This window comes from Stenotrophomonas sp. PA-6-5C, assembly GCF_021605635.1.
GTDB lineage: Bacteria > Pseudomonadota > Gammaproteobacteria > Xanthomonadales > Xanthomonadaceae > Stenotrophomonas > Stenotrophomonas lactitubi.
Genome location: NZ_WKEE01000004.1, coordinates 1 through 57,080, shown reverse-complemented (window position 1 = coordinate 57,080; position 57,080 = coordinate 1). Strand labels below are relative to the sequence as shown.

General features: G+C 66.2%; 49 protein-coding genes, 1 pseudogene and 1 riboswitch (1 of these 51 running past the window's edge). Of the genes and pseudogenes, 30 read left to right on the top strand and 20 right to left on the bottom strand.

The annotated features are described in order from the left end of the window. From murG to lpxC, 7 genes and pseudogenes are all read left to right on the top strand, one after another. Positions 1–1,053: the 3' portion of an undecaprenyldiphospho-muramoylpentapeptide beta-N-acetylglucosaminyltransferase gene (murG, locus tag GIW57_RS02590; protein WP_100462920.1), read on the top strand. It extends 36 nt beyond the left edge of the window; only the last 1,053 of its 1,089 coding nucleotides appear in the window; its start codon lies beyond the left edge, outside the window; the stop codon is at positions 1,051–1,053. A gap of 40 nt (positions 1,054–1,093) precedes the next feature. Beyond that, positions 1,094–2,530 (top strand): UDP-N-acetylmuramate--L-alanine ligase, encoded by a 1,437-nt coding sequence (gene murC / locus GIW57_RS02585; protein ID WP_100462921.1) that lies wholly within the window; start codon positions 1,094–1,096, stop codon positions 2,528–2,530. After that, the gene (locus GIW57_RS02580) at positions 2,527–3,489 is read left to right on the top strand and encodes a D-alanine--D-alanine ligase (RefSeq protein WP_089238779.1); all 963 of its coding nucleotides are present in this window, start codon (positions 2,527–2,529) and stop codon (positions 3,487–3,489) included. The genes murC and GIW57_RS02580 overlap by 4 nt, the downstream gene beginning before the upstream one ends. Beyond that, positions 3,486–4,163 (top strand): annotated as a pseudogene (locus tag GIW57_RS02575) (cell division protein FtsQ/DivIB); the annotation flags it as partial. The gene GIW57_RS02580 and the pseudogene GIW57_RS02575, both read left to right, overlap by 4 nt. A gap of 68 nt (positions 4,164–4,231) precedes the next feature. Next, positions 4,232–5,467 carry a cell division protein FtsA gene (gene ftsA, locus GIW57_RS02570; RefSeq protein WP_025876580.1) on the top strand — a complete coding sequence of 412 codons (1,236 nt, stop codon included), beginning with the start codon at positions 4,232–4,234 and terminating at the stop codon, positions 5,465–5,467. A 161-nt stretch (positions 5,468–5,628) separates the two neighbouring features. Then, positions 5,629–6,864, top strand: coding sequence for a cell division protein FtsZ (ftsZ, locus tag GIW57_RS02565; RefSeq protein ID WP_025876577.1), 1,236 nt, complete (start codon positions 5,629–5,631; stop codon positions 6,862–6,864). A 193-nt stretch (positions 6,865–7,057) separates the two neighbouring features. Continuing rightward, the gene (lpxC, locus tag GIW57_RS02560) at positions 7,058–7,969 is read left to right on the top strand and encodes a UDP-3-O-acyl-N-acetylglucosamine deacetylase (protein WP_025876575.1); all 912 of its coding nucleotides are present in this window, start codon (positions 7,058–7,060) and stop codon (positions 7,967–7,969) included. 280 nt (positions 7,970–8,249) lie between these two features. Here lpxC and GIW57_RS02555 read toward each other — a convergent pair whose 3' ends face one another. Next, positions 8,250–8,699: a DUF721 domain-containing protein gene (locus tag GIW57_RS02555; RefSeq protein ID WP_162292002.1), complete on the bottom strand. Its 450-nt coding sequence runs from the start codon at positions 8,697–8,699 to the stop codon at positions 8,250–8,252. A gap of 12 nt (positions 8,700–8,711) precedes the next feature. Here GIW57_RS02555 and GIW57_RS02550 point away from each other — a divergent pair, with 12 nt between their 5' ends. The 3 genes from GIW57_RS02550 to GIW57_RS02540 all read left to right on the top strand — a co-directional run bounded on the left by GIW57_RS02550 (position 8,712) and on the right by GIW57_RS02540 (position 13,697). Then, positions 8,712–9,665, top strand: coding sequence for a M23 family metallopeptidase (locus GIW57_RS02550; protein ID WP_236509083.1), 954 nt, complete (start codon positions 8,712–8,714; stop codon positions 9,663–9,665). 264 nt (positions 9,666–9,929) lie between these two features. Further along, a complete protein-coding gene (gene secA, locus GIW57_RS02545) occupies positions 9,930–12,647 on the top strand; it encodes a preprotein translocase subunit SecA (RefSeq protein ID WP_099820293.1) in 2,718 nt (905 codons plus the stop codon). Positions 12,648–12,743: 96 nt separating this feature from the next. Further along, positions 12,744–13,697, top strand: a complete 954-nt coding sequence (locus GIW57_RS02540) for a Nudix family hydrolase (protein ID WP_100462928.1) — start codon at positions 12,744–12,746, stop codon at positions 13,695–13,697. Between the two features lie 133 nt (positions 13,698–13,830). Here the strand turns inward: GIW57_RS02540 and GIW57_RS02535 are convergent, their stop codons facing one another. The 5 genes from GIW57_RS02535 to GIW57_RS02515 are packed head-to-tail and all read right to left on the bottom strand — an operon-like array spanning position 13,831 to position 18,439. Further along, positions 13,831–14,409, bottom strand: coding sequence for a DUF4124 domain-containing protein (locus GIW57_RS02535; RefSeq protein ID WP_236509082.1), 579 nt, complete (start codon positions 14,407–14,409; stop codon positions 13,831–13,833). 41 nt (positions 14,410–14,450) lie between these two features. Further along, the gene (metF, locus tag GIW57_RS02530; RefSeq protein ID WP_108267862.1) at positions 14,451–15,278 is read right to left on the bottom strand and encodes a methylenetetrahydrofolate reductase [NAD(P)H]; all 828 of its coding nucleotides are present in this window, start codon (positions 15,276–15,278) and stop codon (positions 14,451–14,453) included. A gap of 43 nt (positions 15,279–15,321) precedes the next feature. Further along, on the bottom strand, positions 15,322–16,626 hold the full coding sequence (locus GIW57_RS02525; protein WP_236509081.1) for a HAMP domain-containing sensor histidine kinase: 1,305 nt from the start codon (positions 16,624–16,626) through the stop codon (positions 15,322–15,324). Next, complete coding sequence (locus tag GIW57_RS02520; RefSeq protein WP_236509080.1) at positions 16,623–17,312, bottom strand: response regulator transcription factor; 690 nt, start codon at positions 17,310–17,312, stop codon at positions 16,623–16,625. Before GIW57_RS02520 ends, GIW57_RS02525 begins: the two co-directional genes overlap by 4 nt. A gap of 2 nt (positions 17,313–17,314) precedes the next feature. After that, the gene (locus GIW57_RS02515; RefSeq protein WP_236509079.1) at positions 17,315–18,439 is read right to left on the bottom strand and encodes a type 1 glutamine amidotransferase domain-containing protein; all 1,125 of its coding nucleotides are present in this window, start codon (positions 18,437–18,439) and stop codon (positions 17,315–17,317) included. 106 nt (positions 18,440–18,545) lie between these two features. On the opposite strand from GIW57_RS02515, the gene GIW57_RS02510 reads away from it, so the two are divergent. Both GIW57_RS02510 and GIW57_RS02505 read left to right on the top strand, forming a co-directional pair. After that, a complete protein-coding gene (locus GIW57_RS02510; protein WP_236509078.1) occupies positions 18,546–19,103 on the top strand; it encodes a DUF3228 family protein in 558 nt (185 codons plus the stop codon). Positions 19,104–19,179: 76 nt separating this feature from the next. After that, on the top strand, positions 19,180–19,815 hold the full coding sequence (locus tag GIW57_RS02505) for an energy transducer TonB (protein ID WP_236509077.1): 636 nt from the start codon (positions 19,180–19,182) through the stop codon (positions 19,813–19,815). 67 nt (positions 19,816–19,882) lie between these two features. Here the strand turns inward: GIW57_RS02505 and GIW57_RS02500 are convergent, their stop codons facing one another. From GIW57_RS02500 to ahcY, 4 genes are all read right to left on the bottom strand, one after another. Then, positions 19,883–20,377, bottom strand: a complete 495-nt coding sequence (locus GIW57_RS02500; RefSeq protein ID WP_236509076.1) for a hypothetical protein — start codon at positions 20,375–20,377, stop codon at positions 19,883–19,885. Next, positions 20,377–20,850 (bottom strand): Cys-tRNA(Pro) deacylase, encoded by a 474-nt coding sequence (ybaK, locus tag GIW57_RS02495; RefSeq protein ID WP_236509075.1) that lies wholly within the window; start codon positions 20,848–20,850, stop codon positions 20,377–20,379. Before ybaK ends, GIW57_RS02500 begins: the two co-directional genes overlap by 1 nt. A gap of 79 nt (positions 20,851–20,929) precedes the next feature. After that, entirely contained in the window at positions 20,930–22,108 is a 1,179-nt protein-coding gene (locus GIW57_RS02490) for a hypothetical protein (RefSeq protein ID WP_236509074.1), read from the bottom strand. 123 nt (positions 22,109–22,231) lie between these two features. After that, on the bottom strand, positions 22,232–23,677 hold the full coding sequence (gene ahcY / locus GIW57_RS02485; protein WP_099820281.1) for an adenosylhomocysteinase: 1,446 nt from the start codon (positions 23,675–23,677) through the stop codon (positions 22,232–22,234). Positions 23,678–23,713: 36 nt separating this feature from the next. Beyond that, positions 23,714–23,796, bottom strand: a riboswitch (S-adenosyl-L-homocysteine riboswitch). Positions 23,797–23,919: 123 nt separating this feature from the next. Here ahcY and GIW57_RS02480 point away from each other — a divergent pair. Together GIW57_RS02480 and ppc are read left to right on the top strand one after the other, a co-directional pair. Next, on the top strand, positions 23,920–26,436 hold the full coding sequence (locus tag GIW57_RS02480) for a prolyl oligopeptidase family serine peptidase (protein ID WP_236509073.1): 2,517 nt from the start codon (positions 23,920–23,922) through the stop codon (positions 26,434–26,436). A gap of 234 nt (positions 26,437–26,670) precedes the next feature. Beyond that, a complete protein-coding gene (ppc, locus tag GIW57_RS02475) occupies positions 26,671–29,382 on the top strand; it encodes a phosphoenolpyruvate carboxylase (RefSeq protein ID WP_236509072.1) in 2,712 nt (903 codons plus the stop codon). 67 nt (positions 29,383–29,449) lie between these two features. On the opposite strand, the gene GIW57_RS02470 is transcribed toward ppc, so the two are convergent. Both GIW57_RS02470 and metK read right to left on the bottom strand, forming a co-directional pair. Then, entirely contained in the window at positions 29,450–29,956 is a 507-nt protein-coding gene (locus GIW57_RS02470; protein WP_089238821.1) for an acyl-CoA thioesterase, read from the bottom strand. A 141-nt stretch (positions 29,957–30,097) separates the two neighbouring features. After that, positions 30,098–31,309, bottom strand: a complete 1,212-nt coding sequence (gene metK, locus GIW57_RS02465) for a methionine adenosyltransferase (protein ID WP_089238823.1) — start codon at positions 31,307–31,309, stop codon at positions 30,098–30,100. A gap of 314 nt (positions 31,310–31,623) precedes the next feature. Here metK and GIW57_RS02460 point away from each other — a divergent pair, with 314 nt between their 5' ends. The 3 genes from GIW57_RS02460 (at position 31,624) to GIW57_RS02450 (ending at position 35,320) form a co-directional block, all read left to right on the top strand. Next, positions 31,624–33,333 carry a lysophospholipid acyltransferase family protein gene (locus GIW57_RS02460; RefSeq protein WP_236509071.1) on the top strand — a complete coding sequence of 570 codons (1,710 nt, stop codon included), beginning with the start codon at positions 31,624–31,626 and terminating at the stop codon, positions 33,331–33,333. Continuing rightward, entirely contained in the window at positions 33,330–34,130 is an 801-nt protein-coding gene (locus GIW57_RS02455; RefSeq protein ID WP_100462970.1) for a UDP-2,3-diacylglucosamine diphosphatase, read from the top strand. The genes GIW57_RS02460 and GIW57_RS02455 overlap by 4 nt, the downstream gene beginning before the upstream one ends. 155 nt (positions 34,131–34,285) lie before the next feature. After that, positions 34,286–35,320 carry a metal-dependent hydrolase gene (locus GIW57_RS02450; RefSeq protein ID WP_236509070.1) on the top strand — a complete coding sequence of 345 codons (1,035 nt, stop codon included), beginning with the start codon at positions 34,286–34,288 and terminating at the stop codon, positions 35,318–35,320. Positions 35,321–35,410: 90 nt separating this feature from the next. Here the strand turns inward: GIW57_RS02450 and GIW57_RS02445 are convergent, their stop codons facing one another. From GIW57_RS02445 to GIW57_RS02425, 5 genes are all read right to left on the bottom strand, one after another. Next, positions 35,411–36,238 (bottom strand): class I SAM-dependent methyltransferase, encoded by an 828-nt coding sequence (locus GIW57_RS02445; protein WP_236509069.1) that lies wholly within the window; start codon positions 36,236–36,238, stop codon positions 35,411–35,413. Positions 36,239–36,248: 10 nt separating this feature from the next. Next, positions 36,249–37,244: a tRNA dihydrouridine synthase DusB gene (gene dusB / locus GIW57_RS02440; RefSeq protein ID WP_099820273.1), complete on the bottom strand. Its 996-nt coding sequence runs from the start codon at positions 37,242–37,244 to the stop codon at positions 36,249–36,251. A 164-nt stretch (positions 37,245–37,408) separates the two neighbouring features. Continuing rightward, a complete protein-coding gene (locus tag GIW57_RS02435; protein WP_236509068.1) occupies positions 37,409–37,744 on the bottom strand; it encodes a hypothetical protein in 336 nt (111 codons plus the stop codon). A 140-nt stretch (positions 37,745–37,884) separates the two neighbouring features. Then, positions 37,885–38,850 carry a ribokinase gene (locus GIW57_RS02430; protein ID WP_100462979.1) on the bottom strand — a complete coding sequence of 322 codons (966 nt, stop codon included), beginning with the start codon at positions 38,848–38,850 and terminating at the stop codon, positions 37,885–37,887. A 25-nt stretch (positions 38,851–38,875) separates the two neighbouring features. Continuing rightward, positions 38,876–40,174, bottom strand: coding sequence for a nucleoside transporter C-terminal domain-containing protein (locus GIW57_RS02425; RefSeq protein WP_025877855.1), 1,299 nt, complete (start codon positions 40,172–40,174; stop codon positions 38,876–38,878). Positions 40,175–40,367: 193 nt separating this feature from the next. Between GIW57_RS02425 and GIW57_RS02420 the strand changes: the two genes are divergently transcribed. From GIW57_RS02420 to GIW57_RS02390, 7 genes are all read left to right on the top strand, one after another. Beyond that, positions 40,368–41,339 (top strand): aldo/keto reductase, encoded by a 972-nt coding sequence (locus GIW57_RS02420; RefSeq protein WP_100462985.1) that lies wholly within the window; start codon positions 40,368–40,370, stop codon positions 41,337–41,339. 198 nt (positions 41,340–41,537) lie between these two features. Then, positions 41,538–41,732, top strand: a complete 195-nt coding sequence (locus GIW57_RS02415; RefSeq protein WP_005412278.1) for a hemin uptake protein HemP — start codon at positions 41,538–41,540, stop codon at positions 41,730–41,732. A 152-nt stretch (positions 41,733–41,884) separates the two neighbouring features. Next, positions 41,885–44,071, top strand: coding sequence for a TonB-dependent hemoglobin/transferrin/lactoferrin family receptor (locus tag GIW57_RS02410; protein ID WP_236509067.1), 2,187 nt, complete (start codon positions 41,885–41,887; stop codon positions 44,069–44,071). Between the two features lie 4 nt (positions 44,072–44,075). Continuing rightward, positions 44,076–44,678 (top strand): Hemin transport protein, encoded by a 603-nt coding sequence (locus GIW57_RS02405; protein ID WP_100462989.1) that lies wholly within the window; start codon positions 44,076–44,078, stop codon positions 44,676–44,678. Between the two features lie 72 nt (positions 44,679–44,750). Then, positions 44,751–45,686, top strand: a complete 936-nt coding sequence (locus tag GIW57_RS02400; protein WP_100462992.1) for a DUF6607 family protein — start codon at positions 44,751–44,753, stop codon at positions 45,684–45,686. Between the two features lie 224 nt (positions 45,687–45,910). After that, entirely contained in the window at positions 45,911–46,441 is a 531-nt protein-coding gene (locus GIW57_RS02395; protein ID WP_205406079.1) for a hypothetical protein, read from the top strand. A 23-nt stretch (positions 46,442–46,464) separates the two neighbouring features. Then, complete coding sequence (locus GIW57_RS02390) at positions 46,465–46,833, top strand: hypothetical protein (protein ID WP_236509066.1); 369 nt, start codon at positions 46,465–46,467, stop codon at positions 46,831–46,833. Between the two features lie 109 nt (positions 46,834–46,942). Here GIW57_RS02390 and GIW57_RS02385 read toward each other — a convergent pair whose 3' ends face one another. Then, a complete protein-coding gene (locus GIW57_RS02385; RefSeq protein ID WP_236509065.1) occupies positions 46,943–49,456 on the bottom strand; it encodes an FtsX-like permease family protein in 2,514 nt (837 codons plus the stop codon). Beyond that, complete coding sequence (locus GIW57_RS02380; RefSeq protein WP_059066070.1) at positions 49,453–50,100, bottom strand: ATP-binding cassette domain-containing protein; 648 nt, start codon at positions 50,098–50,100, stop codon at positions 49,453–49,455. The genes GIW57_RS02385 and GIW57_RS02380 overlap by 4 nt, the downstream gene beginning before the upstream one ends. A 75-nt stretch (positions 50,101–50,175) precedes the next feature. On the opposite strand from GIW57_RS02380, the gene GIW57_RS02375 reads away from it, so the two are divergent. The 3 genes from GIW57_RS02375 (at position 50,176) to GIW57_RS02365 (ending at position 53,049) form a co-directional block, all read left to right on the top strand. Further along, on the top strand, positions 50,176–50,823 hold the full coding sequence (locus GIW57_RS02375) for an arylesterase (RefSeq protein WP_089238845.1): 648 nt from the start codon (positions 50,176–50,178) through the stop codon (positions 50,821–50,823). 90 nt (positions 50,824–50,913) lie between these two features. Then, a complete protein-coding gene (locus GIW57_RS02370; RefSeq protein WP_002811889.1) occupies positions 50,914–51,627 on the top strand; it encodes a response regulator transcription factor in 714 nt (237 codons plus the stop codon). 150 nt (positions 51,628–51,777) lie between these two features. Beyond that, on the top strand, positions 51,778–53,049 hold the full coding sequence (locus tag GIW57_RS02365) for a HAMP domain-containing sensor histidine kinase (RefSeq protein ID WP_100462998.1): 1,272 nt from the start codon (positions 51,778–51,780) through the stop codon (positions 53,047–53,049). Positions 53,050–53,194: 145 nt separating this feature from the next. Here GIW57_RS02365 and GIW57_RS02360 read toward each other — a convergent pair whose 3' ends face one another. Continuing rightward, entirely contained in the window at positions 53,195–53,893 is a 699-nt protein-coding gene (locus GIW57_RS02360; RefSeq protein ID WP_236509064.1) for an SGNH/GDSL hydrolase family protein, read from the bottom strand. A gap of 223 nt (positions 53,894–54,116) precedes the next feature. On the opposite strand from GIW57_RS02360, the gene GIW57_RS02355 reads away from it, so the two are divergent. The 3 genes from GIW57_RS02355 to GIW57_RS02345 all read left to right on the top strand — a co-directional run bounded on the left by GIW57_RS02355 (position 54,117) and on the right by GIW57_RS02345 (position 56,673). Next, entirely contained in the window at positions 54,117–54,512 is a 396-nt protein-coding gene (locus tag GIW57_RS02355) for a diacylglycerol kinase (protein ID WP_025877898.1), read from the top strand. 32 nt (positions 54,513–54,544) lie between these two features. Then, positions 54,545–55,294 (top strand): TerC family protein, encoded by a 750-nt coding sequence (locus GIW57_RS02350; protein WP_100463001.1) that lies wholly within the window; start codon positions 54,545–54,547, stop codon positions 55,292–55,294. Between the two features lie 218 nt (positions 55,295–55,512). Then, entirely contained in the window at positions 55,513–56,673 is a 1,161-nt protein-coding gene (locus GIW57_RS02345; RefSeq protein ID WP_236509063.1) for an MFS transporter, read from the top strand. Positions 56,674–57,080 lie beyond the last annotated feature (407 nt).

Below are 57,080 nucleotides of genomic sequence, written 5' to 3'. Positions count from 1 at the left end.
ATCCTGGCCGGTGGTACCGGGGGGCATATCTTCCCGGGCCTCGCCGTGGCCCGCGTGCTGCGCGCGCGTGGCGTGCCGGTCACCTGGATGGGCGCCGCTGGTGCAATGGAAACCCGTCTGGTTCCGCAGCACGACATCCACATCGATACGCTGGCCATCACCGGTCTGCGTGGCAAGGGCAAGCTGGCCCTGCTGGCTGCGCCGTGGCGTCTGATGCGCGCGCTGCGTGCCGCCGGCCTGATCATCCGTGACCGCCAGCCGCGTGCGGTGGTCGCCTTCGGTGGCTTCGCTTCCGGCCCCGGCGGCATGGCCGCGCGCCTGCACGGCCTGCCGTTGATCGTGCACGAACAGAACCGCGCGCCGGGCCTGACCAACCGCATCCTGTCGCGCTACGCGCGCCGCCTGCTGACTGGTTTCCCGGGCACCTTCGCTGCACGCGAAGAGTTCGTGGGCAACCCGGTGCGCGCTGAAATCGCCGCCGTCGCGCCGCCGGAACAGCGGCTGGCTGATCGCAGCGGTCCGCTGCGCCTGCTGGTGCTGGGCGGCAGCCAGGGCGCACGCGCCCTCAACAGTGGCGTGCCGCAGGCACTGGCCGCAGTCGGTGCGCAGGTGCCGGTGGTGGTGCGTCACCAGAGTGGCGAGAAGCTGCACGCCGAAGCGGTCGAGGCCTATGCCAAGGCCGGCGTGCAGGCTGACATCACGCCGTTCATCGCCGACATGGCCGAAGCCTTCGCCTGGGCCGACCTGGTGGTGTGCCGTGCCGGCGCATCCACGCTGGCCGAACTCTGTGCGGTCGGCATCGGCAGCGTGCTGGTGCCATTCCCCGCCGCCGTCGACGATCACCAGACCCGCAATGCGGAATACCTGGTCGAGCGCGACGCGGCCGTATTGCTGAAGCAGGACGAAACGCTGGCAGACGGCATTGCCGCGCTGCTGCGTGATCTGTCCGAAAATCCCGCCCGCCGCATGCAGATGGCGCAAGCCGCGCGTGCCCTGGCCAAGGTCGATGCCGCCGAGCGCATCGCCGATATCATTCTCGAGGAAGCTGTATGAAGAAGGCACGCTCCAGCGCCTGCCCTGCGCGAGGCCGCGCATGATCCGCCGCCTGCATGACACCAACGATCTGGTACGCGCGTTCCCGCGCGTGCATTTCGTCGGCATCGGCGGCACCGGCATGAGCGGCATCGCTGAGGTGATGCTGACGCTGGGCTACGAAGTGTCCGGTTCGGACAACGCCGACAACGCCGCGACCCGTCGCCTGGCCGGGCTGGGCGCGCGCATCATGCGCGGCCATTCCGCTGCCAACGTGCTGGGCACGGACTGCGTGGTGGTCTCCAGCGCGATCCGCGAAGACAACCCGGAGCTGATGGAAGCGCGCAGCCAGCGCATTCCGATCATGCCGCGCGCGGCGATGCTGGCCGAGCTGATGCGCTTCCGCCGCGGCATCGCCGTGGCCGGTACCCATGGCAAGACCACCACCACCAGCCTGACCGCTGCGGTGCTGAGCGAAGGCGGGCTGGACCCGACCTTCGTGATCGGTGGCCAGCTGCTGGCGGCCGGTGCCAACGCCAAGCTCGGCGGTGGTCAGTGGCTGGTGGCCGAGGCCGATGAGAGCGACGGCAGCTTCCTGCGCCTGAATCCGTTGATGTCGATCATCACCAACATTGATTCCGATCATCTGGAGAACTACGGCAACGACTTCGCCCGCGTGCAGGCGGCGTTTGCCGAGTTCCTGCAGCGCCTGCCGTTCTATGGCCTGGCAGTACTGTGCATCGACGATCCGGAAGTGGCCGCACTGGCCGCCAAGACCCCGCGCCACGTGATGAGCTACGGCATGAGCCCGCAGGCCGACGTGCGCGCCGAGAACGTGGTGCAGGAGGGTTCGCGCATGCGCTTCACCCTGCGCCTGCCGCAGGGCACCAGCCAGGAAGTGGTGCTGGCGCTGCCGGGCAAGCACAACGTGCTCAACGCGCTGGCCGCTGCGGCGGTGGGTTGGCAGCTGGGCGTGTCTCCGGACACGATCGCGCGTGCGCTGGCCAGCTTCGCGGGCGTCGGTCGCCGCTTCAACGATCTGGGCGAAGTGACCACCGCCAGCGGCGCCAAGGTCCGCATCATCGACGACTACGGTCACCATCCGAGCGAGCTGGAAGCGGTGTTCGCCGCCGCCCGCGGCGGCTGGGCCGACAAGCGCCTGGTGGTGGCCTTCCAGCCGCACCGTTACAGCCGTACCCGCGATCAGTTCGACAAGTTCGCCGCCGTGCTGTCGAGCGTCGATGCGTTGGTGCTGAGCGAGGTCTACCCGGCCGGTGAAGAGCCGATCGCCGGTGCCGATTCGCACGCGCTGGCCCGCGCCATCCGTGCGCGTGGCCGCAGCGAGCCGGTGGTGGTCGGCAAGGCGTCCGAACTCGCCACCGTGCTGCCCGACGTGCTGCAGGACGGTGATCTGCTGCTGATGATGGGTGCCGGCGACATCGGCGCCGTCGCCAGCCACATTGCAGTGGAAGGTTTCAAGGCGGAGGGCGAGGCGTGAGCACGCTGACCTTCCCGCCGCTGCGCAGCACCGACCCGGCCGTGTTCGGCCGCGTTGCCGTGCTGCTCGGTGGCAGCTCCAGCGAACGTGAAGTGTCGCTGGATTCGGGCCGCAACGTACTTGAAGCACTGCAGTCGCGCGGCGTCGATGCGGTTGCCATCGATGGCATTCCGGCGCTGGCCAAGGCGCTGGCGGCCGGCGGCATCGATCGCGTGTTCAACATCCTGCACGGCCACAACGGTGGTGGTGAGGACGGCATCGTGCAGGGCCTGATGGACGCGTTCGGCGTGCCCTACACCGGCTCCAACGTGCTGGGCTCGGCCTTGAGCATGGACAAGATCCGCACCAAGCAGGTGTGGCTGTCGCTGGGCCTGCCGACCCCGCAGTACCGGAAGGTCGATGCGTCCACCGTGCATGCGCTGGCGGCCGAGCTCGGTCTGCCGGTGGTGGTCAAGCCGGCCAACGAAGGCTCCAGCGTGGGCATCAGCCGGGTCACTGACGACGCCGGCCTGGACGAAGCGGTGGCCCTGGCCGCGCGCTACGACGGCCAGCTGCTGATGGAACAGATGGTGGTCGGTGACGAACTGACCGTCGCCATCCTGGGTGATGTGGCGCTGCCGTCGATCCGCATCGTGCCCAAGGGCCAGTGGTACGACTACAACGCCAAGTACATCGCCGAAGACACCCAGTATCTGTGCCCGGGCCTGGATGGCGATGACGAAGCAGAGATCCGCCGCATCGCGCTGGCGGCCTTCCGCGCCGCCGGTTGCCGTGGCTGGGGTCGCGTGGATGTGATGCGTGATCGCGCCAGCGGCCGCTTCTTCCTGCTGGAAGTGAACACCGCACCGGGCATGACCAGCCATTCGCTGGTGCCCAAGGCGGCCGGGCAGGCCGGCATCAGCTTCGAAGAGCTGGTGTGGCGCGTGCTGGAACAGACCCTGGAGGCATCGCACGCATGAACGCGGTGCTGCGCATCTTCGTCTGGCTGTTGGCCCTGTCGGTGGTTGCACTGCCGGTGGTGGCCGTGGTCAATGGCTGGGTCGGCGCCGAGCGCTGGCCGCTGGCGAAGCTGCGCGTGCACGGTGAGTTCAAGCGGGTGCCGCCGGAACAGCTGCAGCAGGTGCTGCTGCCGTATGCACATGCCGGTTTCTTCGCGGTGAAGCTGCAGGACGCGCAGGACGCGCTGGAAAAACTGCCGTGGGTGGAAAGTGCGCAGGTGCGCAAGCAGTGGCCGGACGTGCTGGAAGTGACGCTGGTCGAGCACAAGCCGTTCGCGCGCTGGGGCGAAGGTCGCCTGCTGTCCGAGCAGGGCAAGCTGTTCCCCACGCCGAAAAAGCTGGCCGACCTGCAGCTGCCCGAGCTGAATGGCCCGGACAGCCAGACCGAAGAAGTGGTCAAGCTCTACAACGATTCGCGCGCACTGTTCGCGCCGGTTGGTGTCGATGTGCGCCGGCTGACCATGGACGCGCGCGGCAGCTGGTCGCTGCTGCTGAGCAACGGCACTGAAGTGGTGGTCGGCCGCGATGACGCGCGTTCGCGCCTGCAGCGCTTCGTGCGCGTGCTGCCGCAGCTGGCCAACCAGGCCGCGCCGATCGAGCGCGCCGACCTCCGATATACCAATGGTTTCACGCTGAGCTGGGGCACTCCGGCCGCCCCCGCCAATGCACCGGGCACCCCGGCAAGAAGGACGCAGGAAAGAACATGAATCGCAAGGGTGACAAATCGCTGATCGTCGGCCTGGATATCGGCACCTCCAAGGTGGTGGCGCTGGTGGGCGAGTATTCGCCGGGCAACCCGATCGAAGTGATCGGCATCGGCTCCCATGAGTCGCGCGGCCTCAAGCGCGGCGTGGTGGTGGATATCGAATCGACCGTGCAGTCGATCCAGCGCGCGGTTGAAGAAGCCGAGCTGATGGCCGGCTGTGAGATCCGCTCGGTGTATGCCTCCATCTCCGGCAACCACGTGCAGTGCAAGAACTCGCCCGGCATCGTGCCGATCCGCGACGGCGAAGTGACCTGGGGCGACCTGGATCGCGTACTCGATGCGGCCAAGGCAGTGGCGATCCCGGCCGACCAGAAGATCCTGCATGCGATCCCGCGCGAGTACGTGCTGGATGATTCGCAGGAAGGCATCCGCAATCCCGTCGGCATGACCGGCGTGCGCCTGGAGGTGCATGCGCACCTGGTGGTGTGCGCGCAGTCGGCCGCCGCCAACATCAGCAAGTGCGTGCAGCGCTGCGGCCTGCAGGTGGACGACCTGGTGCTGTCCTCGCTGGCCTCCAGCGTGGCGGTGCTGACCGCCGACGAGCGCGAGCTGGGCGTGGTGCTGGTCGATATGGGCGCCGGCACCACCGACATCGCGGTGTTCGTGCAGGGCGCGATCTGCCACACCGCCTCGCTGCCGATCGCCGGCGACCACGTGACCAACGACATCGCGCACATGCTGCGCACGCCGACCCCGGAAGCCGAGCAGATCAAGGTGCGCTACGCGTGTGCCCTGGCCCAGCTGGCCACCGCAGAGGAAAGCATCCAGGTGCCGTCGGTGGGTGATCGTCCGCCGCGCCGCATGCCGCGCCACGCGCTGGCGCAGGCCGTGCAGGGCCGCTACGAAGAAATCTTCGAAATGGTGCAGGCCGAACTGCGCCGCTCCGGCTTCGAGGAACTGGTGCGCGCCGGCATGGTGCTGACCGGTGGTGCTTCGAAGATGGAAGGCGTGGTCGAACTGGCCGAGGAAATGCTGCAGATGCCGGTGCGCGTGGGCATCCCGCAGCACGTCACCGGGCTGGGCGAAGTGGTGGGCAACCCGGTGCATGCCACCGGCGTGGGCCTGCTGCTGATGGGCAGCCAGATCGAGCATCCGCGCCGGCCGTCGCTGCCGACTGGCCGCGCTGGAAGCATGTTCAAGAAACTCAAGACCTGGTTCCGCGGCGAATTCTGACGCGGAGCCTGCACTACCCGGGCTCGCCCGGTTGCAACACCGGCAACACGACGCAACACCGGCAACACATAACCCACACAGCCGCAACGACGGCATGCAGCACGAAGGCAGGACGCCCGAAGGCCCATGCAATCGAAAGCGGATACAACGAGGACACGGACATGGCGCATTTTGAACTGATCGAAAAGATGGCACCCAATGCGGTGATCAAGGTTGTTGGCGTGGGCGGCGGCGGCGGCAATGCCGTGGCGCACATGGTCAACTCGGCAGTGGATGGCGTGGAATTCATCACCGCCAACACCGACTCGCAGGCCATCAAGAATTGTGGTGCCAAGCTGCAGCTGCAGCTGGGTACCAATGTCACCAAGGGCCTGGGCGCAGGCGCGAATCCGGAAGTCGGCCGCCAGGCTGCGCTGGAAGACCGTGAGCGCATCATGGACGCGCTGCAGGGTGCGGACATGGTGTTCATCACCGCTGGCATGGGCGGTGGCACCGGTACCGGCGCTGCGCCGGTGGTGGCACAGCTGGCCAAGGAGATGGGCATCCTGACCGTGGCCGTGGTCACCAAGCCGTTCCCGTTCGAAGGCCGTCGCCGCATGCAGGTCGCGCTGAAGGGCATCGAAGAACTGAGCCAGCACTGCGACTCGCTGATCACCATCCCCAACGAGAAGCTGATCACCGTGCTGGGTCGCAACGCGACCATGATCCAGGCCTTCCGTGCCGCCAACGACGTGCTGCAGGGCGCCGTGCAGGGCATCGCCGACCTGATCGTGCGTCCGGGCCTGATCAACGTCGACTTCGCCGACGTGCGCACCGTCATGTCCGAAATGGGCCTGGCGATGATGGGTACCGGTACCGCCCGCGGCGATGACCGCGCGCAGGCCGCGGCCGAGTCGGCCATCCAGAACCCGCTGCTGGACGATGTGAACCTGGCAGGCGCCAACGGCATCCTGGTCAACATCACCGCCGGTGCCGACTTCACCATGGCCGAGTTCGACGAGATCGGCCGCACCATCGACGGCTTCGCTTCGGAAGACGCGACCGTGGTGGTGGGTACCGTGCTCGATCCGGACATGCAGGACGAAGTGCGCGTGACCGTGGTCGCCACGGGCCTGAACCGCGTCTCGGCCAGCAAGACCCAGCGTCCGGGCGAGCGTGCACCGATCAAGCTGGTCCGCAACGCCACCACCGGCCAGCCGGAGTTCGGCGAGTTCGACAACGGCGGCGATGCGGTATCCAAGGCTGTCGGCGGCATGGGCCTGGGCCTGCGTCGGGCCAGCAGCGACAGCGTGGCAGCGTCCACCCCGTCGGCTCCGGCCTCCTCGGCCCCGGCCGCGGCGGAACTGCCGAACGATTACCTGGACATCCCGGCGTTCCTGCGCCGCCAGGCGGACTGATCGACGCTGCCCGGGGCTTGTCCCCCCCGGGTTGCGCCACCATGTCCTGAAAACGCGGGCGCCGGGCCAGGATGGGCCCGGCCGCCCTGCTTCACGCGCGTCCTACCGGCGCGCCGGTGTGTCCTGCCGGCGTTTCAGCCGGGGTAGGGGACCCTGCGTGTTAATCTACTGTGTCACTTCCGGTCGTCCCCCCATGATCCAGCAACGCACCCTCAAGAACACGATCCGCGCCACCGGCGTAGGCCTGCACAGCGGCGACAAGGTCTACATGACCCTGCGTCCGGCGCCGGTCAACCATGGCATCGTGTTCCGGCGCGTGGACCTGGACCCGGTAGTGGAAGTGCCTGCCAAGGCCGAGCTGGTCACCGAAGTGACCCTGTGCACCGGCCTGACCTGCAACGACGCCAAGATCCAGACCGTCGAACACCTGATGTCGGCCTTGGCCGGCCTGGGTGTGGACAACATCATCGTCGAACTGTCCTCGGCCGAGCTGCCGATCATGGACGGTTCGTCCGGCCCGTTCGTGTTCCTGCTGCAGTCGGCAGGCATCGTGGAACAGGATGCGCCCAAGCGCTTCATCCGCGTGCTGAAGACCGTGGAAGTGACCGAGGGCGACAAGATGGCCCGCTTTACCCCGTACGAGGGGTACAAGCTGGGCTTCACCATCCAGTTCGACCACCCGATGATCCCGGCCAAGCAGTCGCGCCAGGAAATCGAGTTCTCGACGATGGCCTACACCAAGGAAATTTCCCGCGCGCGCACCTTCGGCTTCATGCGCGACCTGGAATACATGCGCGAGCGCAACCTCGGCCTTGGCGGTTCGATGGACAACGCCATCGTGCTCGATGAGTTCCGCGTGCTCAACGAAGACGGCCTGCGCTACGCCGACGAATTCGTGCGCCACAAGATCCTCGATGCGATCGGCGACCTCTATCTGGCCGGCGGCCAGGTGCTGGGCGCCTACGAGGGCTTCAAGTCCGGCCACGCGCTCAACAACAAGCTGGTGCGGGCGCTGATGGCCGATGCGACTGCCTGGGAATGGGTCACCTACGACTCGCCGGCGGTGCCGGACCCGGTCGTATACGCCACGCCGGCCTATGCTTGATTACACAAGCCATTGAATTTGAATGCAAAAACGCCGCCTTCCAGGGCGGCGTTTGCGTTTCCGACGTTCCTTGAGGCACTGGCGCAGTGGGTGACGCGACGGCCGGGCCGAGGTCACGGTTTTGTGAACCTGTTGGATCGGAAGCCTGAATTTAACGTTGTTTTAACAACAATCTAACGACTGCCCCACCGGGGCCAGCTAGGATGCGACCCGGCCCCCGAAATGTTTCACGCTGCGGTGACACGCGCGACGGGGAGCGGAGCAGGACGCTCCGCTGCTTTCAGGTTTCCCGCTTCGGTTTCGAAGGAAGGTCCTGCAGAGCTGCCAAGGCGTCGCGTAGCCCTTTGTGCGTGGCGGCTGAAACTGCGTGGGGTCCATTCCGGTTGTCGAGCGCTGGGGAGCGCGTGGGAGTGGGAGACGCAGTCTTGACGGTCACCTTGGTGGCCTTCAGCCCGATGGACCGGGCCGCGTCGAGCAACTGGGCTTCGGCAAGCCGCAACTTGGCATGCCAGACCGGGGACTCGACGAGAAAAACGAGGTGTTCCCCGTCCACATTGGCCAGCCGGCAACGGCTGCGCAGAGGTGGCGGCAACTGGGGGCGCAACTGACGGTCCAGCGCGTCGAGCCATAGGGCACGCCGCAGCGGGTTCCCGCTTTTGTCCGCCATCACTACATCCAGGGCCGGTTTCGGTCTGGATGCGGGACGAACGCTGGATTTCGGCTCAGACATGAAAACTCACTGATGGCATTCAAAAAGATCGTAATCAAAACGCGTGAAGGACAGGCCAAATCGGCGCTCACGCGTTTGCGGTTCTACTTCGAGGACCGCCCCCGAGCCCTGCTGGGCAGCGTGCTCGGCGCAGGTTGCATTATCGGCCTTGCCGGCGGCATTGGCGCCAGTGCGCTCAATGATTCGCGCCTGCAGGCCAAGGTCGAACGCCAGGAGGCCGAGCTGGCCAAGGTCCAGCGCGATGCGCAGACCCAGGTCAACGCGCTGGCCGCCCGCCTCGGCGAGCTGCAGGCGCAGGCCACCCGCCTGAACGCCCTGGGCGAGCGGCTGACCCAGATGGGCAAGCTGGAAGACGGCGAATTCGACTTCAACGAGACCCCCGGCCTCGGTGACGGCGATGCCGGCGGCCCGACCGCCGACATCCCGGTGAAGGACGTCAACGCCGACTTACAGGTGCTGGAGCAGCGCTTCGCTGCTTCAGGCCGCCAGTTGTCGGTAATGGAATCGCTGATGTTCGACCACCAGCTGCAGCAGAACGCCGTGCCCTCGCGCATGCCGATCCGCAACAGCTATGTCACGTCCGGCTTCGGTACCCGCGCTGACCCGTTCGGTCGCGGTGCCGCCACCCACAAGGGCATGGACTTCCACGCCCGCGTCGGTGACCCGGTGATGGCCGTGGCCGATGGCGTGGTCAGCTTCTCCGGGGTCAAGGGCGGTTACGGCAACGTGGTCGACGTCGATCACGGCAATGGCTACGTCACCCGCTACGCGCACAATTCGCGCCTGGTGGTGAAGGTCGGCGACCTCGTCCGCGCTGGCCAGGAAGTGGCCAAGGCCGGTTCCACCGGTCGTTCGACCGGCGCCCACGTGCACTTCGAGGTGTGGGAGAACGGCAACGTGGTCAACCCGCGCAAGTTCCTCGGCGATGGTGGCAATACCCCGGTCGGCCGCATCACCCGCGGTTGATTCCAACGCCGGGCGTGGCCCGGCGCTACCGGCACGCCGTCGGATCCCGGCGGTAGCGCGGGGCCATGCCCCGCGAGCGCGAAGCGCGGCCGCCAGGACCCCGGTCCCGGCCGCCTGGACGACCGCAAAGGGTTGAAACCCCTGCCGCCCATCCCAAGCTACAATGGGTGTTGCCATCGACAGGGCGCCAGGCGCCCTGTTTCGTTTGCGGCGGACGGATCCTCCCGGAGCCGTGCGGCATTCCCATCCAACCCGGTTCCTTCAATGATCAACAGCCTGCTTACCCGCGTATTTGGCAGTCGTAATGAACGACAGCTGCGCCAGCTCAACCGCATCGTCGCCAAGATCAATGCGCTGGAGCCGGAGATCGAGAAGCTTTCCGACGAGCAGCTGCAGGCCAAGACGCCGGAATTCAAGCAGCGCATCGCCGGTGGTGAAGCCCTGGACAAGGTGTTGCCGGAAGCCTTCGCGGTCTGCCGCGAGGCCGGTCGCCGCGTGCTGGGCATGCGCCACTACGACGTGCAGCTGATCGGCGGCATGGTGCTTCACCTGGGCAAGATCGCAGAAATGCGCACCGGTGAAGGCAAGACCCTGGTGGCGACCCTGCCGGTGTACCTCAACGCGCTGGAAGGCAAGGGCGTGCACGTGGTCACCGTGAACGACTACCTGGCCCGCCGCGATGCCGCGCAGATGGGCAAGCTGTACAACTGGCTGGGCCTGAGCGTGGGCGTGGTCTACCCGGGCATGCCGCACAGCGACAAGCGCGAAGCCTATGGTTCGGACATCACCTACGGCACCAACAACGAATTCGGTTTCGACTACCTGCGCGACAACATGGCGCTGTCCAAGGCTGACCGCTACCAGCGCGGCCTGCACTACGCCATCGTCGACGAAGTCGACTCCATCCTGATCGACGAAGCGCGTACCCCGCTGATCATCTCCGGCCCGGCCGACGATTCCCCGGAGCTGTACATCCGCGTCAACCGCATCGTGCCGAACCTGGTCAAGCAGGAAGCGGAAGACGGTGAGGGTGACTTCTGGGTCGATGAGAAGGGCAAGCAGGTGCACCTGTCCGAAGCGGGCATGGAGCACGCCGAACAGTTGCTGGTCGAAGCGGGCATCCTCGATGCCGAGACCGAAGGCCTGTACGCGGCGCAGAACCTGACCGTGGTCCACCACCTCAACGCCGCGCTGCGCGCGCACGCCATCTACCAGCGTGATGTGGACTACATCGTGCGCGATGGCGAAGTGGTCATCGTCGACGAATTCACCGGCCGTACCCTGGCCGGCCGCCGCTGGTCCGATGGCCTGCACCAGGCGGTGGAAGCGAAGGAAGGCGTGCCGGTCCAGCGCGAGAACCAGACGCTGGCCAGCATCACCTTCCAGAACCTGTTCCGCATGTACAAGAAGCTGTCCGGCATGACCGGTACGGCCGATACCGAAGCGTTCGAGTTCCAGAGCATCTACGGCCTGGAAGTGGTGGTGATCCCGACCAACCGTCCGACCATCCGCAAGGACAGCCCGGACCAGGTGTTCCTCAACCGCAAGGGCAAGTTCAATGCGGTGCTGGCCGACATCGAAGAGTGCGCCAAGCGTGGCCAGCCGGTGCTGGTGGGTACCACCTCGATCGAAACCTCGGAAATGTTGTCCGAGCACCTGCGCAAGGCGGGTGTGAAGCACGAAGTGCTCAACGCCAAGCAGCATGACCGCGAAGCGACCATCGTCGCCAACGCCGGTCGTCCGGCCGCCGTGACCATCGCCACCAACATGGCCGGTCGTGGTACCGACATCGTGCTGGGTGGTTCGCTGGAAGCGGAAATCCACGAGCTGGGCGAAGGCGCGACCGACGAGCAGAAGGCGGCGATCAAGGCCGAGTGGCAGAAGCGCCATGATGCGGTCAAGGCTGCGGGCGGCCTGCACATCGTCGGCACCGAGCGCCACGAATCGCGTCGTATCGACAACCAGCTGCGTGGCCGTTCGGGCCGCCAGGGTGACCCGGGCTCGTCCCGTTTCTACCTGTCGCTGGAAGACAACCTGATGCGCATCTTCGCCTCCGACTGGGTGCAGAAGGCCATGCGCATGATGGGCATGAAGGAAGACGACGTCATCGAGGACCGCCTGGTCAGCCGCCAGATTGAAAAGGCGCAGCGCAAGGTCGAAGCCCATAACTTCGACATCCGCAAGAACCTGCTGGATTTCGACGACGTCAACAACGACCAGCGCAAGGTGATCTACGCCCAGCGCGATGAGCTGCTTGACGCCGAGTCGGTGAAGGACAACGTCGATGGCATCCGCGACGACGTGATCTTCGACATCGTCGCCCGCTTCGTGCCGCCGAACTCGGTGGACGAACAGTGGGACCTGCGTGGCCTGGAAGCCACCCTGCAGTCGGACTTCGGCGTGGACATGTCGCTGACCGATCTTGTCAAGTCGCATGAAGAACTGGATGCCGAAGGCATCACCGCCAAGGTGCAGGAACGCATCAACCAGCACTTCGCCGAGAAGGAAGCGGGTGTGGGCGAAGAGACCATGCGCGCACTGGAGAAGCACGTGATGCTGACCGTGCTCGACCAGAGCTGGAAGGAGCACCTGGCCCGCATGGATTACCTGCGCCAGGGCATCTACCTGCGCGGTTATGCGCAGAAGCAGCCGAAGCAGGAATACAAGAAGGAAGCCTTCGAGCTGTTCTCGGACATGCTGGAGAACGTCAAGCGCGAAGTGGTGACCCTGCTGGCCCGCGTGCGCATCCGCAGCGACGAGGAAGTGCAGGCACTGGAAGCGGCCGAGCGCCAGCAGGTGGAAGCCCGCCTGAAGCAGTCGCAGTTCCAGCACCAGGACGCAGGCGGCTACAGTGCCGATGAGGAAGCGGCGCAGGTCGAGGCGGCCCAGCTGCAGCGTGACGAGCCGAAGATCGGTCGCAACGATCCGTGCCCGTGCGGCAGCGGCAAGAAGTACAAGCACTGCCACGGCCAGCTGAGCTGACCCCTGGAGAGCCCCGCGAAAGCGGGGCTTTCCTGTTATGGGCCTTGAGGCGTTCGGCGATTGCGCCGGTGCCCCGGTTTTCGGCATGCTCCCCCCATGCCTTCCCCGAAACGATCGATCCACGTCGTAGCCGCCGTCATCACTGACGCCCGCGGCCGCATCCTGCTCAACCGCCGTACCGAAAGCCGCGACATGGCCGGCCTCTGGGAATTCCCGGGCGGCAAGCGCGAGCCCGGTGAGACCTCCGAGCAGGCGCTGGCGCGCGAGCTGCACGAGGAGCTTGGCATCGAGGCCGAGGTGGGCGAATGGATCATGGACGTGCCGCAGCGCTACCCGGACAAGGACCTGACCCTGGAGGTGCGTCACGTACGCAGCTGGAAGGGCACCCCGCGTGGACGCGAGGGCCAGGCCATCACCTGGGTGGCGCCGGACAAGCTGGCCCGCTATTCCATGCCGCCGGCCGACCTGCCGGTGGTGGCCGTGCTGCGCCAGCCGGACTGCTACCTGATCACCCCTGCGCCGGGCACCGATGAGGGCGGCCTGCAGCGTTGGCACGGCCAGCTGCAGCAGGCGGTGGCTTCGGGGCAGCAACGCATCCAGCTGCGCCTGCCCGCCGAGCATCCGCAGCGGCAGGGCATGATCGAGCAGGTCGTACGCGCGCATCGGCGCGGCGTGCAGTGGCTGCTCAACCGCGATATCGAGCTGGCGCGCGCCCTCGGCGTCGGCGTGCACCTGGGAAGCGAGCAGCTGCAGTCACTGCAGGAACGGCCGCTGCCGGCCGGGCAGCTGGTCGCCGCCTCCTGCCATGACCTTGAACAGCTGTTGGCCGCACAGCGGCTCGGCTGCGACTTCGCCGTGCTGGGGCCGGTGCAGGCTACTGCGAGCCATCCCGATGCAGTGCCGTTGGGGTGGGAAGCCTTCGCCGCGATGCGCGCACAGGTCTCGCTGCCGATCTATGCGCTTGGCGGCATGACGCCGCAGCACGTGGCCGAGGCACGCCGTCACGGCGGGCAGGGTATCGCCGCCATCCGCGGACTGTGGCCGGCCTGATGCCCTGACACGGGTACCGATCCGACGCCATACAGGGACGAGTAGATCCACGCCATGCGTGGATGAGCAGATCCAAACCGTGCAGGGACCAGTAGATCCACGCCATGCGTGGATGGCACTCAGCCCAACCCGCTCACAACGTAATCCAGAAACACCCATACTGCCGCCGCAGTCCAAGCACGGTCGCCGCGCGCGTGGCGCTGCCCGGCAGGGTCTGCTCCAACCGCAACCCGACCGGATGGCGCCGCGCAGTCGGCTCCGATTCCAATGCCGGTACCTGCGCAGCAGTACCCGCGCCCTCATCCACATCCTGCCGCGGATACACCGGCACCACGTCCACCAGCGGTCGCCGTACCACCGATTCCAGCTGGCCAAGAATGCGCTGTGCGCCGGCATCAGACACCGCGCCCCACAGGTACAGCGAAGAGAGCCGGTTCACGTCACCGATGGCGACCGCCGTGTGCAACGCCTGCACCAGTTCACTCAGCCGACGTGGGCAGCTGCTGCCGAGGCTGTCGCGCTGCAGGGTGTTGCCGGAAGGCGCCGGCGGCGGACGCCGGGACTGTGCACCCAGGCTGTCGCAGGGGCGGTCGGTGTAGACACTTTGTCCCTGCGGATCGGTGCAGCGGTTCAAGCGCGTGGGTTGCGCCTGTGCGACGGCGCAGACGCTGGGCAGCAGCAGGAGCAGCAACAGGGAGAGGACGTGCTTCATCGACGCAGCGTAGCGCCGATTGCGATAACGCAGCGTACTTTTCAGCCGCGCAGCAACGTCAGTACCGAGACCGTCGGCTTGGCCAGGTTCAACGTGTAGAAATGCAGGCCCGGTGCGCCCCCGTCGATCAGGCGCTGGCACAGCTTGGCTACCACTTCGGCGCCGAAGGCGCGCACCGATTCGGCGTCGTCACCGTAGGCCTGCATCTTGCGGCTGATCCAGCGCGGGATTTCCGCACCGCACTGTTCGGAGAAGCGGCGCAGCTGGCTGAAGTTGGAGATCGGCATGATGCCCGGGGTGATCGGCACCTGCACGCCGAGCCGCTGCACTTCGTCGACAAAGTGGAAGTAGGCATCGGGGTTGAAGAAGTACTGGGTGATGGCTGCATCGGCACCGGCGTCGATCTTGGCCTTGAAGTGCTTCAGGTCGAGCAGGGCGTCCTGCGCCTGCGGGTGCGTTTCCGGATATGCGCCCACTTCGATGCGGAAGGCATCACCGTGTTCGGCGCGGATGAAGGCGATCAGTTCGGAGGCGTAGCGCATGTCACCGGGGAAGCCCATGCCCGAAGGCAGGTCGCCGCGCAGCGCGACCAGGCGCCGGCAGCCGATGGCGCGGTACAGCTTGAGCAGCTCGCGGATCTCCTGGCGGGTGCCGCCCACGCAGGACAGATGCGGGGCCGCCTCAAAGCCATGGTGCTGGTTGAGATGGCGCACGGTCTCGGAGGTGTAGCTGAGGGTCGAGCCACCGGCGCCGAAGGTACAGGACACGTACTCGGGGGCATACGCCTTCAGCTTGGCCGCGGCACGGTCCAGCTGGGTGCGCTGTTCGTCGGTCTTGGGCGGATAGAACTCGAAGCTGATGGCGGTCATGGCACGGACGGCGGCGGCGGGTGCGGATCAGTATATCGCTTCATCAAGATGGATGTGCAACAGGTGCGTGAGATCGGCCGCGCAGGATCGCCCGCACGCCAAGGGCGTGTCGTTCGATCCGCAGCTGCAGGCCATGGTGATCGCACAGGCGACGCATGATCTCCAGGCCGAGACCGTTGCCCAGGCTGTCTTCGCCTTTTTCAAATGGGCGTGGATCGGGCCAGTGGCCAAGGGATGCGTCGCTGCCGGTGCTGTTGTATACCGACAGTTCTCCTGCTTCCATGCTGATACGCACATGTCCCAGCGGTGTATGGGCGAAGGCATTGCCGATCAGATTGGCCAGTACCACGCGCAGCGCCGGTTCCGGCGCGCAGAGCGCTGCATCGTCGGTCAACGTCATCTGCACCTCCACCGGCCGCGCGCCAAGCAAAGGTGCCTGTTCAACGATGACCCGCTCCAGCAGTGGCACCAGACGCACCTGCGCGGCGGGGGGCGCCTCGTCCTCGCGGGCCAGGGCCAGCAGTGCCGCCACAGCCTGCTGCAGCTGCAGCGCGGACAGGCGGATATGCTGCAGGTGCTGCTGCCCGCGCTCGGACAGCCCGGGTTCGTGCAGCAACTGGCCGGCAGCGCTGGAAATCACCGCCAACGGTGTGCGCAGTTCGTGGCTGGCATCGCGGGTGAAGGCGTGTTCGCGGGCAACAAAGGCGGCCACCCGGGCGGACAACCGGTCCACGGCACGCGCCAGCACGCCGATCTCGTCATCGTCGAAGTGAGCAGCCAGCGCGGCGTCTTCCCGTGGCAGCAGTGGCAACGCCTCCACGCGCGCTACCAGCTTGTACAGAGGGCGCGTGCCACGACGCGCCAGCCACACGCCCAGCAGGATCGCCAGCAGCACCATCACCAACGCGGTGCCGGCCAGCAGGGCCACTACGTCATCGCGGATCGGGCGCACCGCCAGTTGGGAGCTGACCTCGGCGATCAGCCAGGCAGGCCGTGACGGCGGTGGCGGATCCATGCGTCGCACGTGGTAGTGCCGGCCCTCGTTGCCGCTGAATTCAGAACGCCACGGCTCCTGGGTGAATGTGGTCTGCAGATCGCTTGGGAACGCGCTCGTGTCCTGATACAGGCGGATGGCCGCATCACCCGGCGCCCGCCATCGACCCGTAGCTGCATGGACGGCGAGCTGCGCCGTCGCTTCACGGGCCAGCTGTGCATTGAAAACGCTGTCTTCCACGGCGTACATGAAGACCAGCGAATACAACCCGAACACCGTAGCAATGAGCAGGGTGAAGGACGTAAACGCGACGACCAGGCGGCGGCGCAGGCGCTGGATCGGCCGCCGCTTCATGGCGAAGCTTCCAGCCGGAAGCCGACGCCGTGCACGGTGCGCAGCATCTCACCGTTGAATGGCCGGTCCAGTACCTGGCGCAGCAGATACAGATGCGAGCGCAGCGGATCGGAGGGGGGCGCTTCATCTCCCCACAGGCGTTGCACCAGTTCGCTGCGGGTGACGGTGCGCGGCCAGGCTTCGGCCAGCGCCAGCAGGATGCGCTGTGGAACCTGCTGCAGCTCCAGCGCCGTGCCCGCGCGCCAGGCCTGGCCACTGCGCCGGTCGATGCTCAACGCACCGATCTGCAACAGGTTCGGTTGGCCCACGCGATGGCGCCGGGCGAGGGCAAGGCAACGGGCCAGCAGCTCTGCATCGTCGAACGGCTTGACCAGGTAGTCGTCCACGCCGGCAGCGAACCCCTGCAGCTTGTCGTCGATCGCATCGCGTGCAGTCAGCATCAACACCGGCACATGGCGGTCGCTGCATTCACGCAACCGCCGGCACAGGGTGATGCCGTCGATGCCTGGCAGTCCCACATCGAGCAGCAGCACGTCCGGTGGTGTTGCCAGTGCCAGCCGCAGGCCGATCTGGCCGTCGGCGGCGAAGTCGACCTGATGGCCCTGGGCCTGCAGCAGGTCGACGATGGCCGAGGCCAGCGGCAGGTTGTCTTCGATCAACAGCAGGCGCAGGCGCTCGGCGTCCATGATCAGGGCTGCATGCGGGCCAGGAGAGCCTTAGCTTCGTCCAGCTGCGGCTGCTTTTCCAGCAGTGCCAGCAACTGCTCGCGAGCCTGGGTCGTCCTGCCAAGGCGCCAGTGCGCATCGGCGATGGCCACGTCCAGTCGCGGTTCCTGCATGTGCGGGCGGGCCAGCTGCATGATGGCCAGTGCATTGGCGACCTGAGTGCCGTCGGCTGCGCCCTGCAGCTGCACGTACCCGAGCATGCCGATCAGCTCCACATGGAAATCGGTGCTGCGCTCAGCCAGCTGCCGCGCTGCGCTGTCATCGCGCCGCTGCAGGTGCTGCTCGACCAGGGCCATGCTGTGTTCGTCGCGCCAGGGCTCGCGCGTTGCTGGAGTGCGACCACTTGCACGCACGAAGGCATCGGCGAGGGCCGCGGTCGAGAACGGGTTCTGCCCGGTCAGCAGCCGGCCATCGACCACCACCTTGGGCATCATCAGCGGTGCCTCCTGCCAGTGCGCCCCCAGTTCGCGCATGCGCGGCTCCAGCTGGAAGCTGAACTCCTTCGCCCAGCGCTTGCCGAACTGGGTTTCCTCTTCCTCGGTGAAACCGGTCATCGCCCGGCCCTGCACAAGCGGGCGTCCATTGCCCAAGCGTACCTCCGCCAATGCGGCGGGGCCGTGGCAGACGGCCGCAACGACGCCGCCCTGTTCCCAGATGCTGGCGATGGTCTTCTGCAGGGCGGTATCGCCGGGCAGGTCGAACATCGCGCCCTTGCCGCCGATCACCAGCACGCCTTGGTAATCGGCGGCACGAAGCTGTTTTGTGGGAAGCGTGGCAGCCAGCTTTGCAACCGCCTGCTTATCGGCAAGCAGCGCGGCATTGAATGCCTCGGCGGGGTTGTACTTGTCTGCTTCCACGGCGCCGCCGCGGGGGCTTGCCACATCGATGGCAAAGCCGTTGCGCCTGAGGATCAACCAGGCCTGGGCGAACTCGTCCATCTCGAAACCGGGACGGCTCTTGCCCTGGTCGCGGCCCTCGCTGCTGACCACCAGCAGCACGCGCGGCGGCTCCGGGGGAGCGGGGGCCGCAACAACGGCCAATGGCAGCAAGGCCAGCGCCAGCACGTGGATTGGGTTGAATCGGAACATGCTCGTCTCTCCTGGGGTGGTGCGGCGCAGTCTGCGCGGCAGATGTGAAGCAGACTTCAAGCACGACGGCGGTTAACCTGAGTCCCTGTTCCCGCATCACATCACCATGTCCATCGTTCTCACCGATTTCGCCCGCCCCCGCCTGTTCCCACGCGTGCCGCGCGGCAACACCATTCAGGATTGCAGCGCCGAGCAATTCGAGGCGCATCTCAACGCGCATGCGCCGCTGAAGGTGCTCGATGGCTATGCGCCGTTCTGCAAGCTGTTCGTGTACGAGAACTGGACCAGCACGCGCTGCCTGACGGTGCCGATCACCGAGGCCAACCGGCACCAGCTGCGCAGCGGCTACGAAGCGCGCAACCGTGAGGAACTGCCGGTGCTGGTGCGCTGGTTCGAGGGTGTGGAATCGCCGCGTGCCAACTACCTGGTGGTGATCCTGTACAGCGCCGAGCAGTTGGCCAAGGAGGGCTCGCCGATTGCGGCAGATTGGGGCATCGTCGGCTGCATCTATACCGCCGAGCCGGAAGAAGTACCGATGGCACCGATCACGATGATGCGCAATGCGCTGGGCGTGGAGGAGGGCGGCTCAGGTGTGCCGCTGGACCGTGCGGCGTACCAGCGTGCGGTGGCGTTCTGGGAGAACAACGCCAATTGGCGTCCGTGAATGCATGACGGCCCGTAGCGCCATGCCACGCGCGCCTGCCCTATGATCGGGCAGACAAACGCACGGAGGGCGGGGCATGGGTATCTGGGCAAGGAGGATCCCGCTGCTGCTGGCAGGCATGCTGCCGGCTGCCGGGGTGCTGGCGGCAACGCCTGACACGCAGGCCGCGTGTTCGCCACTGCCCCCCACGTCCTGGCTGCGCGATGCGGGGGTGACCGCGTTGTCGATGCAGGTCCGCGAAGGTCGTTGCGTGGTGGAGGTGACGGCGGTCGATGGCAAGGCGCTGTTGCGTCAGCAGCAGATGCTGATGGTGCTTGCGCAGAAGGCCTGTGCCGCACCGGCGGAAGCAACCGTGGATGACGCGCAGGTGTCACTGCAGCTACGCCTGCCGAAGCGCTGCGCGGCGCGCAGCAGCCAGGGTCTGTTCGCGGGCGACGAGACGGCCTGGATGCCACCCCGCGGTGTGTCACCGCGCTACCCGAGGGAGGCCATGCAGGAAGGGCTTTCCGGTCGCAGCCTGCTCAAGGCCGTGGTGGATGCGAAGGGAGCCGTCGCTGCAGTGATTGTCGAAAGATCCAGTGGCCACGCGGTGCTGGATGAAGCGGCGGTTGAGGAACTGCGCGGCTGGCGCTTCACCCGCACCGACGCGAAGAGTGCAGTGCCGGAATTGAGCATCGTGCGCGTACCGATGCGCTATGAACTGTTGGAATAACGGCCATGCCGCCCGCGCATGGTAGTGATCTGCGCGCTACCGCAGTAGCGCCACATCATGCGTGGCTTCAATCATCGGTGACCACGATCCACTCCCACCACGGGTAGTGGTACTCGCGGTCGGTGGCATCCCAGTGCTGGCTGCAGTTTGTGCAGGCCACCCGATGCCGGTCGCCCCAGCCGTCCTCGGCCACGCCCAGTTCCAGCAAGCTCACATGCCCCTGTTCGATCAGCCGGCGTGGGTTGAAGAACAGATAATCCGGATACAGCGCGCACAGGCAGCCGCTGCGTTCACGCCAATAGCGCAGGCGGCGCAGTGCGGCTTTCAGGTGCACATCATTGCTGACCAGCGCCCCACCCAGCTGCATGCCATTGCAGGCGTGTTCGATGCGTTCGGCATGTGGCGCCAGCGCGTCAAGCGACCTGGCGCTGAACAACCGCGCCAGCTGGCTGCTGGCCGCGTGGATACGGCTGGCATCACGCGACAGCAGATCCTGCAGCAGCACGTCGGCCTGCGGATCGTCCAGCCGCGGTGGCGGCGATATGGACCAGGGCCAGCGCATCAACGGGGCCTGCCGATCGCGGCGTAGTGGCCGCCGGTCAGGCGCAGCAGGTCGGCCGGCACCAGCTCCACTTCCAGCCCGCGCCGCCCTGCGCTGACGTGCAACGTTGGCAGCGGCCGCGCGCTGGCATCGAGGAAGCTGCGCAGGCGCTTCTTCTGCCCCAGCGGACTGATGCCACCGACCAGATAGCCGGTGGCGCGCTGCGCGGCATCGACGGCGGCCATCTCGCACTTCTTGCACCCGGCCGCCTCGGCCAGTGCTTTCAGGTCGAGTTGGCCGGCCACCGGCACGATCGCTACCAGCAGCTCGTGTGTTTCGGTGGTGGCCAGCAGCGTCTTGAACACCTGTGCCGGGTCCAGCCCCAGCTTTTCGACGGCCTCGCCACCGTAGGAATCGGCGTGGGCGTCGTGCACGTAGCTGTGCACGGTATGAGAGATCTTTTCGCGCTTGAGCAGGTTGATGGCCGGAGTCATGGGGGCATCGTAGCGAGTAGGTAATGCGTTGCCTTGACCCAGGCTCGCCTGGTGGCGAGCGCTGGACGCTACCAAACTACTAAGTACCTAACCAAGCTGGCTTGGATACAGGTGTTGGCATCCACGGGTAGTGGTTAGTGTCAGTCACAAAGTTGGAGCTGAAATGATATCGGTGCCCCCAGAACTCAATGGAGTCAACACTCTCCAGTGGAGTGTTGAGGCTCAATATGTTTAAGCTCCAATAGGGGTTATCAACGTTTGTGATGAAGGATGCGTTGGCGCTCTCTGACTTGACCAGATCGCCCAAGGTTAGTCTATCCTCATGAAGAAGTGCCACTTCCCTTTCTGCCTTCGCGGCGATTTCGATGAAATCACTATAGATGGGTTCGATCCCATTGCAGAGGTTCTTCTGATGGAATATCACACTAATCTTTTGATCGAAGACGACGTCGTGATTGTGAGACATGGTTCCATATGCTGGTATTTCGCTTACGCTGATGCATGCATTTCTAATGTTGTTGTATCTTTTTAGCATTTCCTCAGTTCGGAACTTTCCAAGTTGGTACGAAAAGTAATGGGGCCCAAACTGGGTTTTCTCCAGCATGGGAGTTTTGAATCCAATTTCCGTACGAACCCATTGCTGGTCTTGGCTCTGGAATAGTGATATTTCAACTACTTCGTTCTTGATTGATGAAAGTTTTTTGTACCACTCGCTGTCACTATTTGTGGGGGTTGCGCTGGAAATGGCATTGATTCGATCAATGCATGTCTCAATTTCGAGAAGTACGTGTTTCGTATTCTGCTTTATAAGGTCGAGGTCATCTCTTTTGAGTGGTCTGAAATGTGCAAGTGAGTTTCTTACTGTCCCTATTTCATTTAACTTATTTAGTATAATTTGTTTTGTTGCCTTGAAATAAGGGGCGAAATGTTTCCAGTATGCATCAGAGGTTATTATTGTTGTGAGTTCTCCGCTGTTCAAATATAGCATTGGAGAGCTTACTTCGTATCCGAGATAACCGTGCTCGCGTGCTTGAGCTAAGCGCTTTTTTGTCTCGCTTTTAATGGTTGAGTTGCCTGATATTGCGGCATTATCCCATTTCTCGCCGAGCTCTTTCTTTAGAATTATATAGGCGAAGATTCTAAGTGAATTCTCGAACCTGAAAAGAATATTCAGAGCTTCGTAGTAGTAGAGGTCGAGCCACGTGGGTGGCACTTTGACGCTGTTCCCCTCAATTTCTGTAGCTTCTCTCCATTGCATCGCGTTTCTTCCTTAGGCTTCATGAGGTGATGTCAATCATAGATTCAACAGCATTGATGCGTAAAAAGAAACGGGCGCCCGAGGGCGCCCGTTATGTCTCCGTCCATTGCTGGGGTCAGAGCATCAGTAGCGGTAATGATCCGGCTTGAACGGACCTTCCACCGGCACGCCGATGTAGTCGGCCTGTTCCTGGCTCAGGGTGGTCAGCTTCACGCCGATCTTCTCCAGGTGCAGGCGGGCCACTTCTTCGTCCAGCTTCTTCGGCAGCAGGTACACCTTGTTCTCGTAGCTGCCCTTGTTGGCCCACAGGTCGATCTGGGCCAGGGTCTGGTTGGCGAACGAGTTGGACATCACGAAGCTCGGGTGGCCGGTGGCGCAGCCCAGGTTGACCAGGCGGCCTTCGGCCAGCAGGAAGATCGCGTTGCCGTTCGGGAAGATGTACTTGTCCACCTGCGGCTTGATGTTGACGTGCTTCACGCCCGGGAAGGCGACCAGCGCATCGACCTGGATCTCGTTGTCGAAGTGGCCGATGTTGCAGACGATGGCCTGGTCCTTCATCGCGCTCAGGTGCTCGATGCGGATGATGTCCTTGTTGCCGGTGGTGGTGACGTACAGGTCGGCACGGCCCAGGGTCGACTCGATGGTGTTGACCTCGAAGCCTTCCATCGCCGCCTGCAGGGCGCAGATCGGGTCGATCTCGGTAACCACCACGCGCGCACCGTAGGCACGCAGCGACGCGGCGCAGCCCTTGCCCACGTCACCGTAGCCGCAGACCACGGCGACCTTGCCGGCCAGCATCACGTCCATCGCGCGCTTGAGGCCATCGGCCAGCGACTCGCGGCAGCCGTACAGGTTGTCGAACTTGCTCTTGGTGACCGAGTCGTTGACGTTGATCGCCGGAATCAGCAGGGTGCCGGCCTGTGCCAGCTGGTACAGGCGGTGCACGCCGGTGGTGGTTTCTTCCGAAACGCCCTTCCAGTCCTTGACCACGCGGCCCCAGTAACCCGGGCGCTCCTTGGCCACGCGCTTGAGCAGGTTCTTGATGACCTGCTCTTCGTGCGAAGCGGCCTTTTCGTCGACCCAGGTGCTGCCGTTTTCCAGCTCGTAACCCTTGTGGATCAGCAGGGTCACGTCACCGCCGTCGTCGACCACCAGTTCCGGGCCGGTCAGGGTGCCGTCGGCCAGGGTGAAGGTCAGCGCGTCCAGGGTGCAGTCCCAGTACTCTTCCAGCGACTCGCCCTTCCAGGCGAACACGGGCGTGCCGGTGGCGGCGATGGCCGCAGCAGCGTGGTCCTGGGTCGAGAAGATGTTGCACGAGGCCCAGCGCACGTCGGCGCCGATGTCCTTCAGGGTCTCGATCAGCACCGCGGTCTGGATGGTCATGTGCAGCGAACCGGTCACGCGCACGCCCTTCAGCGGCAGCTCGGCCTGGTACTTGCGGCGGATCGACATCAGGCCCGGCATTTCGTGCTCGGCGATGTCCAGTTCCTTGCGGCCCCAGTCGGCCAGGGTGATGTCGCGGATCTTGTAATCACCTTCGGTGGAGAAGGTCTTGGCAACAGCATTCATGCAGTAGCTCCGGTTGTGGGCGAGCGGATGCTCGCATCTGGCCGGGCGCCGTTGTTGCAAAGCCACCTGGCCGAGCCTGGCCGGTCTCAGGGGATCCGGTCGCAGCGCCCCTCGGCAGGGGAGGATGCCCATTATATCGCGCCTCCGCTGTGACACAGCGATGACCCAACCATCGGCAGATGGGCGGATGTGCATGGCCTGTTAAGGTCGAGGGCTTCACGCAGCGAACAGGTGGAACAATGATGAGCACGCACGCACGCCGCAACCGGCGCTTGACCGGCCTGGTCCTGTCGATGGCCCTGCTGGCGGTGGTCCCGCAGGCCTGGGCTGCGGCCCCGCAGGTGGCACAGACCCAAGCGCAGGGCGTGACCGGCTACGAGCTGCCCTCGGCCGCACTGCAGGCGGTGGTCGACGCGCCGCGGGCGCCGTCGCTGTTCCTGTCGCCGCGCCGCGATGTCGCCGCGCTGATGCAGATGCCGTCGCTGCCGTCGATCCAGGTGGTGGCACAGCCGGAGCTGAAACTCGCGGGCCTGCGCATCAATCCGAAAACCTTCTCCGACAGCCGCTTCAGCTTCGGCCAGAAGCTGTGGCTGATGAACGTGGCCGACGGCAAGGAGCGGCAGATCAGCGGGTTGCCGGGCTCGTTGTCGATTGCCAGCCTGACGTGGTCGCCGGACCAGAAGTGGCTGGCCTTCAACCAGGTCGACGCCGCTACCGGTGCCAATGAACTGTGGCTGGTGGACGTTGCCGGCGGCAGCGCCCGTCGTCTGCTCGCCGGCCTGAACACCGTCCTTGGCAGTGGCTACCAGTGGTTGCCGGACAGCCGTGGGTTGGTGGTGTTCACCCGCCCGGCCAACCTGGGCGCCGCACCTGCCGCGGATGGCATTCCGACCGGCCCGGCCGTGCAGCAGACCAGCCAGGGCGGGGGCGTGGTGTCCATCCGCACCTACCAGGATCTGCTGAAGAACGAGGCCGACGCGCGCCAGTTCGATTACTACGCCACCACCCAGCCGGTGGAGGTCAGCCTGGACGGGCAGCGCCGTGCCATCGGTGCGGCCGGCATCTTCATGGGCTTTGCGGTGTCGCCCGATGGCCGCTTCGTGCTCAGCCAGCCAGTGCAGCGCCCGTACTCCTACGTGGTGCCGGTGAGCAGTTTCCCGCGCCGCATCGAAGTGCTCGAGCGCAGCACCGGCAAGCTGGTGCACACCGTGGCCGTGCGTCCGCTGGTGGAAGGCCTGCCGACCGGCAACGATGCCGAAGTGACCGGCGTGCGTGACATCAGCTGGCGCGGTGATGCCGATGCCACCCTGGTGTGGGCCGAAGCGCAGGACGGCGGCGATCCGAACAAGGAGGCCAAGGTGCGCGATGCGGTGTTCATGCAGGCCGCACCGTTCGACACGCCGCCGGTGACCCTGGCCCAGCTCGGCAGCCGTTACGCCGGCATCAGCTGGGGCCGTGGCGACCTGGCCCTGCTCAACGAATCGTGGTGGAAGACCCGCCGCAGCAAGACCTGGCTGATTGCACCGGACAACGCCAGCGCCGATGCCAGGCTGCTGTGGGACCGCGATGCGCAGGACCGTTATGCCGATCCGGGTCGTCCGCTGATGGCCAGCGATGACCGCGGCCGCTCGCTGCTGCAGACCACCGCTGATGGTGGCAGCCTGTATCTGGCCGGTGCCGGTGCATCGCCGGAGGGCGACCGTCCGTTCGTCGATCGCTTCGAGGTGGCCAGCGGCAAGGCGACGCGCCTGTTCCATTCGCAGGCACCGACCTACGCCGCGCCGGTGACGTTGCTGGATGCGCAGGCCAGTTCGCTGCTGATCAGCCGCGAGAGCCCGGATGAACCGACCAACTTCTACGTGCAGTCGCTGGCCGACACCAACGCTGCACCGCGTGCGCTGACCCACTTCGCCCATCCGCTGCCGCAGTTGAAGGGCGTGCAGAAAGAACAGATCCGCTACAAGCGCAAGGACGGCGTGGACCTGACCGCGACCCTGCTGCTGCCGCCGGGCTATGACCCCAAGCGCGATGGTCCGCGGCCGCTGCTGATGTGGGCCTACCCGGGTGAGTTCAAGAGCGCGGCGGCCGCCAGCCAGGTGACCGATTCGCCGTACCGCTTCAACGCGATCAGCTACTGGGGCCCGCAGGCGTTCCTGGCCAAGGGGTATGTGGTGCTGGCCAGCCCGTCGATGCCGATCATCGGCGAAGGCGACAAGGAACCCAACGACACCTACATCGAACAGCTGGTGGCCAATGCACAGGCTGCGGTGGACGAGGTGGTGCGTCGTGGCGTGACCGATCGCGAGCACATCGCCATCGGTGGCCATTCCTACGGTGCGTTCATGACCGCCAACCTGCTCGCGCACACCCGGCTGTTCAAGGCCGGCATCGCCCGCAGCGGTGCCTACAACCGCACGCTGACCCCGTTTGGTTTCCAGGCCGAAGAGCGCAATTACTGGCAGGCGCAGGACGTGTACCAGAAGATGGCGCCGTTCAACTACGCCGACCGGATCAAGGATCCGATCCTCTTCATCCATGGCATGGACGACAACAACTCGGGCACGTTCCCGCTGCAGAGCGAGCGCATGTTCGCTGCGGTGAAGGGCTTGGGCGGCACGGCCCGCCTGGTGATGCTGCCGAACGAGTCGCATGCCTACCGCGCCCGCGAATCGATCATGACCATGCTGGCCGAAAGCGAGCGCTGGCTGGAACAGACCATCGGCCCGGCCGAGCAGGGCAAGGCCAAGAAGAAGCGCTGACGCGCATGAGGGCGGCCCCCGCAACGGGGCCGCCTGTGCGGCTGCGCCGCCGCCCGAGCATGGGCTCGGTCGCTACACGGTATGGCGCGTGATGACGTCTGTAGAGCCGAGCCCACGCTCGGCTGCTTCTGCTGCGGATACGTGCAGATGAAACCATTTCCGCATCGCAGCATCGTGCGTAATCTGGTTTAGGCTTGGGGTCTGGATCCGTTGACCGAGGCCTGTGCGTCGCCGATGAACGAGTACCGCAGCAGTATCGAATTCGCTTCCCCCGATCTTCCCCTGCGTGACGATGTGCGCCGTCTCGGTGCACTGGTCGGCGACCTGCTGGTCGAGCAGGTGTCGGCCGCCTTCCTCGATGACGTCGAGGACGTGCGTACGCGTGCCATCGCCCGCCGCGAGAACCAGGCACCGCTGTCCGAACTGGCCGAAGGCCTGGCCGGGCGTGCACCGCAGCAGGCCGAGACCATGGTGCGGGCGTTCAGCACCTACTTCCAGGTGGTCAACATCGCCGAGCGCGTGCATCGCATCCGCCGCCGCCGCGACTACCAGCGCGCCGTTGCCGCCGCACCGCAACCCGATGGCCTGCAGGACGCCCTGCAGCACCTGAAGGCGCAGGGCGTTGGCCTGGACGAACTGGCGCAGTGGCTGCCACGCATCGATATCGAGCCGGTGTTCACCGCGCACCCGACCGAGGCCGTGCGTCGCGCGCTGCTGGAAAAAGAGCAGCTGATGGTCGCCAGCCTGGTCGACAACCTCGACGGCCAGCGTACGCCCGGTGAGGCCGCCGCCGACGCCGCGCGCTTCCGCATGGCGTTGACCGCCTCGTGGCAGACCACCGATTCCTCGCCGGTGCGTCCGACCGTGGACGACGAGCGCGAGCACGTCGGCTTCTATCTGGTGCAGGTGCTGTACCGGGTCATCCCGGTGCTGTACGAATCGCTGCAGCAGGCACTGCGCGATACCTATGGAGAGGAACTGCCGCTGCCACGCCTGCTGCGTTTCGGCACGTGGGTGGGCGGCGACATGGACGGCAATCCCAATGTGGATGCGCACACCATCCGCAACACGCTGGATGCACAGCGCGTTGCCGTGCTGGGCCAGTACCAGAAGGAACTGCTGCAGCTGGCCAGCCTGCTCAGCCAGTCCACCGAACGGGTAGGGGTGAGCGATGCACTGCAGGCGCGTGTCGCGCACTATCAGCAGTTGCTGCCGAAGGTGCAGTCGCGGCCACGCCATGCCGACATGCCGTACCGGTTGCTCAACGACCGCATGCGCGCGCGCCTGCAGGCCACGCTGGATGATGCCGACGGCGCTTATGCCGGCCCCGACGAACTGATCGATGACCTGCAGCTGATCCTCGACAGCCTGCGTGCGAACCGTGGCGAACATGCCGGCGGCTTCGCCGTGCAGCGCCTGCTGTGGCGGGTGAAGACCTTCGGCTTTCATCTGGCGCGGCTGGATGTGCGCCAGGAATCGAGCGTGCATGCGCGCGCGCTGGCGGCCGTGCTGGGCGGCGATGCGGCATGGGACGTATTGGATGCAGCCGGTCGCGCGCGCCTGCTGGCGCCACATGCCAGTGGTGAAACACCCTTGCCCGTTGGCGATGATGAGGGCAGCCAGCGCTTGGATGCAGTGTTCGCTGCATTGGCCGATGCGCGTGCGCGGCATGGTGGCGACGCGCTCGGCAGCTACATCATCTCGATGGCGCACGACCGTGGCGATGTGCTGGCGGTGCTGGCGCTGGCGCGCCGTGGTGGCCTGGTCGATGACGCTGGCGACGTGCCGCTGGATATCGCGCCGCTGTTCGAAACCGTGGACGATCTCAAGCGCGGCACTGCAACGCTGCGCGACCTGCTGGCCGATCCGGTGTATCGCGCGCATCTGCGTGCACGCGACGACGTGCAGATGGTGATGCTCGGTTATTCGGACAGCAGCAAGGACGGTGGCATTGCCGCCTCGCGCTGGGGCCTGCAACGCGCACAGGTTGAACTGCTGGAGGTGGCCGCCGAAGCGGGCCTGCGCCTGACCTTCTTCCATGGCCGCGGCGGCTCGATCAGCCGCGGTGGCGGCAAAACCACGCACGCGGTCGACGCCTCGCCACGTGGCAGCATCGATGGCCGCCTGCGGGTGACCGAACAGGGCGAGGTGATCCACCGCAAGTACGGCATCCGCGCGTTGGCGCTGCGTTCGCTGGAGCAGGCCACCGGTGCGGTGCTGCGCGCCAGCCTGCGCCCGCGTGCCGCAGAGCCGCGCGAGGAGGACTGGCGGCCGGTGATGGACGTGGTCGCCGGCTCCAGCAGCGAGGTCTATCGGGCGTTCGTCGGCCAGCCGCGTTTCATGGATTACTTCCGTACCGCTACGCCGATCGATGTGATCGAACGGATGACGCTGGGGTCGCGGCCTTCGCGCCGGCTCGGCCAGGATGCGGCGTTGACCAACCTGCGTGCGATTCCGTGGGTGTTTGCCTGGAGCCAGGCGCGCGCGGTGATTCCGGGCTGGTATGGCGTCGGCAGCGGCCTGCAGGCGGCGGTGGACGCCGGCCATGAAGCCACGCTGCGTGAGATGGCGCGGGACTGGCCGTTCTTCCGCACCTTCCTGGATGACATCGCGATGGTGCTGTCCAAGGGCGATATCACCATCGCCGAACAGTTCTCGCGCCTGTCAGGCGAGCTGCACGATGCGTTCTTCCCGCAGGTTGAACGCGAACTGGAACTGACCCGGCACTGGCTGCTGGCGCTGATGGGGCAGCAGACCCTGTTGGACCACGACGCGCGGCTGGCGCTGTCGATCCGCCTGCGCAATCCCTATGTGGACCCGATCAGCGTGCTGCAGGTGGACCTGCTCCAGCGCTGGCGCGAAAGTGGGCGCGAGGACGACGACCTGCTGCGCGCGCTGGTGGCCTGCGTGAATGGTGTTTCGCAGGGCGTGCAGAACACCGGTTGAAATGCATCCGCCGGGCATGGCCCGGCGCTACCTGCTTCGGTGGGTGCGGGGCTTGCCCCGCACGCCTTCATTCTTCCGGCGACGGCGGGTTGGACGCCAGCAGTTCCAGATGCCGCTGCTCCATTTCCTGGCGCAGCTGGCGGCGGATCAATGCGGCGGCCTGGCGGCGCTTCTCGTCCGAACTGGCCGGCTGCAATGACGGAACCGGCGTCGGCCGGCCTTCCTCGTCCACCGCCACCATGGTGAAGAAGCAGCTGTTGGCGTGGCGCACGCTGCGCTTGAGGATGTCTTCGGCCACCACCTTGACGCCGATTTCCATCGACGAGGTGCCGGTGTAGTTCACCGAGGCCAGGAAAGTGACCAGTTCGCCGACCGCGATCGGCTGGCGGAACACCACCTGGTCCACCGACAGGGTGACCACGTAGCGGCCGGCATAGCGGCTGGCGCAGGCATAAGCGACCTGGTCGAGCAGGCGCAGGATCGCGCCGCCGTGGACCTTGCCGGAGAAATTGGCCATCTCCGGCGACATCAGCACGGTCATGGACAGCTGGTGGGATTTGAGTTCGGTCGACATGGGGCGATTGTATCGGCGTGGCGTGGCTCGTGTAGAGCCGAGCCCATGCTCGGCTGCTCTTGGCGCAGACAAAAAGAAAGCCGAGCATGGGCTCGGCTCTACAGGAAGCAGAAGGGCCGCTTTCGCGGCCCTTCGTCTGTCTTACTTCAGCTTCGCGTCGGCGCGCAGGGCGGCGGCGCGATCGGTCTTCTCCCAGGAGAAGGCCGTAGCGTTGACGGTCTCGCCTTCGCCGTTGATGTAGCTGAACTCCTTCGGCTTGCGGCCGAAGTGGCCGTAGGCCGCGGTCTGCTGGTACATCGGGTGGATCAGGTCCAGCATCTTGATGATGCCGTACGGACGCAGGTCGAAGTGCTTGCGGATCAGCTTCTCGATCTTGTCGTCGCTGATCTTGCCGGTGCCGAAGGTGGTGACCGAGATCGAGGTCGGCTCAGCCACGCCGATGGCGTAGGAGACCTGCACTTCGCAACGGTCGGCCAGGCCGGCGGCAACCACGTTCTTGGCAACGTAGCGGGCAGCGTAGGCGGCCGAACGGTCAACCTTGGACGGGTCCTTGCCGGAGAACGCGCCACCACCGTGACGGGCCCAGCCGCCGTAGGTGTCGACGATGATCTTGCGGCCGGTCAGGCCGCAGTCGCCCACCGGGCCGCCGATCTCGAACTTGCCGGTCGGGTTGATGTGGAACTTGGTGCCCTTGTGCAGCCACTTGGCCGGCAGCACCGGCTTGATGATCTCTTCGCGGACGGCCTCGATGAGGTCCTTCTGCTTGATGCCCGGGGCATGCTGGGTCGACAGGACCACGGCGTCGATGGCCGAGACCACGCCGTTTTCATAGCGCAGGGTGACCTGGCTCTTGGCATCCGGACGCAGCCAGGACAGCGGCGAGTTGCGCTTCTTGCGGATCTTGGCCTGCTGCTCGACCAGGCGGTGCGACAGGTGGATCGCCGCCGGCATGTAGCTGTCGGTTTCGTTGGTGGCATAGCCGAACATCAGGCCCTGGTCGCCAGCGCCCATTTCTTCCGGCTTCTTGCGGTCAACGCCCTGGGCGATGTGCGGGGACTGCTTGCCGATCAGGTTCAGCACGCCGCAGGTGGCGCCGTCGAAGCCGACTTCGGAGCTGTCATAGCCGATGTCCACGATGACCTTGCGGGTCAGCGCTTCCAGGTCGATCCAGGCGCTGGTGGTGATCTCGCCGGCAACGATGGCAACGCCGGTCTTGACCATGGTCTCGCAGGCCACACGGGCGCGCTGGTCCTGGGTCAGGATCGCGTCCAGCACCGCATCGGAGATCTGGTCGGCAACCTTGTCCGGATGGCCTTCAGAGACCGACTCGGAGGTGAAGAGGTAGCTGGACATCAGGCTTAATATCCTTTGATTCGGATGGAAAGATGGGCGCGAATGATACACGGGGTGCGCCGCCTGTGCATTGTGAACCCGTATGGGTTGCCGGTGGTTAAGGTGTTGTGCCCGGCAGGGCAAGGCCTGGCGGGCATTGCGGGGGCATCGTGCACAGGCAGTGTTCCACTGGCGTGACCATTGCCGCCCCCCGCCGGGCCCGGATGGGCCGGCGCAGGCGCCGTCATCATTCTGCCGCCAAACCGCCATCTGACTGCCGCGTCCTGGGCGCAGGCTCTCGGCCAACCCGGCCGCCGGGCAGGAGTGGACACGCCATGCAGGAACTCGAACAGCGTCTGCAGCAACGCTATCCCGACTGGTTCCATGGCCGTCGCGGCCAACTGGCCCGGCCCCTGCTGCGCAGCGTCGGACGCTGGTCGCGGCTGGACCGGATCGAGGAGTTCCTGCGCCGCAATGCCAACGTGCGCGGTTTCGACTTCGTCGCCGCCGGATTGGATTTCATCGAGGGTCGCTACCACGTGGACCCCGCCGCGCTGGCGCGGATTCCCGCCACCGGCCGCCTGTTGATCGTGGCCAACCACCCCTCCGGCGCGCTGGATGCCTTGGCCCTGCTGGATGCGGTCGGCCGCATCCGCCGCGACGTGCGCATCGTGGCCAACGATCTGCTGGGTGCGATCGGGCCGCTGCAGGACCTGCTGCTGCCGGTACGCATCCTCGGTGGCAAGGTCCAGCGCACCAGCCTGCAGGCGGTGGAGCAGGCGCTGGCAGCCGAGCAGTGCGTGATCGTGTTCCCGGCCGGCGAGGTCTCGCGGTTGTCGCTGCTCGGCATCCGCGACGGTCGCTGGCAGCGGGGTTTTGTCCGCTTTGCCCGTGCCGCCGCCGCACCGGTACTGCCGGTGCGGGTGGAAGCGCGCAACTCGGCGCTGTTCTACGGCGCCTCGACGCTGTTCAAGCCGGCCGGTACGGCACTGCTGGCACGCGAGATGTTCGCCCGCCGTGGCCGGCCGCTGCGGCTGCGCATCGGCGAACCGATGCAGCTGGGGCAGGGTGACCCCGGCGCACAGCTGCTGGCGGTGCGCCGCGCGGTATACGCGCTGGGGCGCACTACGTCGGTTGCCGAAGGCTGCCCTGCAGGGCCCGAGCCGCTGGCCGCGCCGGTGCCGCCTGCACAGGTCGCCGCTGGCATTGCCGCTGCCACCGTGCTGGGGCAGACCGCCGATGGCAAACAGATCCTGCTGGCCCGCTGCGCGGCTGATTCGCCGTTGCTGCACGAGCTGGGGCGGCTGCGCGAATTGACCTTCCGCCAGGTGGGCGAGGGCACGGGGCGCAGTCGCGATCTGGACGACTTCGACCTGCACTACCAGCACATCGTGATCTGGGACGGCACCGCCCAGCGCATCGCCGGTGCCTACCGGATCATGCGTGGCGCGCAGGCGTTGGCGCGTCGGGGCCTGGCCGGGCTCTACAGTGCCTCGCTGTTCCGCTATTCCGACGATGCCATTCCACGCATTGCCGAGGGCCTGGAACTGGGCCGCAGCTTCGTGGTGCCCGATTACTGGGGCAGCCGCAGCCTGGATTACCTGTGGCAGGGCATCGGCGCCTATCTGCAATGCCAGCCCGGCATCCGCTATCTGTTCGGTGCGGTGTCGATCAGCGCCGCCTTGCCCCGCGATGCGCGCGAGCAGCTGGTGGCCTATTACCAGCGTTACTACGGCGCGGCCGATGGTCGGGTGCAATCGAACCGGCCGTTCCAGTACTTCGCCGCACCACCGTGCTTCGGCGAACTGGATGCGGCGGCCGCCTTCGATGTGCTCAAAGCCAACCTCGTCGCGCTCGGCACCGGCGTGCCCACCTTGTACCGGCAGTACACCGACCTGTGCGAACCCGGCGGTGCACGGTTCCTGGCGTTCGGCGTCGACCCGGATTTCAGCGACTCGATCGACGGCCTGATCGAAGTCGACCTGCACGCGATCCGGCCACACAAACGCAAACGCTACCTGCGCGATGCGGGGATGCCGGCATGAGCACGCTGGCGAACCTGGCACCGCATCGTCGCGCCGTGTTCGTCTCCGATGTGCATCTCGGGTCGCGGCATTGCCACGCCACCGAGCTTGCGCGTTTTCTCGGCACGCTGCGCTGTGAGCGCCTGTACCTGGTCGGCGACATCATCGACCTGTGGTGGATGGCACACCGACGCGCCAACTGGCGGCAATCGCACAGCGACGTCATTCTGGCCCTGCACGCGCTGCGGCGCGCCGGTACCGAGATCATCTACATCCCCGGCAACCACGACGCTTCGTTGCGCCAGGTGTGCGGCCTGATGCTGCCGGCGATGCAGGTGCGCCGCCGCGCGATCCACACCACCGCCGATGGCCGCCGGCTGCTGGTGGCGCATGGCGACGACTATGACGGCGTCACCCACTTCGGTGGCCTGCAGGAGCGCTTTGGTGACTGGCTGTACTACCGCATCCTTACCGGCAACCATCTGTTGAACGCGGTGCGGCGTCGACTCGGAATGCGCTACTGGTCGCTGTCCGAATTCCTGAAGCGCCAGAGCGGTGCGGCCGAACGCTACATCGAGCGCTTCGTGCAGGCCGGTCTGGATGATGTGCGCCGGCGTGGCCTGGATGGCATCGTCTGCGGACACATCCACCGCGCCGCGCTGATCGAACGCGATGGCCTGGTCTATGCCAATGACGGTGACTGGGTGGAGAGCCTGACCGCCTTGGCCGAAGACCACGATGGCGCATTGCGGCTGCTGGACCACAACGGGCAGACATTGGTGGAGCTGCCCGGGGCGCGGTTGTCGCAGGCGGCGTAAACCGCTCCTGTAGCGTCGAGCCATGCTCGACGGGCGTGCAAGGTGGTTCCCCTGTAGCGCCGAGCTCATGTTCGGCTGTCGTGGCGCCGAACGAAGCGCAGCCGAGCATGGGCTCGGCGCTACATACACCGCGCGCAACCCGCTAGCATCGGCCGATGGACTCATTGACCCAGATCGTTCTCGGCGGCGCCGTCGCTGCCGCCATCGCCCCGCCTGGACACCGCCGTGCCGCTCTGCTGGCCGGTGCCGCGCTCGGTACCCTGCCGGACCTGGATGCCCTGTGGCTGGGCGTTGCCGCCGCCGACCCGGTGGCGAACATGACCGACCATCGCAGTTTCAGCCATTCGCTGCTGGTGCTGCCGTGGGTAGCCGCGTTGATCTGGTGGCTGTTCAAGCGCTTCGGCAAGGGCAGGGTGGCGCAGTCACCGGTGCGCTGGTTCTGGGCGATCCAGCTGGCGCTGGTCACCCATCCGGTGCTGGATGCGTTCATCGTCTACGGCACGCAGCTGTGGTGGCCGTTGCAGCCGCATCCGGCGATGGGCTCGAGTGTCTTCATCATCGATCCCGGCTACACGGTGTGGCTGCTGCTGGGCTGCGTGCTGGCCTGGTTCGGTCGGGCGCGGCCGTGGGCGGGCAAGGTGCTTGGTGTTGCGCTGCTGCTCAGCAGTGCGTACCTGGGCTGGGGGCTGATCGCCAAGGCCCAGGTCGACCGTGCCGCGCAGCAGAGCCTGGCCGCGATGGGCCTGGGCGACGCGCCGCGGTTCTCGGTGCCGATGCCGTTCAATACCCTGCTATGGCGGGTGGTGGCGATGACCCCCAATGGCTACGTGGTCGGTGACCGCTCGCTGGTGGCCGACCACGCGCCGATGCGTTTCGAGGGGCATCCGTCCAACGTGCAGGCATTGCGCGAAGCGGCGGGAATTCCGGCGGTACAGCGTCTGCAGTGGTTCAACCGTGGCTTCATGCGCGCACAGGTGGTTGAAGGCCGGCTGGTGCTGAGCGACCTGCGCATGGGCCTGGAGCCGGACTACACCTTCAACTTCGCGGTGGCCGAGCAGGTTGACGGCCAGTGGCGTGCGATCGTGCCCGAGCAGCTGCGGGTGGACTACAGCAGCCCGGCCGCGCGTGCCGATGCCGGTCGCCGGTTGTCGGCCATGTGGCAGCGCATCTGGCACGAACCCGAACAGTAGATCCACGCCATGCGTGGATGGGGTGTGCATCGGCGGCGGCGGCCACGCATGGCGTGGCTCTACTGCCTCAATCGGTAGTGCCGGGACCGCTCAATACACGGTTGCGCGGCCCTGCACGAACGAATAGAAGAACACCGCGTTCGGATCGTTCTGCACCAGCCGGAACTCGCGACGCATGCCCTCCACCGTCTCTTCGTCCACCGTGCCGGCCTGCAGCAGCTGGTCGGCCGCCGACAGCAGCAGCTGTTCCCAGAACGCGATCATCGTCTTGCGACGCGCCGGTTCGCGGTTGTCCAGGTGGATGGTCTTGATCTCGGTGTGCACATCGCGGAAGCCGCCGGCCAGCAGTAGATTGCCCAGCTTGGCACCGACGAACGGGTCGCCGCCATGGTCGTACTGGAAATCGTTGAAGGCCATCCAGTAGCGCCAGATGTGCGGCGAATACGGATCAAGCAGGAACGAGGCATTCATCACCTCGGTGATGTACACCGGCGAGCCCGGGGCGAGTACGCGGCGTACTTCACTCAGCACGCGCGCGGGCGAGGGCACGTGTTCCAGCACCCAGCACAGGAAGGCCGCATCGAAGGTGCGGGCCTCGAACGGCAGTTCGCCGGCATCGGCCTGCTGCAGGGTGTAACGGTCGCTGCACCACGGCGTGCGCGCCAAGTTTTCGCGTGCGGTTTCCAGCTGGGTCTCGCTCAGGTCGACGCCGGTCACGTGCAACTCGGGGAAGCGGCGCAGCAGGATCTCGGTCTGTGCACCCACGCCGCTGCCGACTTCCAGCAGGCGCTTTGCGCCGCTGTAATCGATCTGGCCGAAGATGCTCGATTCCAGCAGGCGCGCCTGCGTCATCAGGCGCTGCTGCTCGGTGCCGGAGAACCCGTGCAGGTAGGTCGGGGAAGAAATCGGCGGGGGCATGGGGGCGGGCTCAGGCAGCGGAAGACATCGCCGGTTCCCCGGCGATCAGGCGGTCGAAATAGTCGGTGGTCAGCGCGATCTGGCTGGCCGGATCCTCGGCGCGGTTGACCACCGCGCGGAACGCGGCATTCTCCGGCCGGTCCTTGGCGTACCAGCCCAGGTGCTTGCGTGCGATGCGCACGCCCTGCGGTTCGCCATAGAAATCGTGCAGTGCATGCAGGTGGCCGAGCAGGATGTCGCGCACTTCGGCCAGCGACGGCGGCGGCAGTTCCTCGCCGGTGGCCAGGTAGTGCGCCACCTCGCGGAAGATCCACGGCCGGCCCTGTGCGGAGCGGCCGATCATCACCGCGTCCACGCCGGTCTGCTGCAGTACGAAGGCGGCCTTCTGCGGCGAATCGATGTCGCCGTTGGCGATCACCGGGATGCGCAACGCGGCTTTGATCTCGCCGATCGTGGCGTACTCGGCCTGGCCGGTGTAGTGCTGGTCGCGGGTACGGCCGTGCACGGCCAGCGCCGCGATGCCACTGGCCTCGGCGATGCGGGCGATGACCGGGCCGTTGCGATGGTCGCAGTCCCAGCCGGTGCGGATCTTCAGCGTCACCGGCACGTCCACCGCGTTGACCACCGCTTCGAGGATGCGCGCGACCAGCTGCTCGTCGCGCATCAGCGCTGAGCCGGCCCAGGCGTTGCACACCTTCTTGGCCGGGCAGCCCATGTTGATGTCGATGATCTGCGCGCCATGGTCGACGTTGTAACGCGCCGCCTCGGCCAGCTGCTGCGGTTCGGTACCGGCGATCTGCACGCTGATCGGCGCGGGTTCACCGGCATGGTCCATGCGGTGGATCGACTTGCGCGTGTTCCAGAAGCGCGGGTCACTGATGGTCATTTCCGAGGCGGCCAGGCCCGCGCCCAGCCGTTTGCACAGCAGGCGGAAGGGCTTGTCGGTGACGCCGGCCATGGGCGCAAGCACGACGTTGGGGGCAATGGAGTACGGGCCGATCTGCATGCGCCCATTGTAGGGCGCGGCCGGCGCCCCGGCGGAGTTGCCGGCCTGCCGGTTCAGACCGATCCGGACCGACCTCATGCCGCACGGGCATCAACAGATGCTTGACGGTTGCTTCCGTCGCCCCCAAGGGCAGGCGACGGTGGTCGGCTGGGTGAACCGCTGCCCTACAGGGATTGCCAGGTTTGGGCGGCGCCGAACGCGAACGCCAGCCCGAGGCCGAGGCAGACCAGCGAACTGGCCACCCAGAAGCGCTTGCCGTTGTAGCCGGGGCGCAGCACCGCCAGCACGAACCCCATCGCCGCGCGCAACAGCAGCACGGCTGTGATGCCGGCTGTCATCAGTGGCGGCCACCAATGCCCGGCCTCGGCCAGCCGGACCACGCGCCGGCCGGCACCGAAGCGCTCATACCAGGGGGCACCGAAAGCGATGCAGCCGATGTGCAGCAGGGCCGCGATGGCACTGCCGGTGGCCGCGACCAGCAGCCAGGGGAATCCGTTCATGTGTCGATGGTGGAAGAGGCCGCCTGCGCGGGGAATGCGTCAGAGCGTCGCAGCTGATCCACACCGTGCGTGGGTGGCGCGCACAAAAAAAGCCCGGGTGTCTGCACACCCGGGCTTCTTCATCCACGCATGGCGTGGATCTACTTCACTTCGGCGTCGGCCGGGGTGAAGCGCGGCATTGCCGCGGCCGCACCTTCCTTCTCGGTCGAGCGACCGGCGAACTGGTTGGCGAAGCGCACGTGGCGGGCGAACGGAGCGTCCGGAACCTGGGCGATCGAGGCCACCAGCGCACCGTTGAAGGCATCGCCGGCACCGGTGGTGTCGATCGCCTGCACCTGTTCGGCACCCACGCGGTAGTACGGCTGGGTGTCACCACGCAGATGCTCGTCGGCATGCGACACGAACACGCCCACCGAACCCAGGGTCACCACTACCGTGCCGTTGCCGACCAGCTTGCGGCACAGCGCGTGCAGGCTGGCGCCGTCCAGTGCGGCAACGTCGTTGGCATCCACGCGCTCGCCGACATGGCGGCCGAGCAGGGCGGCGAACTCGGTCTCGTTCGGGGTGATCACATCGGCCAGCTTGAGCAGGCCGATGCTCGACGGGGCATCGGCCGGGGCGGCGTTGAGAACGGTGGTGACACCGGCCTCGCGGGCCACGGCCAGCGCCGCTTCGATGGTCTGCACCGGCGATTCCAGCTGCACCAGCACCACCTTGGCGCCGGTCAGCAGGGCCTGCTGTTGCTGCACGAAGTCGGTGCTCAGCGCCGCGTTGGCGCCCGGGCCGATGACAATGGTGTTGCGGCCACGGGCATCGACATAGATGCCGGCGGTGCCGGTCGGCTCGCTGCTGGCTTCGGCAATCAGCGCGAAACCATCCTGCGCGGCCAGGTCACGGGCGGTAGCACCACCCGCGTCGTCGCCCAGCGCACACAGGAAGCTGGTGTCAGCGCCGGCACGGCAGGCGGCAACGGCCTGGTTGAAGCCCTTGCCACCCGGGCCGGTGCTGTAGCGGCCGGCAATGGTCGCACCCGGTGCCGGCAGCGACTCGCACCGCCACACGTGATCGACATTGAAGGAACCGACGACAACGACACTGCTGCTCATAGGGAATCTTTTCTCGAACTAGGGTTCAGCTGAAATGCGTCAGCACGCCGGCGATGGTAGCCGTCATGAAGGTTGCGATGGTACCGCCCAGCACCGCGCGCAGGCCGAACTTGGCCAGGTCGTGGCGACGTTCCGGTGCCAACCCGCCGATGCCGCCGATCTGGATCGCGATCGAGCTGAAATTGGCGAAGCCGCACAGCGCGTAGGTGGCGATCAGGCGACCTTCGTCGGACAGGCTCATGCCCGGCACCTGGCCATTCACGATCTTCGACAGTTCGGTGTAGGCGACGAACTCGTTGATCACGACCTTTTGGCCGATCAGCGAACCGACGGTGGTGGCGTCGGCCCACGGGGTACCGATCACCCAGGCAATCGGCGCCAGCACGTAGCCGAAGATGGTCGACAGGTCGGTCGGCTTGCCGATCGCCGCAGCCAGACCGGTGACTTCACCAATCCAGGTCAGCGGCGCATTGAGCAGGGCGATCAGGGCGATGAAGGCCAGCAGCATCGCACCGATGTTCAGTGCCAGCTTCAGGCCGTCACCGGCGCCGGCCGCAGCCGCGTCGATGATGTTGCTGGAGGTCTTCTCCACTTCCATCTTGACCGTGCCGCGGGTCAGCGGGGTGCCGGTTTCCGGAATCAGCAGCTTGGCCACGACCAGGGTGGCCGGGGCCGCCATGATGCTGGCCGCCAGCAGATGCTTGGCGTAGAACGCCTGCTGCACCGGATCGCCACCGCCCAGCATGCCCACGTACGCGGCAAGCACGCCGCCGGCGATATGGGCCATGCCGCCGATCATCATCGTCAGCAGCTCGGACTGGGTCATCTTGGCGATGTACGGACGCACCGTCAGCGGTGCCTCGGTCTGGCCGATGAACACGCTGGCGCAGACGCTGGTGGTTTCCGCACCGGACACGCGCATCACCTTGGTGATCGACCAGGCCATCACCCGCACGATCGCCTGCATGACGTTGAGGTGGTACATGACCCCCATCAGCGCCGAGAAGAAGATGATCGTCGGCAGCACCTGGAAGGCGAAGATGAAACCGTAGTTCTTGACGTCCATCAACGAGCCGAAGATGAACTTCGAACCTTCGTTGACGAAGCTCAGCACCTTCACGAAGCCCTGGCCCAGCGCATCGAATACGTCGCGCCCGCCCGGTACCAGGATCACCAGTGCCGCAAAGGCGATCTGCAGGGTGATGCCGGTGGCGACCAGCTTCCAGTCCACCGCGCGCTTGTTGTTGGAAAACAGCCAGGTGATGCCGATCAGCACCGCCAAACCGAACAGGCCGAAGCCGATCCTGCCCAAACCTTCGACCATCTGAGTGACTCCCCTGGGGCGTCGCGAAAAACGGGAAGCCTAGTGCAGGGCAGGGGCCGGAGCAAGGAAAAGCGGTCTGCGCGCGGGCATCGGCTCCGATCAGGCCAGCAACAGCAAGGGGTTGGGCCTGCCGGGACAGGTAGAATGGTGGCTTGATCCCGGCCCGAATGCGGGCCCGCAGCAGGAGAATCGCATGCTCTACCGTCGCCTTGGCTCCACCGGCCTGCCGATTTCCGCCCTGTCCTTCGGCGCCTGGGTGACCTTCGGCGACCAGGTGCCGCGCGATGAGGCACGCAACCTGGTGGCGGCGGCCTGGGACCATGGCATCAACTTCTTCGACAACGCCGAGGGCTATGCCAACGGCCGCGCCGAGCAGGTGATGGGCGATGTGATTGCCGACCTGCGGCTGCCGCGCGATGGTTTCTGCGTGTCCAGCAAGGTGTTCTTCGGCAGTGCCCAGGACCCGCGGCCGACCCAGCGCGGCCTGTCGCGCAAGCATGTGACCGACGCCTGCCATGCTGCGCTCAAGCGCCTGCGGGTGGAGTACCTGGACCTTTATTACTGTCATCGTCCGGATCCGGACGCTCCGATCGCTGAAACGGTGCATGCCATGGACACTCTGGTCCGGCAGGGCAAGGTGCTGTACTGGGGCACGTCGGAATGGTCGGCCAACCAGATCCAGGAAGCGGTGGACATCGCCGCGCGCCACAACCTGCAGGCACCGTCGATGGAGCAGCCGCAGTACAACCTGCTGCATCGGGAGCGGGTGGAAGTGGAGTACGCGCCGCTGTATGCCACGGCCGGGCTGGGCACCACGATCTTCTCGCCGCTGGCCTCGGGCCTGCTGAGCGGCAAGTACGACGACGGCGTGCCGGCCGATGCACGCCTGGGGCGCGAGGGCATGGGCTGGCTGCAGGATCTGGTGCTGGGCGACAACGCCGATGCGCGCCTGGCCCGGGTGCGTCGCTTCAGTGCCGTGGCGCGCGACCTGGGCCACGCCCCGGCCAGCCTGGCCATCGCCTGGTGCCTGCGCAATCCCAACGTCTCCAGTGTGATCCTCGGCGCCAGCCGGGTCAGCCAGCTGCTGCAGAACCTGCAGGCGCTGGACGTGCTGGCACAGGTGGACGACGCTGGCTGGGCGCAGGTGGAAGCCGTATTCGCCTGAGGACCGGGGACAGGTTTGTAGGGCCGAGCCCACGCTCGCCCGGCCTTACCGCGCCCAATGGCGCTTATTTCAATAGACAAAAACTATCGAAATTTAAATTTCGATCATTAATTCCATCAACTAAGTTGAGAATGATTGTTGATTGTCAACTGAGAATCATTATCATTTAACTCGTCCCTCGCACGAGTCCAGATGCTCATGAATGCTCAACCTGTACTGCTGCGCCCCGAAACGCTGACCCTCCGCGACCGCCCGGTTCGTGTCGTGCCGCCGGAAGAGGTCATCGACAGCGAAGCCCTGCTCAAGGGCCGTCGTGAAATCCTGATCCAGCACGGTGACCGTTTCTACCGTCTGCGTCATACCAGCAACGACAAGCTGATCCTGACCAAGTAACGCGGCCTGGTCGCCCGCCTCCCTCCCTCCTGTCGGCAGCGCCGACAGGGTGGGCGACCCGTCCGCTCCTGCTCTCTCCCCCTCGGTCTACCGTTCATGCCTGCCTGGTGTGGCGGTGGCCGGGGGTTCCCCTGCCTGACCGAATGATGCCGATGACCCGCCCGACCGCCCTTTCCATTGCCCTGTGGATGGCCCTGCCGCTGTCCGCCCATGCTGCTGCCGATGCCGCGCCCGACGCGCGCGAGTTCGATCGGGTGCAGGTCACCGCCACCCGCACCGAGCGGGCAGTGAGCGATGTCGCGGCCACCGTCGATGTGATCGACCGCGAGCAGATGGACCGGCATCTGGTGCAGGACATCAAGGATCTGGTCCGCTACGAGCCGGGCCTGTCGGTCAGCCGCAGCGCAACCCGTTTCGGTCTCGGCAGCATCCGCATCCGCGGCCTGGACGGCAATCGTGTGCGCATCCAGACCGATGGCATCGCCATGCCGACCAGCTTCAACATCGGCTCGTTCTCCAACGCCAACCGCAACTTCACCGATCTGGACACGCTCAAGCGCGTGGAGATCGTGCGCGGACCGGCCAGCTCGCTGTACGGCTCGGACGCACTCGGCGGCGTGGTTGCCTTCGTCACCAAGGACCCGGCCGATTACCTGAAGGATGGCAAGGACAGCTACGTCGGCCTGAAGTTCGGCTACGACGGCGAGTGGAAAGGCCTGCTCGGTGGCGTCACCAGCGCCTTCGGTGGCGAACACTGGAGTGGCATGGTCAACATCAACCACCGCCAGGGCCAGGAAACCGACAACAAGGGTGATGTGCGCAGCAACGACAACACGCGCACTGCGGCCAACCCGCAGGACCGTGATGGCCGCAGCGGCCTGGCCAAGCTGGTCTATGCACCCAGCGACGACCAGCGCTTCCGCCTGACCGTGGAAGGCAACGAAGACAACACCGATACCGACGTGCTGTCCTCGATCGACCGCACCACCACCACCGGCATGAAGGCGCGCGACACGCAGAACCGCACCCGCGTGTCCTTCGCCCACGAGATGGATGCGCTGGACAAGGGCTTCGCCGACAGCCTGCACTGGCAGGTCTACACGCAGGACAGCGAAACCACGCAGCGTACCGACGAGGCGCGCGCCAACGGCAGCCGCCGCCATCGCGAGTTCAGTTTCGACCAGCGCGTGTATGGCCTGCAGGCGGTGTTCAACAAGGCCTTCAGCACCGGCAGCGTCGAACACGCGCTGACCTATGGCTTCGATGGCGCCCGCACCGAGATCCGCCAGAAGCGCGATGGCTACCAGGTCAGCAACCGTGGCGTGGTCAGCACGACGATCCTGCCCGACGCGTTCCCCGTGCGCGATTTCCCGATCAGCAAGACCACCGAGCTGGGCCTGTACGCACAGGATGAAATGCGCCTGGCCGACGGCAAGCTGTCGCTGGTGCCCGGCGTGCGCGTGGACCGTTACGAACTGAAGCCGGACGTGGACAGCATCTTCGCCGAGGACAATCCGGGCGTGGCCGTGTCGGAGCTGAAGAAGACCAGCGTGTCGCCGAAGTTCGGCCTGGTCTATCGCTTCACCGACGCGTGGTCGCTGTTTGCCGGTTATTCGCGTGGCTTCCGCTCGCCGCCGTACAACGACGTCAACCTCGGCTTCACCAATTTCGCCTTCGGCTACACCGCCATTCCCAACCCGGACCTGAAGCCGGAAACCAGCGACGGTGTCGAACTGGGCCTGCGATTCCTGTCGCCGGCGGCGTACGTGAGCCTGAGCGGCTACTACAACGACTACAAGGACTTCATCGAGTCGCAGACGCTGGTGGGAACCAACGCGCAGGGCTTGATGGTGTTCCAGTCGCGCAACATCGCCGACGCACGCATCTACGGCGCCGAACTGAAGGCCGGCGTCGACTTCGGCCAGATCAGTCCGGCGCTGCAGGGGTGGGCGCTGCGCAGTGCGGTGGCGTGGTCGCGCGGCGACAACAAGACCGCCGATGTGCCGCTGGACTCGGTCGATCCAATGCGCGGCACCGTCGGCCTGATGTACGACACCGATACCTGGGGCGTCGAACTGGCCGGCACCTTCGTCAAGCGCAAGGACCGTGTGGCCTCGACCGCCATCTATCGCCCGGCCGGCTATGGCCTGGCCGATCTGATGGCGCACTGGAACTTCGCCCCGGGCGCCACCTTCAACGTCGGTGTCTTCAACCTGGGTGACAAGCGTTACATCGACTGGTCCAACGGCGGCTCGACCCTGTCAGCCACCAGCACCGTTCTGGACCGCTTTACCAGCCCCGGCCGCACTCTGTCGGCCAGCCTTGCCGTGTCCTGGTGATCCCATGAGCCGAGCCCTGTCTGCGCGTCGCCTGCCGTCCTCCCTGTCGCGTTCGTCGCTGCGGGCCTGGCCTGCGCCGGAACAGCTGGCAGCGCTCGGCACCGTGTTGTGCCTGTACCACGCCGATGGCAATGAACTTGGCGGCTGGCGCCAGGCAGTATCGGTGCATGCCTGCCAGGGCGTGGACAGCGAGGGCCTGCGCGAAAGCCTGTGCTTCCTTGATGCACGCGGCCGCTGCGTGTGGCGCCTGTACCTGTTGCCGGACAGCGATTTCCTGGCCTGGGACCGGCTGGTGGCGACGCTGCCGCCCGGTCCTTCGCACGATGCCGATGGCAGCGTCGGTGAGCGCCTGTGGCGGCGCCTGGCCGGGCATCTGGGCGGCCAGCGCTGGCGCCTGTGCACGCTGCGCCTGCATGCTGCCGACGAGGGCCGGACCCTGGCCGCCAGCCTGTCCACATTGTCGTCGCTGGGCGCCGCCACCGCGCGCCGGATCGCGCGCATCGAAGGCGCCGAAGGCGAACTGGCGATCGACGACTGTTGTTGTGCCGATGCCGCACGCCGCCCTGCCGCGCGCGCTCCCGGCGACCTGCCGCTGGTCCGCCTGTGACCTGATTGCGATGGATCGACTGCCGGCCAGGATGGCCTTTCCACGAAACCTGCAACCCCGAAGGAAGACCCGATGAAGTTCCAGACAGCCAGCGTGATGGTGCTGCTCGCCGCCAGTGGCGCCGCCAGCGCGCAGCCCTCCGACATCGCCCGTGACCACGACAGCATCCTGGCCATGCAGGGTGAGTACACGGTGGATTTCGCCTTCGATGAAACCGTGCTGCTGAAGCCGGGTTACGAGCGCGCGCCGGCCATGCGCAGTGGCGGCAACGAAGTGGTGATCGTGGTCGAGGACAGCCCGAAGCGCATCGTTCTGCAGCACCTGCTGGTGGACAGCAAGAGCGGCCACGTGACAAAGCACTGGCGGCAGGACTGGGTATACGAAGCGCCGAACCGCTTCGAGTTCAGCGCCGACCAGACCTGGCAGGTACGCACCATCGCGGCGGCGACCAACCAGGGTGCCTGGACCCAGTGCGTGTACGAAGTCAGCGATGCACCGCGCTACTGCGGCACCGGCACGTGGACCTACGGCAACAACGTGCCGACCTGGACCAGCGACATCAGCTGGCGGCCGCTGCCACGCCGCGAATACACCAAGCGCAGCGATTACAACGCGCTGGCCGTGGTCAACCGCCACACCCTGACCCCGAACGGCTGGACCCACGAGCAGTTCAACACCAAGGTGCAGCGCAACGCCGATGGCAGCCAGGTCGAAATCGCCCGCGAATTCGGCTTCAACGACTACATCAGGACCACCGAGGTCGACTTCACCCCGGCGCGTGATTACTGGAAGGCAACCGCCGGTTACTGGAGCAAAGTGCGCCAGCGCTGGGACGGCTTCCTGACCCAGGCCCCGGGCGTGCACCTGAAGACCAAACTCGATGGCATGGCGATGATCATCCCGTTGTTCACCCAGGCCGAAGACGTGCAGGCCGGCAAGAAGGTGAAGGACAAGCAGATCGACGAAGTCTTCGCCAAGTACGTGGAAAAGGCGCCGAAGGAAGGTTGATCGGCGCGGTAGGGTGTCGGACGTGCACTGCACTGGTGGGTGCCGGGCTTGCTCGGCACGCTCTCCGGCGGTGATTGCACCCGGCATCCACGCGTCGTGCCGCGTTGTTTGGCGCCGAATGCGCCTGGCTATGACGCGTTTCACCGCGATTTTCCTCGCATTTCTGCGTGAGGCTGGCACGCGATAGGATGGGCAACCTGTGCTGTCCACGATCTTCCCCATCGATGAAACTCTCCACTCTCTGCAACCAGCTGCTGCCCGGCGAAGCCTGCGATGACATCGAGAGCTTCTTCCTCGAAATCGATGATTTCGAGGAGGTGCCGCTTGTTTCGCGCTTGAGTCGAATCGATGACTTGCTGGAGCGATTGGGGCCTCGATGGACATCGGCCTATCTGCTCAGTCTCTGCAGCCACGTGCTTTCAACCGTGCGTATTGCTGGCAGGGTGCGCAGTGCGACGGGCTCGGAAATGTTCCTCGCGTTGAGTTTTACCGAGTTCGAGCTGCATGCGGAGGAGGGTGTGCTGCTTCCTCACGTCTTCTACTACCCAGGCCCCGAGGGCGTCGCCCTGGGGCATCGCCTTCGGCACGAATGCGACACGACCGCTTTGGCAGAAATCGCGCTGGTGCGCTCCGTGTTCGAAGATGCGGATATGCTCGCGGGCTTTCGCTTCTGCGGGAGCCGGACGGATGGTCCGCCGGGTCACGACGTCGTCCGTGTCTTTGCGATTCCAGTGGCGGAAGGCAGCGAGTGCTGAGGGCGATCGTGCCAGATCTCCCGATGTTCGATGGCTACCTGACCAACCCGATAACCTACGACCGTCTCGAGCAGCATTTCCTCGACCACTTCACGGCCGGAATCCAGGCGACCAAGCTGCGCGCTGAAGACTTCCGTAACCCACATTACAACGTGTTCTTCGAGGATGGCACGAAGGATCGCGAAGCCAATCCGATCTTCTCCGCCATGCACCTCCCAAGCGGCAACATCGTCCGCGTGGTCATTTGCGGAAGCCACCCGGAGTACACCGAACTCCGCAAGCGGGTGGGTGACAACGATGCGCAGGTGGAGCTCTGCCTGTTCATTGCCTTGGCGGACATGCAGCGTGCGATGGAGACGACCGTGATCTGGGCGAAGCAACAGGCGTCGTGAACCGCATCCACGCATGGCGTGGATCTACCAGCGATAGTCCCAGTAGATCCGCGCCGCGCATGCCAGTAGATCCACGCCATGCGTGGATGCCTTTGCTTTCACAACGGCGTCAGGCTTCCCGCAGTGCCAATGCCGGTGGCGTGTGCAGGATCCGACGGGTGCCCAGCCAACCAGCCAGCAGGCTCAGGCCGATGCCGAGCAGGCCACCCAGCAGCAAGCCCGGCCACGGCGGTAGCAGCGGCAGCTCGAACACCTTCTGCGACACCGCCACGCCGATCACCGCTGCCGCGCCCACCGCCAACAGCGCCGCCAGCGCGCCCAGCGCACCGAACTCGACCAGCACCGCGCCACGCAGCTGGCGCCGCGTTGCACCCAGCGTGCGCAGCACGGCGCTGTCATAGCGGCGCTCGCCAGCCGTCGCCTGCAGTGCCGCCAGCAGCACCAGCACGCCGGCCAGCAGGCTGAACACCATCACCAGCTGCACCGCCTGCGCTACCCGTTCCATCACATCGCGCACCTGCGAGATCACCGCATCCACGTCCAGCAGCGACAGGTTCGGTTGCGCGCGCACAAGGGCCCCGAGACCCGCCGCCTGTCCCGCCGGCAGATGGAACGCCGACAGCAGGTTGTGCGGTGTATCGCCCACCGCTTTCGGGTTCAACAGCACGAAGAAGTTCGGCCGGAAGGTGTTCCAGTCGGCCTTGCGCACGCTGGTGACGCTGAACTCGCGCTCCTGCTCGCCCACCGCAATGGTGATGCGATCACCCGGGTACACGCCGTAGCGCTTGGCCCAGCCGATCTCCACCGAGGCCTCGGCGGCGGTGCTGTCCGGCGTCCAGAACGTGCCGTTGACCAGTGTGTTGGCCGGCGGGAACGTGCTGCGCCAGCTGAAGTTCAGCGGACGGTTCTCGTCATCGTCGTCGCGCTGGCCTTCGCCCTGCGGCTGATTGTCGTCGGCCGGCGTGCGGTCCACCCGCAGCGGCGGCTTGCCGTTGATTGCGATCAGGCGCCCGGTGGCCATCGGTTCGATGCTGGCATCATCCGCTCCCAGGCCCTGCAGTGCGGCCAGCACGCTGTCGCGCTGCTCGGGTTGGATGTTGATCAGGAAGTAGTTCGGCGTGTCCGCGGGCAGGCGCTCGCGCCACTGCTGCAGCAGGCCGGGGCCGATCACCGCCAGCAACAGCAGCGCGCACAGCGACAGTGACAGCCCCACCAGCTGCATCACCGCCAGCATCCGCCGCCGCGTCAGCGCGGCCAGGCCCAAGCGCCAGTTGCCATGCAGACGATGCTGCAGGCCACGCAGCAGCTGCAGCAGGAGGAACCCGACCACGCCTGCAGCGACCGCCAGCCCGGCCAGGCCGCCCAGCACCCACAGGGCCAGCTTCAGATCGCCGGTGACCTGCACCGCCAGTACCAGACTGGCCGCCAGTGCGGCCACATAGGCCAGCAGCGAGGCCGGTGGCAAGGCGGCAAACGAGCGGTTGAGCACGCGCATCGGCGGCACGCCACGCAGGCGCAGCAGTGGTGGCAGTCCGAAGCCGAACAGCAGCAACAGTCCGATCCCCGCGCCGGTCAGCGCAGGCATCGCTTCGGGCAGCGGCAGGCGTTGCGGCACCAGGCTGCCCAACACCTGCACCAGTCCTTCCTGCGCCGCCATGCCCAGGCCGATGCCGATCGCACAGGCCGGCACGGCCAGCATCAGCAGCTGCAGGGCCAGGCCAGCCAGAATGTCGCGCTGGCGTGCACCCAGGCAGCGCAGGATCGCCACCTGGTCGATGCGACGCAGGGCGAACCGGTTGGCCGCCAGTGCGGTGGCCACGCCAGCCAGCAGTACCGCCAGCAGTGCGCTGAGGCCGAGGAAACGACCGGCCAGGTCGAAGGCCTGGCGCACACCGCGCTGGGTATCGTTCACGCTGAGCAGGCGCATGCCTTTCACCTGCGGCAGCAGCCATTGCCGGAATGCAGCGATGTCGGTGGCCGGGCCGGCGAACATCAGGCGGTAATTGATGCGGCTGCCGGGGCCGAGCAGGCCGGTGCCTTCCACATCGGCGCGGTTGACCAGCAGGGTCGGCGACAGCGTCAGCAGGTCGCCACCGGCATCCGGTTCGGATTCGATGATGCCGGCGATGCGCAGCGTGCCCGCACCGAATTCCAGATCGTCGCCGGCTTTCAGGCCCAGCGCCTGCAGCAGGCGTGGATCGGCATAGGCCTGGCCTTTGGCCGGCATGCCGGCATCGGCGATCAGCGCGCCGCCGGGCGTGGCGCGCACGCGCAGCGCGCCGCGCAGCGGGTAGCCTGCCTCCGCGGCCTTGATGCTGGCCATCTGGCTGGCATCGCCCTGGAACAGCACGCTGCCGAAGCTGGCCAGCCGCGTGTGCGCCAGGCCGCGTCGCTGCGCTTCGTCGGCAAATGCGGCAGGCGGGTCATCGCGTCCGGCCACGCCGAGGTCGCCGCCGAGCATTTCCGCCGCGCTGCCGGTCAGTGCCAGGTTGACCCGGTTGACCAGCGTGCCCACCGCCGTCATCACCGCCACGCCCAGTACCAGGGCGGCGAAGACGGTCAGCAGATCACCGGCCAGGGCTTCGCGGCGCAGCGCGCGCCACGCATGCCGCAGCAGGTTCATGCGTCCACTCCATGTTCCACCGGCTGCAGGCGGCCGTTGTCGATGCGATGGATGTACTGGCAGCGCTGCGCCAGGCGCAGGTCGTGGGTGACCAGCACCAGGGTGGTACCGCTGCCGGCATTGAGTTCGAACAGCAGATCGCTGATGTGCTGGCCGGTGGCCTGGTCCAGCGAGCCGGTGGGCTCATCGGCGAACAGGATGCGCGGGCGGCTGACGAACGCACGAGCGAGGGCCACACGCTGCTGCTCGCCGCCGGACAACTGCCGCGGATAGTGGCGGGCGCGATGCGAGAGCCCGACTGCGGCCAGCACCTCATCCACCCGCGTGCGGTCCTCCCGCCCGGCCAGTTCCAGTGGCAGTGCGATGTTCTCGGCCGCCGTCAGCGCCGGCAGCAGGTGGAAGCTCTGGAAGACGAAGCCGACGTCGCGCGCGCGCAGCTGTGCACGCGCCTCTTCGTCCAATGCCGTCAGATCCTGGCCCGCCAGCGCGATGCGGCCCCGGCTGGGCAGGTCCAGCCCGGCCAGCAGGCCGAGCAGGGTGGTCTTGCCGGAACCGGAGGCGCCGACGATGGCTACGCTGGTGCCTTCATGGACGGTCAGGGTGATGTTGTCCAGTATGTGGACTTCACCCTCCGGGCCATGCACGGATTTGCCGACCTGGTCGACGGCGATGGCGACGGGCGCGCTGCGGGGGGACAGGCTGTCGATGAGGAGACTCCAATGCACAAGACGGGATGGAGCCGGCAAGCCGGCGCAATGATGGTGCTGTTGCTAGGGTTGCTGCTGTTGCCGGCACTGGCGTGTGCCAAAGGTCCGGCCACCGGTACCGTGCTGGTGCTCGGTGACAGCCTCAGTGCCGCCCACAATATCCCGGCCGATGCAGGCTGGGTCAGCCTGCTGCAGCAGCGGGTCAGGCAGCAGTCGAAAACCCCGCCGCGCATCGTCAACGCCAGCATGAGCGGGGAAACCACCGCCGGCGCGCTGACCCGCCTGCCGGGCCTGCTCGGGCGGGAAAAGCCCACGGTGGTGGTGATCGCCCTCGGTGGCAACGATGCGCTGCGCGGCCTGACTCCGGCGCAGGTGCAGGGCAACCTGGAAAAAATGGTGCAGGCCAGCCAGAAGGCCGGTGCCAAGGTGCTGCTGCTGGGCATCGACGTGCCGCCCAACTATGGGCCGGGCTACCGCCAACGCCTGGCGGCGGCGTACCGGACGCTGGCCACGCAGTACAAGGTGCCGTTGCTGCCGTTCCTGCTGGAAGGCGTGGCCCTGCAGCCGGGATTGATGCAGGCAGACGGCCTGCATCCCACCGCGCAGGCGCAGCCGAAGGTACTGGACAACGTATGGCCGCTGCTGAAACCGCTGCTGTGAGCACGCCATCTTCTTTTCATTGACGCAACTTCACATCGCGTGCACCGTCGATCGGGCATGTTTCACAAAGCTGAAGAAAGAGGGATTCTCATGCGTCAGACGAAGGAGACTTCCGGCTTGGTGCTGGTGGTCGAAGACAACCGCAATATCTCCGAGATGATCGGTGAATACCTGGAAGGCCGTGGCTTCGAGGTGGACTATGCGCAGGATGGCCTGGACGGCTACCGTCTGGCTGCCGAGAACAGCTACGACGTGGTCGTGCTGGACCTGATGCTGCCGCGACTGGATGGCATCGAAGTGTGCCGCCGGCTGCGCAACGATGCGCGCAAGTCGACCCCGGTGCTGATGCTGACCGCGCGCGACACGCTGGATGACAAGCTCACCGGCCTTGGCTTTGGTGCCGATGATTACCTGACCAAGCCGTTCGCGATCCAGGAACTGGAAGCCCGCCTGCGCGCGCTGATCCGCCGCGAACGTCGCCAGGTAGGTTCGGAAGTGCTCAAGGTCGCCGACCTGGTGCTCGATCCGGTCAGCATGCGTGCCACGCGTGCCGGCACCGAGCTGCAGCTGTCGCCGATCGGCCTGCGCCTGCTGACCATCCTGATGCGCGAATCGCCGCGTGTGGTCACCCGCCAGGAAATCGAGCGCGAAATCTGGGGCAACGGCCTGCCTGATTCGGACACGTTGCGCAGCCACCTGTACAACCTGCGCAAGATCATCGACAAGCCGTTCGACCGGCCGCTGCTGCACACCGTGCAGAGCGCGGGCTATCGCATCGCCGATATCGCCCAGCCGATGGCCTGATCGACGTCGTGCCGGTGGTGCAGCAGAACCGGCACGGCCGTGGTCGGCAGGGAAGGGGTGAACGTTCCGGATGCCCGGTCGTCATCGTCCATGCACGATCACGGCACAGCGCGCTGCCTATAATCGCAGCGCTCTGACCGGGACATCGCAATGCCGCACGGCCTGCCGCGCAAGATCCGTATCGCCTTCATCCTGCAAGCCGTGCTGGCCAGCCTGGGTATCCTGCTGGGCGCCTGGCTGGTTTCGCTGGTGATCAAGCACAGCCTGGTCGGCGCTGCCCTGCGCGAAGAAGCGGCGTACTACTGGACGCTGCACGAGGCCTCGCCCGTGCAGCCGCCGCCCAATACCCAGAACATCCGTGGCTACCTGCTGGAACGCGGGCAGTCCAGCCTGTCACTGCCCGCCAACCTGCGCACGTTGGAACCGGGCTTCCACGAACTGCCCGACGATGATCAGCTGGTGCTGGTCGACGCCCGCGAACAGGGGCGCCTGTACCTGGTGTTCCTGCGCTCGCGCGCGGAGATGCTGGCGTTCTGGTTCGGCATCGTGCCGGTGCTGCTGACCCTGCTGGCGGTGTATGGCGCCTCGTGGATCACCTACCGTGCCTCCAAACGCCTGGTATCACCGGTGAACTGGCTGGCGCGCCGCGTCTCGCGCTGGGATCCGGGTCATCCGGAAGCGGCCGATCTGGAACCGAACAAGCTGCCCGCAGACATGCAGGGCGAGACCCGGCAACTGGCAGCGGCGCTGCATTCGCTGGCCAACCGGGTCACCGCGCACGTGGCACGCGAACGCAACTTCACCCGCGATGCCAGCCATGAACTGCGCACGCCGTTGACGGTCATCCGGGTGGCCAGCGACATGGCGCTGGGCGATGAAAGCCTGGAGCCGCGCCTGCGCCGCAGCCTGCAGCGCATCCAGCGTGCCGGGCGGGACATGGAAGCGGTGATCGATGCGTTCCTGATCCTGGCACGCGAGGCCGACGTCGAGCCGCAGGTGGAACTGTTCGACGTCAACGACATCGTCCGCTACGAAGTGGACAACGCCAACGAGCTGCTGGTGGGCCGGCCGCTGGCGGTGCACCTGCACAGTGACGCGGCCGTGCAGCTGCACGCACCGCCGCGGGTGCTGCAGGTGGTGGTCAGCAACCTGGTGCGCAACGCCTGTAGCTACACCGACGAAGGTCGCATCGACGTGCACGTGCACAACGACCGGGTGGTGGTAAGCGATACCGGCATCGGCATGTCCGCCGACGCGCTGTCGCGTGCATTCGAGCCGTTCTATCGCGCTGATCCCAGCCGTCCGCAGGGTACGGGCCTGGGGCTGTCGATCGTGCGTCGCCTGTGTGAACGCTTCGGCTGGAAGGTCAGCTTGACCAGCGAGCTGGGCAAGGGCACCGAGGCGACGGTGATTTTCCGCTGAGGGCCGGGCTGCACCCGGCACCCGCAGACGACAGGTTCCCGCCGCTGTTGGTAGGTGTCGACCTTGGTCGACACGTAGATCCACGCCATGCGTGGATGAAGCGTCCCCGGTAGTGCCGGCCGCTGGCCGGCAACCCCAGCATCACTCAGTTGCAGTTGACCTTCGGCGCCAGCGCCTTGGTCCAGATCGCATAGCCGGCAGGGGTCATGTGCAGCATGTCCTCGCGGAACAATGAGGCGTCAGGCTGGCCATCGGCCTCCAGCATCGGGGTGTAGATGTCGGTGTAGCCGGTGTTGGGCAGCTTCGCCAGCGCGGCCTTGATCTTCGCGTTGGCGTCGTTGATCGCCGGCAGCAGGTGCGCCCGCGAGGGGCTGGGCTTGATGGAGACGTACTCCACCTTCGTCTTCGGCAGGTCGCGATGCACGCGCTGCACGAAGGCCACCACATCGTCGCGTACCTGGGTCGCGCTGCGGCCGCTGTTGAGGTCGTTGTCGCCGGCGTAGAAGAACACCTTGCACGGTGCATACGGCACGATGGCCTGGCCGGCATACCAGGTGCTGTCGCGTACTTCCGAGCCACCGAAGCCGCGGTTGAACACCGGTTGCCCCGGGAAGTCCTCGGCCAGGCTGTCCCACATGCGGAAGGACGAGCTGCCAATGAATTCGATGCCGCCGCGCGGCGGCGGATTGGTCCGGTCGGCAGTGGCGAAGGACGCCATGTCGGCGGCCCAGGCCACGTTGGAAACCTGCGCGGGGACCTGCGGCGGCGCAGGCGGGCTCAGGGCCTGGGCCAGCGGCGCGGCCAGCAGGCCAAGCAGGATCAGGCAGGTGCGGGGACGGGTCATCAGGCACTCCGGCAGGGCAGGGGGCATCCATCATAGAAGCTGGTCCGGCCGCCCGCTTGGCCGCGCCGGGCCGTTCGCGGGGCCTCGCGGCGGCGCGTCCGGGGTGCCCTTGCCGCCCTTGTGGCAAAATAGGGCCTGTCTGCCCATCCCTGTGCACCCATGATTCCCTGCCGTGCGTCTGAGCGGTCGCTGCGCCGCGCCCCTGTTGCTGGATGCTTCACCCGTGGCTGATCAGTTCGGCCACATGCCCCGCGGCCCGCGCCGTATCTTCCAGGCCGCCCGCTGGTCCTGGCAGGGCCTGCGAGCCGCCTGGCTGCACGAGTCCTCGTTCCGGCTGGAGGTCTACCTGCTGGTGCTGCTGACGCCGCTGGCGATCTGGCTGGGCCAGACACCGGTGGAACGCGCGCTGATGATCGGCTCGATGCTGCTGGTGCTGGCGATGGAGCTGGCCAACTCGGCCATCGAGGCAGTGATCGAACGCTATGGCGCGGAAATCCACGAACTGGCCGGCCGCGCCAAGGACATGGGCTCGGCGGCAGTGTTCGTGCTGATGATGAACGTGCTGCTGTGCTGGGCCCTGGTGCTGGTGCCGCGGTTGTTCCCGGCCAGCGTCGGCTGATCCTTCTTCCTCCCCCTTGTTGAAGACTTCCCATGTCCCTTGAGTTTCTCGCCGATCCGAACGTCTGGTTGACCCTGTTCACTCTGAGTGCGCTGGAAATCGTGCTCGGCATCGACAATCTGGTGTTCATCTCCATCGCCGTCAGCAAGCTGCCCGAGAACCGCCGCCCGTTCGCGCGCCGCCTCGGCATCGCGGTGGCCTGCATTACCCGTATCGGCCTGCTGGTGTCGCTGGCGTACCTGGCGCACATGCAGGCGAACCTGTTCACCGTGGCCGGCATGGGCATCTCCATCCGCGACCTGGTGCTGATCGTCGGTGGCCTGTTCCTGATCATCAAGGGCTGGATGGAGATCAAGGAAATGATCTCCGGTGGCGAGGACGAGGATCCGACCACCACCAAGACCTCGGCCGTGTTCGGCTACGTGATCGCGCAGATCGCCATCATCGACATCGTGTTCTCGCTGGACTCGGTGATCACCGCCGTCGGCATCGCCGACCACGTGCCGGTGATGGTGGCCGCGATCCTGCTGTCGGTGGCGGTGATGCTGCTGGCGGCCAACCCGCTGGGCCGTTTCATCGATGCCAACCCGACCGTGAAGATGCTGGCCCTGGCCTTCATCCTGCTGATCGGTGCGGTGCTGATCCTGGACGGCCTGGACGTGCACGTGCCCAAGCCCTACATCTACGCCGCGATGGGCTTCTCGGTGCTGGTGGAGTGGCTGAACCTGCTGATGCGCCGCCGCGCACGCGAACACCACGTGCCGGGTGCCGGCGACTGGTAAGCACGACCCCGAACCCCCGGCCAGCGCCGGGGGTTCTGCTTTCCGGGCGCCGCTGCGCTCGCCGGGCATGGTCCGGCGCTACCCGGATGGCGGACCTGCCCACCACTTGTGAATCGGGATCAACACTGTTTTCCCGCGCCGAGGCTTACTCCCGGCCGGCAAAGCGCGCAGGCTACGCGCTCATTTTCCACAGGGCCTGCCCCACGCAGGCAACTCCCATGAATTCCAGAGCCGCTTTGCTGGCACTCGCCGTCGGCGCCTTCGCCATTGGCACCACCGAGTTCACCCCGATGGGCCTGTTGCCGGTCATCGCCAGCGGAGTGGGGGTCAGCATTCCCACTGCCGGCATGCTGATAACCGCCTACGCGGTGGGCGTGATGCTGGGCGCGCCGGTGATGACCCTGCTGATGGGACGCTTCGGCAAGCGCACCGCGCTGATGCTGCTGATGTCGATCTTCGTCGTCGGCAACGTGCTGTCGGCGCTGGCCCCGAACTACGGCCTGCTGCTGCTGTCGCGGCTGGTGACCAGCCTCAAGCACGGCGCGTTCTTCGGCATCGGCGCGGTGGTCGCCGCCAGTCTGGTGCCCAAGGACAAGCAGGCGGCGGCAGTGGCGACGATGTTCATGGGCCTGACCATCGCCAACATCGGTGGCGTGCCGCTGGCGACCTGGGTTGGCCAGCAGTTGGGGTGGCGCCTGGCCTTTGCCGGCACTGCCGTACTCGGCGTGGTGGCGATCACCGCCTTGGCCATGGCACTGCCGGCCTCCGCAGCGGGTGCACGCCCGGATGTCCGACGTGAACTGAAATCGATCATGCAGCCGCAGGTGCTGCTGGCAATGGCGACCACGGTGCTGGGCGCAGGTGCGATGTTCACCCTCTACACCTACGTGGCGCCGGTGTTGACCGAGCTGACCGGCGCGTCCAATGCCTTCATCGCGTTGTCGCTGGCACTGATCGGTATTGGTTTCACCGTTGGCAACGGCATCGGCGGACGCATGGCCGACTGGTCGCTGGACGGTTCGACCCGCATCCTGCTGGCGGTTCTGGCCCTGTTGATGTTCGCGCTGCCGCTGGCCTTCATGAGCCACGCGACCGCAGCGCTTGGCGTGTTGCTGTTCGGCGCGGCGACCTTCGCCATCGTGCCGCCGCTGCAGATCCGGGTGATGCAGGCGGCGAGCGAGGCGCCGGGGCTGGCGTCGTCGATCAACGTCGGTGCGTTCAACCTCGGCAATGCACTGGGCGCGGCGCTGGGTGGTGCGGTGATCAGCCTTGGGCTGGGCTACGCGGCGATTCCGGTGGCCGGTGGCCTGCTGGCGGCATCGGCGCTGCTGCTGGCGTGGCTGGGGCGTGCGCGCGTGCCGGCTGCTGAGGCTTGCTGAGGGGTTTGGCAGCAGGGCTGCGCCCTGCGCCCGCCGAGGCAACGACAACAGGCCGGAGCAACGGCAAAAGCTGGCTATCCGTGGGATGGCGGGGTGGATCCGGTTGCGGGGGACGCCGTAAACCCATCCCTGGGGGCTTGGCCGCGGCATCCATGCCGCGGACACCCCCGCAACCGGACCCACCCCGCCTTCGACAGTCTCCCGCGATCTGTCGGGACGGCGTTCTGTGCTGTTGGTAGGTGTCGACCTTGGTCGACACAAATGTCTGAAGAATCGGTTTTTGCTTTTGATTCTTCTTTTGATCTTCCCGCGGTGCGCAGGAAACCGTCCGTGGCCGGGAGGGTGGGTTGGCTGGGGGCGTAAGCGCCAAGGATGGCGCGCCCGAGCCTACAAGGACGTATTCACGG

Coding starts and splice junctions, on each gene's coding strand:
- GIW57_RS02510 (WP_236509078.1), top strand. CDS start 18,546: ATGTCCATCGTTCTCACCGATTTCGCCCGCCCCCGCCTGTTCCCACGC.
- GIW57_RS02460 (WP_236509071.1), top strand. CDS start 31,624: ATGCAGGAACTCGAACAGCGTCTGCAGCAACGCTATCCCGACTGGTTC.
- GIW57_RS02455 (WP_100462970.1), top strand. CDS start 33,330: ATGAGCACGCTGGCGAACCTGGCACCGCATCGTCGCGCCGTGTTCGTC.
- GIW57_RS02450 (WP_236509070.1), top strand. CDS start 34,286: ATGGACTCATTGACCCAGATCGTTCTCGGCGGCGCCGTCGCTGCCGCC.
- GIW57_RS02395 (WP_205406079.1), top strand. CDS start 45,911: ATGAAACTCTCCACTCTCTGCAACCAGCTGCTGCCCGGCGAAGCCTGC.
- GIW57_RS02425 (WP_025877855.1), bottom strand. CDS start 40,174: ATGGTCGAAGGTTTGGGCAGGATCGGCTTCGGCCTGTTCGGTTTGGCG.
- GIW57_RS02400 (WP_100462992.1), top strand. CDS start 44,751: ATGAAGTTCCAGACAGCCAGCGTGATGGTGCTGCTCGCCGCCAGTGGC.
- ppc (WP_236509072.1), top strand. CDS start 26,671: ATGAACGAGTACCGCAGCAGTATCGAATTCGCTTCCCCCGATCTTCCC.
- GIW57_RS02555 (WP_162292002.1), bottom strand. CDS start 8,699: ATGTCTGAGCCGAAATCCAGCGTTCGTCCCGCATCCAGACCGAAACCG.
- GIW57_RS02490 (WP_236509074.1), bottom strand. CDS start 22,108: ATGCAATGGAGAGAAGCTACAGAAATTGAGGGGAACAGCGTCAAAGTG.
- GIW57_RS02480 (WP_236509073.1), top strand. CDS start 23,920: ATGAGCACGCACGCACGCCGCAACCGGCGCTTGACCGGCCTGGTCCTG.
- GIW57_RS02525 (WP_236509081.1), bottom strand. CDS start 16,626: ATGAAGCGGCGGCCGATCCAGCGCCTGCGCCGCCGCCTGGTCGTCGCG.
- ybaK (WP_236509075.1), bottom strand. CDS start 20,850: ATGACTCCGGCCATCAACCTGCTCAAGCGCGAAAAGATCTCTCATACC.
- metK (WP_089238823.1), bottom strand. CDS start 31,309: ATGTCCAGCTACCTCTTCACCTCCGAGTCGGTCTCTGAAGGCCATCCG.
- GIW57_RS02430 (WP_100462979.1), bottom strand. CDS start 38,850: ATGAGCAGCAGTGTCGTTGTCGTCGGTTCCTTCAATGTCGATCACGTG.
- GIW57_RS02350 (WP_100463001.1), top strand. CDS start 54,545: ATGTCCCTTGAGTTTCTCGCCGATCCGAACGTCTGGTTGACCCTGTTC.
- dusB (WP_099820273.1), bottom strand. CDS start 37,244: ATGCAGATCGGCCCGTACTCCATTGCCCCCAACGTCGTGCTTGCGCCC.
- GIW57_RS02360 (WP_236509064.1), bottom strand. CDS start 53,893: ATGACCCGTCCCCGCACCTGCCTGATCCTGCTTGGCCTGCTGGCCGCG.
- GIW57_RS02445 (WP_236509069.1), bottom strand. CDS start 36,238: ATGCCCCCGCCGATTTCTTCCCCGACCTACCTGCACGGGTTCTCCGGC.
- murC (WP_100462921.1), top strand. CDS start 1,094: ATGATCCGCCGCCTGCATGACACCAACGATCTGGTACGCGCGTTCCCG.
- GIW57_RS02365 (WP_100462998.1), top strand. CDS start 51,778: ATGCCGCACGGCCTGCCGCGCAAGATCCGTATCGCCTTCATCCTGCAA.
- GIW57_RS02390 (WP_236509066.1), top strand. CDS start 46,465: ATGTTCGATGGCTACCTGACCAACCCGATAACCTACGACCGTCTCGAG.
- GIW57_RS02500 (WP_236509076.1), bottom strand. CDS start 20,377: ATGCGCTGGCCCTGGTCCATATCGCCGCCACCGCGGCTGGACGATCCG.
- GIW57_RS02410 (WP_236509067.1), top strand. CDS start 41,885: ATGACCCGCCCGACCGCCCTTTCCATTGCCCTGTGGATGGCCCTGCCG.
- GIW57_RS02435 (WP_236509068.1), bottom strand. CDS start 37,744: ATGAACGGATTCCCCTGGCTGCTGGTCGCGGCCACCGGCAGTGCCATC.
- GIW57_RS02505 (WP_236509077.1), top strand. CDS start 19,180: ATGGGTATCTGGGCAAGGAGGATCCCGCTGCTGCTGGCAGGCATGCTG.
- GIW57_RS02540 (WP_100462928.1), top strand. CDS start 12,744: ATGCCTTCCCCGAAACGATCGATCCACGTCGTAGCCGCCGTCATCACT.
- metF (WP_108267862.1), bottom strand. CDS start 15,278: ATGACCGCCATCAGCTTCGAGTTCTATCCGCCCAAGACCGACGAACAG.
- GIW57_RS02375 (WP_089238845.1), top strand. CDS start 50,176: ATGCACAAGACGGGATGGAGCCGGCAAGCCGGCGCAATGATGGTGCTG.
- ahcY (WP_099820281.1), bottom strand. CDS start 23,677: ATGAATGCTGTTGCCAAGACCTTCTCCACCGAAGGTGATTACAAGATC.
- GIW57_RS02470 (WP_089238821.1), bottom strand. CDS start 29,956: ATGTCGACCGAACTCAAATCCCACCAGCTGTCCATGACCGTGCTGATG.
- GIW57_RS02550 (WP_236509083.1), top strand. CDS start 8,712: ATGGCATTCAAAAAGATCGTAATCAAAACGCGTGAAGGACAGGCCAAA.
- GIW57_RS02385 (WP_236509065.1), bottom strand. CDS start 49,456: ATGAACCTGCTGCGGCATGCGTGGCGCGCGCTGCGCCGCGAAGCCCTG.
- GIW57_RS02420 (WP_100462985.1), top strand. CDS start 40,368: ATGCTCTACCGTCGCCTTGGCTCCACCGGCCTGCCGATTTCCGCCCTG.
- ftsZ (WP_025876577.1), top strand. CDS start 5,629: ATGGCGCATTTTGAACTGATCGAAAAGATGGCACCCAATGCGGTGATC.
- secA (WP_099820293.1), top strand. CDS start 9,930: ATGATCAACAGCCTGCTTACCCGCGTATTTGGCAGTCGTAATGAACGA.
- ftsA (WP_025876580.1), top strand. CDS start 4,232: ATGAATCGCAAGGGTGACAAATCGCTGATCGTCGGCCTGGATATCGGC.
- GIW57_RS02405 (WP_100462989.1), top strand. CDS start 44,076: ATGAGCCGAGCCCTGTCTGCGCGTCGCCTGCCGTCCTCCCTGTCGCGT.
- GIW57_RS02515 (WP_236509079.1), bottom strand. CDS start 18,439: ATGTTCCGATTCAACCCAATCCACGTGCTGGCGCTGGCCTTGCTGCCA.
- GIW57_RS02520 (WP_236509080.1), bottom strand. CDS start 17,312: ATGGACGCCGAGCGCCTGCGCCTGCTGTTGATCGAAGACAACCTGCCG.
- lpxC (WP_025876575.1), top strand. CDS start 7,058: ATGATCCAGCAACGCACCCTCAAGAACACGATCCGCGCCACCGGCGTA.
- GIW57_RS02345 (WP_236509063.1), top strand. CDS start 55,513: ATGAATTCCAGAGCCGCTTTGCTGGCACTCGCCGTCGGCGCCTTCGCC.
- GIW57_RS02415 (WP_005412278.1), top strand. CDS start 41,538: ATGAATGCTCAACCTGTACTGCTGCGCCCCGAAACGCTGACCCTCCGC.
- GIW57_RS02535 (WP_236509082.1), bottom strand. CDS start 14,409: ATGAAGCACGTCCTCTCCCTGTTGCTGCTCCTGCTGCTGCCCAGCGTC.
- GIW57_RS02370 (WP_002811889.1), top strand. CDS start 50,914: ATGCGTCAGACGAAGGAGACTTCCGGCTTGGTGCTGGTGGTCGAAGAC.